Annotated in this window: 55 protein-coding genes (1 of these 55 only partly in view); 17 read left to right on the top strand and 38 right to left on the bottom strand. The window is 69.0% G+C overall.

The genetic code is table 11. The features are described 5' to 3' along the window. Window positions 1–65: the 5' portion of an oxygen-independent coproporphyrinogen III oxidase gene (gene hemN / locus AC07O8_RS12575; RefSeq protein WP_495048345.1), read on the bottom strand. It extends 1363 nt beyond the left edge of the window; only the first 65 of its 1428 coding nucleotides appear in the window; the start codon lies at window positions 63–65; its stop codon lies off the left edge, out of view. A 218-nt stretch (window positions 66–283) separates the two neighbouring features. Between hemN and AC07O8_RS12570 the strand changes: the two genes are divergently transcribed. Continuing rightward, window positions 284–1015: a helix-turn-helix domain-containing protein gene (locus AC07O8_RS12570; protein WP_495048344.1), complete on the top strand. Its 732-nt coding sequence runs from the start codon at window positions 284–286 to the stop codon at window positions 1013–1015. 13 nt (window positions 1016–1028) lie between these two features. Here AC07O8_RS12570 and AC07O8_RS12565 read toward each other — a convergent pair whose 3' ends face one another. The 8 genes from AC07O8_RS12565 to AC07O8_RS12530 all read right to left on the bottom strand — a co-directional run bounded on the left by AC07O8_RS12565 (window position 1029) and on the right by AC07O8_RS12530 (window position 8673). Further along, a complete protein-coding gene (locus AC07O8_RS12565) occupies window positions 1029–1349 on the bottom strand; it encodes a hypothetical protein (RefSeq protein WP_495048343.1) in 321 nt (106 codons plus the stop codon). Window positions 1350–1428: 79 nt separating this feature from the next. Then, window positions 1429–2901: a cytochrome c oxidase accessory protein CcoG gene (gene ccoG, locus AC07O8_RS12560; protein WP_495048342.1), complete on the bottom strand. Its 1473-nt coding sequence runs from the start codon at window positions 2899–2901 to the stop codon at window positions 1429–1431. 42 nt (window positions 2902–2943) lie between these two features. After that, window positions 2944–3846, bottom strand: coding sequence for a cytochrome-c oxidase, cbb3-type subunit III (gene ccoP / locus AC07O8_RS12555; RefSeq protein WP_495048341.1), 903 nt, complete (start codon window positions 3844–3846; stop codon window positions 2944–2946). Beyond that, entirely contained in the window at window positions 3839–4012 is a 174-nt protein-coding gene (locus AC07O8_RS12550) for a cbb3-type cytochrome oxidase subunit 3 (RefSeq protein ID WP_431102420.1), read from the bottom strand. Before AC07O8_RS12550 ends, ccoP begins: the two co-directional genes overlap by 8 nt. Window positions 4013–4024: 12 nt before the next feature. Beyond that, window positions 4025–4651 (bottom strand): cytochrome-c oxidase, cbb3-type subunit II, encoded by a 627-nt coding sequence (gene ccoO, locus AC07O8_RS12545; RefSeq protein ID WP_495048340.1) that lies wholly within the window; start codon window positions 4649–4651, stop codon window positions 4025–4027. A gap of 21 nt (window positions 4652–4672) precedes the next feature. Next, window positions 4673–6157 (bottom strand): cytochrome-c oxidase, cbb3-type subunit I, encoded by a 1485-nt coding sequence (gene ccoN, locus AC07O8_RS12540; RefSeq protein ID WP_495048339.1) that lies wholly within the window; start codon window positions 6155–6157, stop codon window positions 4673–4675. A gap of 76 nt (window positions 6158–6233) precedes the next feature. Next, window positions 6234–6380, bottom strand: coding sequence for a cbb3-type cytochrome oxidase assembly protein CcoS (ccoS, locus tag AC07O8_RS12535; RefSeq protein WP_495048338.1), 147 nt, complete (start codon window positions 6378–6380; stop codon window positions 6234–6236). A 22-nt stretch (window positions 6381–6402) separates the two neighbouring features. Beyond that, window positions 6403–8673 (bottom strand): heavy metal translocating P-type ATPase, encoded by a 2271-nt coding sequence (locus tag AC07O8_RS12530; protein ID WP_495048337.1) that lies wholly within the window; start codon window positions 8671–8673, stop codon window positions 6403–6405. Between the two features lie 35 nt (window positions 8674–8708). On the opposite strand from AC07O8_RS12530, the gene AC07O8_RS12525 reads away from it, so the two are divergent. Next, window positions 8709–9221 (top strand): DUF192 domain-containing protein, encoded by a 513-nt coding sequence (locus AC07O8_RS12525; RefSeq protein ID WP_495048336.1) that lies wholly within the window; start codon window positions 8709–8711, stop codon window positions 9219–9221. A gap of 131 nt (window positions 9222–9352) precedes the next feature. Here the strand turns inward: AC07O8_RS12525 and AC07O8_RS12520 are convergent, their stop codons facing one another. Further along, a complete protein-coding gene (locus AC07O8_RS12520; RefSeq protein ID WP_495048335.1) occupies window positions 9353–9937 on the bottom strand; it encodes a superoxide dismutase in 585 nt (194 codons plus the stop codon). Window positions 9938–10053: 116 nt separating this feature from the next. Continuing rightward, complete coding sequence (gene xseA / locus AC07O8_RS12515; protein ID WP_495048334.1) at window positions 10054–11418, bottom strand: exodeoxyribonuclease VII large subunit; 1365 nt, start codon at window positions 11416–11418, stop codon at window positions 10054–10056. A 328-nt stretch (window positions 11419–11746) separates the two neighbouring features. Here xseA and AC07O8_RS12510 point away from each other — a divergent pair, with 328 nt between their 5' ends. The 7 genes from AC07O8_RS12510 (at window position 11747) to AC07O8_RS12480 (ending at window position 16539) form a co-directional block, all read left to right on the top strand. Then, window positions 11747–12445: a MotA/TolQ/ExbB proton channel family protein gene (locus AC07O8_RS12510; RefSeq protein ID WP_495048333.1), complete on the top strand. Its 699-nt coding sequence runs from the start codon at window positions 11747–11749 to the stop codon at window positions 12443–12445. Beyond that, window positions 12442–12855 carry an ExbD/TolR family protein gene (locus AC07O8_RS12505; protein WP_495048332.1) on the top strand — a complete coding sequence of 138 codons (414 nt, stop codon included), beginning with the start codon at window positions 12442–12444 and terminating at the stop codon, window positions 12853–12855. Before AC07O8_RS12510 ends, AC07O8_RS12505 begins: the two co-directional genes overlap by 4 nt. Before the next feature lie 25 nt (window positions 12856–12880). Next, entirely contained in the window at window positions 12881–13936 is a 1056-nt protein-coding gene (lpxK, locus tag AC07O8_RS12500) for a tetraacyldisaccharide 4'-kinase (protein ID WP_495048331.1), read from the top strand. Then, complete coding sequence (locus AC07O8_RS12495; RefSeq protein ID WP_495048330.1) at window positions 13917–14120, top strand: Trm112 family protein; 204 nt, start codon at window positions 13917–13919, stop codon at window positions 14118–14120. The genes lpxK and AC07O8_RS12495 overlap by 20 nt, the downstream gene beginning before the upstream one ends. Then, a complete protein-coding gene (gene kdsB, locus AC07O8_RS12490) occupies window positions 14117–14875 on the top strand; it encodes a 3-deoxy-manno-octulosonate cytidylyltransferase (RefSeq protein ID WP_495048329.1) in 759 nt (252 codons plus the stop codon). The genes AC07O8_RS12495 and kdsB overlap by 4 nt, the downstream gene beginning before the upstream one ends. A 147-nt stretch (window positions 14876–15022) precedes the next feature. Continuing rightward, a complete protein-coding gene (gene adk, locus AC07O8_RS12485; protein WP_495048328.1) occupies window positions 15023–15676 on the top strand; it encodes an adenylate kinase in 654 nt (217 codons plus the stop codon). Between the two features lie 104 nt (window positions 15677–15780). Continuing rightward, entirely contained in the window at window positions 15781–16539 is a 759-nt protein-coding gene (locus tag AC07O8_RS12480) for a 3-hydroxyacyl-CoA dehydrogenase (RefSeq protein ID WP_495048327.1), read from the top strand. A gap of 105 nt (window positions 16540–16644) precedes the next feature. Here AC07O8_RS12480 and AC07O8_RS12475 read toward each other — a convergent pair whose 3' ends face one another. The 13 genes from AC07O8_RS12475 to tadA all read right to left on the bottom strand — a co-directional run bounded on the left by AC07O8_RS12475 (window position 16645) and on the right by tadA (window position 33773). Then, window positions 16645–17895, bottom strand: coding sequence for a hypothetical protein (locus tag AC07O8_RS12475; RefSeq protein WP_495048326.1), 1251 nt, complete (start codon window positions 17893–17895; stop codon window positions 16645–16647). Between the two features lie 84 nt (window positions 17896–17979). Further along, window positions 17980–18411: an ExbD/TolR family protein gene (locus AC07O8_RS12470; RefSeq protein WP_197507166.1), complete on the bottom strand. Its 432-nt coding sequence runs from the start codon at window positions 18409–18411 to the stop codon at window positions 17980–17982. 12 nt (window positions 18412–18423) lie between these two features. Then, the gene (locus AC07O8_RS12465) at window positions 18424–18852 is read right to left on the bottom strand and encodes an ExbD/TolR family protein (RefSeq protein ID WP_067269350.1); all 429 of its coding nucleotides are present in this window, start codon (window positions 18850–18852) and stop codon (window positions 18424–18426) included. Window positions 18853–18880: 28 nt separating this feature from the next. Further along, window positions 18881–19732, bottom strand: a complete 852-nt coding sequence (locus AC07O8_RS12460; RefSeq protein ID WP_067269348.1) for a MotA/TolQ/ExbB proton channel family protein — start codon at window positions 19730–19732, stop codon at window positions 18881–18883. 101 nt (window positions 19733–19833) lie between these two features. After that, a complete protein-coding gene (locus tag AC07O8_RS12455; protein ID WP_495048325.1) occupies window positions 19834–20472 on the bottom strand; it encodes an energy transducer TonB in 639 nt (212 codons plus the stop codon). Between the two features lie 577 nt (window positions 20473–21049). Beyond that, the gene (locus AC07O8_RS12450) at window positions 21050–21751 is read right to left on the bottom strand and encodes a 2OG-Fe(II) oxygenase (protein ID WP_495048324.1); all 702 of its coding nucleotides are present in this window, start codon (window positions 21749–21751) and stop codon (window positions 21050–21052) included. A gap of 119 nt (window positions 21752–21870) precedes the next feature. Further along, window positions 21871–24555: a TonB-dependent receptor gene (locus AC07O8_RS12445; protein WP_495048323.1), complete on the bottom strand. Its 2685-nt coding sequence runs from the start codon at window positions 24553–24555 to the stop codon at window positions 21871–21873. A gap of 528 nt (window positions 24556–25083) precedes the next feature. Continuing rightward, complete coding sequence (locus AC07O8_RS12440; RefSeq protein ID WP_495048322.1) at window positions 25084–27057, bottom strand: ABC transporter ATP-binding protein; 1974 nt, start codon at window positions 27055–27057, stop codon at window positions 25084–25086. 13 nt (window positions 27058–27070) lie between these two features. Then, entirely contained in the window at window positions 27071–28552 is a 1482-nt protein-coding gene (locus AC07O8_RS12435) for an ABC transporter permease (RefSeq protein ID WP_495048321.1), read from the bottom strand. A 45-nt stretch (window positions 28553–28597) separates the two neighbouring features. After that, a complete protein-coding gene (locus tag AC07O8_RS12430; RefSeq protein WP_495048320.1) occupies window positions 28598–29581 on the bottom strand; it encodes an ABC transporter permease in 984 nt (327 codons plus the stop codon). Further along, the gene (locus tag AC07O8_RS12425; protein ID WP_495048319.1) at window positions 29581–31833 is read right to left on the bottom strand and encodes an ABC transporter substrate-binding protein; all 2253 of its coding nucleotides are present in this window, start codon (window positions 31831–31833) and stop codon (window positions 29581–29583) included. Before AC07O8_RS12425 ends, AC07O8_RS12430 begins: the two co-directional genes overlap by 1 nt. 210 nt (window positions 31834–32043) lie before the next feature. Continuing rightward, on the bottom strand, window positions 32044–33045 hold the full coding sequence (locus AC07O8_RS12420) for an LD-carboxypeptidase (protein ID WP_495048318.1): 1002 nt from the start codon (window positions 33043–33045) through the stop codon (window positions 32044–32046). After that, on the bottom strand, window positions 33042–33773 hold the full coding sequence (gene tadA / locus AC07O8_RS12415) for a tRNA adenosine(34) deaminase TadA (protein ID WP_495048317.1): 732 nt from the start codon (window positions 33771–33773) through the stop codon (window positions 33042–33044). Before tadA ends, AC07O8_RS12420 begins: the two co-directional genes overlap by 4 nt. 48 nt (window positions 33774–33821) lie before the next feature. Here tadA and AC07O8_RS12410 point away from each other — a divergent pair, with 48 nt between their 5' ends. Continuing rightward, window positions 33822–35021, top strand: a complete 1200-nt coding sequence (locus AC07O8_RS12410) for a DUF72 domain-containing protein (protein ID WP_495048316.1) — start codon at window positions 33822–33824, stop codon at window positions 35019–35021. A 24-nt stretch (window positions 35022–35045) separates the two neighbouring features. Here AC07O8_RS12410 and AC07O8_RS12405 read toward each other — a convergent pair whose 3' ends face one another. From AC07O8_RS12405 to guaB, 6 genes are all read right to left on the bottom strand, one after another. After that, the gene (locus tag AC07O8_RS12405; RefSeq protein ID WP_495048315.1) at window positions 35046–35597 is read right to left on the bottom strand and encodes a 2'-5' RNA ligase family protein; all 552 of its coding nucleotides are present in this window, start codon (window positions 35595–35597) and stop codon (window positions 35046–35048) included. A gap of 46 nt (window positions 35598–35643) precedes the next feature. Continuing rightward, window positions 35644–35856, bottom strand: a complete 213-nt coding sequence (locus AC07O8_RS12400; protein ID WP_297530197.1) for a hypothetical protein — start codon at window positions 35854–35856, stop codon at window positions 35644–35646. A 75-nt stretch (window positions 35857–35931) separates the two neighbouring features. Continuing rightward, window positions 35932–36672, bottom strand: a complete 741-nt coding sequence (locus AC07O8_RS12395; RefSeq protein WP_495048314.1) for an NIPSNAP family protein — start codon at window positions 36670–36672, stop codon at window positions 35932–35934. 181 nt (window positions 36673–36853) lie between these two features. Further along, window positions 36854–38467, bottom strand: coding sequence for a glutamine-hydrolyzing GMP synthase (guaA, locus tag AC07O8_RS12390; RefSeq protein WP_495048313.1), 1614 nt, complete (start codon window positions 38465–38467; stop codon window positions 36854–36856). A gap of 55 nt (window positions 38468–38522) precedes the next feature. Further along, entirely contained in the window at window positions 38523–39827 is a 1305-nt protein-coding gene (locus tag AC07O8_RS12385) for an MFS transporter (protein ID WP_495048312.1), read from the bottom strand. Continuing rightward, window positions 39824–41296 carry an IMP dehydrogenase gene (gene guaB, locus AC07O8_RS12380; RefSeq protein WP_495048311.1) on the bottom strand — a complete coding sequence of 491 codons (1473 nt, stop codon included), beginning with the start codon at window positions 41294–41296 and terminating at the stop codon, window positions 39824–39826. Before guaB ends, AC07O8_RS12385 begins: the two co-directional genes overlap by 4 nt. Window positions 41297–41356: 60 nt before the next feature. Between guaB and AC07O8_RS12375 the strand changes: the two genes are divergently transcribed. Further along, window positions 41357–41875, top strand: a complete 519-nt coding sequence (locus tag AC07O8_RS12375) for a DUF4124 domain-containing protein (RefSeq protein ID WP_495048310.1) — start codon at window positions 41357–41359, stop codon at window positions 41873–41875. A gap of 127 nt (window positions 41876–42002) precedes the next feature. Here AC07O8_RS12375 and AC07O8_RS12370 read toward each other — a convergent pair whose 3' ends face one another. Together AC07O8_RS12370 and AC07O8_RS12365 are read right to left on the bottom strand one after the other, a co-directional pair. Continuing rightward, on the bottom strand, window positions 42003–42326 hold the full coding sequence (locus AC07O8_RS12370) for an RnfH family protein (protein ID WP_495048309.1): 324 nt from the start codon (window positions 42324–42326) through the stop codon (window positions 42003–42005). Next, the gene (locus AC07O8_RS12365; protein ID WP_495048308.1) at window positions 42313–42777 is read right to left on the bottom strand and encodes a type II toxin-antitoxin system RatA family toxin; all 465 of its coding nucleotides are present in this window, start codon (window positions 42775–42777) and stop codon (window positions 42313–42315) included. Before AC07O8_RS12365 ends, AC07O8_RS12370 begins: the two co-directional genes overlap by 14 nt. A gap of 86 nt (window positions 42778–42863) precedes the next feature. Here AC07O8_RS12365 and smpB point away from each other — a divergent pair, with 86 nt between their 5' ends. Further along, entirely contained in the window at window positions 42864–43328 is a 465-nt protein-coding gene (gene smpB / locus AC07O8_RS12360) for an SsrA-binding protein SmpB (RefSeq protein WP_495048307.1), read from the top strand. Window positions 43329–43369: 41 nt separating this feature from the next. On the opposite strand, the gene AC07O8_RS12355 is transcribed toward smpB, so the two are convergent. Then, on the bottom strand, window positions 43370–44581 hold the full coding sequence (locus AC07O8_RS12355) for a PLP-dependent transferase (RefSeq protein WP_495048306.1): 1212 nt from the start codon (window positions 44579–44581) through the stop codon (window positions 43370–43372). Window positions 44582–44759: 178 nt separating this feature from the next. Between AC07O8_RS12355 and AC07O8_RS12350 the strand changes: the two genes are divergently transcribed. Beyond that, window positions 44760–45764, top strand: a complete 1005-nt coding sequence (locus AC07O8_RS12350; RefSeq protein WP_495048305.1) for a hypothetical protein — start codon at window positions 44760–44762, stop codon at window positions 45762–45764. Between the two features lie 64 nt (window positions 45765–45828). Here the strand turns inward: AC07O8_RS12350 and rimO are convergent, their stop codons facing one another. Next, entirely contained in the window at window positions 45829–47256 is a 1428-nt protein-coding gene (gene rimO, locus AC07O8_RS12345) for a 30S ribosomal protein S12 methylthiotransferase RimO (protein WP_495048304.1), read from the bottom strand. 268 nt (window positions 47257–47524) lie between these two features. Here rimO and AC07O8_RS12340 point away from each other — a divergent pair, with 268 nt between their 5' ends. From AC07O8_RS12340 to AC07O8_RS12330, 3 genes are all read left to right on the top strand, one after another. After that, window positions 47525–49276, top strand: coding sequence for a sensor histidine kinase (locus tag AC07O8_RS12340; RefSeq protein ID WP_495048303.1), 1752 nt, complete (start codon window positions 47525–47527; stop codon window positions 49274–49276). 57 nt (window positions 49277–49333) lie between these two features. After that, complete coding sequence (locus tag AC07O8_RS12335) at window positions 49334–49801, top strand: GFA family protein (protein ID WP_495048302.1); 468 nt, start codon at window positions 49334–49336, stop codon at window positions 49799–49801. Between the two features lie 74 nt (window positions 49802–49875). Further along, window positions 49876–50145 carry a hypothetical protein gene (locus AC07O8_RS12330; protein ID WP_495048301.1) on the top strand — a complete coding sequence of 90 codons (270 nt, stop codon included), beginning with the start codon at window positions 49876–49878 and terminating at the stop codon, window positions 50143–50145. Window positions 50146–50199: 54 nt separating this feature from the next. Here AC07O8_RS12330 and phaR read toward each other — a convergent pair whose 3' ends face one another. From phaR to AC07O8_RS12315, 3 genes are all read right to left on the bottom strand, one after another. After that, entirely contained in the window at window positions 50200–50787 is a 588-nt protein-coding gene (gene phaR / locus AC07O8_RS12325; RefSeq protein ID WP_495048300.1) for a polyhydroxyalkanoate synthesis repressor PhaR, read from the bottom strand. 128 nt (window positions 50788–50915) lie between these two features. Next, complete coding sequence (locus AC07O8_RS12320) at window positions 50916–51917, bottom strand: Bug family tripartite tricarboxylate transporter substrate binding protein (RefSeq protein WP_495048299.1); 1002 nt, start codon at window positions 51915–51917, stop codon at window positions 50916–50918. 183 nt (window positions 51918–52100) lie between these two features. Beyond that, complete coding sequence (locus AC07O8_RS12315; protein ID WP_495048298.1) at window positions 52101–53132, bottom strand: LacI family DNA-binding transcriptional regulator; 1032 nt, start codon at window positions 53130–53132, stop codon at window positions 52101–52103. Window positions 53133–53343: 211 nt separating this feature from the next. Here AC07O8_RS12315 and AC07O8_RS12310 point away from each other — a divergent pair, with 211 nt between their 5' ends. Further along, the gene (locus AC07O8_RS12310; RefSeq protein ID WP_495048297.1) at window positions 53344–53871 is read left to right on the top strand and encodes a Csu type fimbrial protein; all 528 of its coding nucleotides are present in this window, start codon (window positions 53344–53346) and stop codon (window positions 53869–53871) included. 95 nt (window positions 53872–53966) lie between these two features. Here AC07O8_RS12310 and AC07O8_RS12305 read toward each other — a convergent pair whose 3' ends face one another. Further along, window positions 53967–55121 (bottom strand): diguanylate cyclase domain-containing protein, encoded by a 1155-nt coding sequence (locus tag AC07O8_RS12305; RefSeq protein ID WP_495048296.1) that lies wholly within the window; start codon window positions 55119–55121, stop codon window positions 53967–53969. Between the last annotated feature and the right edge of the window lie 114 nt (window positions 55122–55235).

Raw genomic sequence — 55235 nt, 5'->3', positions numbered from 1 at the left:
TCGAAGCGGCGCAGCAGGTCGGCATCGGGGAGGCTGCAATCCCACAGGGTCGGGTCAGGGCACATGGACCCGATCCTCACCCTTTGTTGGCAAAGCGTCATTGATTGATGTCATTGCCGGCGTCGATGCCCCGGCAAAGAATCCCCCGCTTCCTCGCATGTCCGATGAACCCATGCCGAGCGCCACGCTGACCTCCCCTTCCCCTCCGCCCGCTTCGACTGCTGGGACCACTGCGGCCGCTGCGGCCACCGCGCCCACTCCGACAGCCCAGGTCATTTCGCCGATGCTGACTGCGCTGTCCGTGCTGCCCGACGCGACCCGGATCACCTGCGCCACCTGCGCGGTGCGGCAGATCTGTCTGCCGACCGGCCTGCCTGCCGCCGAGGTCCACCAGCTGGAACGCATGATCTCGGACCGCCGCCTCGTCGCGCGCAACACGGTGCTGTTCAAGCCCGGAGATCCGTTCGAGGCCGTCTACATCGTGCGCACCGGCTTCTTCAAGACCTCGGCCTCGGCGGAGGACGGTCGCGACCAGATCACCGGTTTCCCCATGGCCGGCGAGATGCTCGGTCTCGACGGCATCTTCAGCGGCGCCTACGCCAGCCAGGCGGTGGCGCTGGAGGATTCGCAGATCTGCGTCGTGCCCTATGGCCGGATCGATGACATGACCCGGGAGGTCGACCGGCTGCGCCGCCAGTTCCATCGCCTGATGAGCCGCGAGATCGTCCGCGACCAGGGCGTGATGATGCTGCTCGGGTCGGTGCGCGCCGAGCAGCGCGTGGCGACCTTCCTGATCAACCTGATGCGTCGGCTGCGGGCGCGCGGTTTCTCCTCCTCGAGCGTCGTCCTGCGGATGACCCGCGACGAGATCGGCAGCTACCTCGGCCTGACCCTGGAAACGGTGAGCCGCACCTTCTCGCGGATGCAGGACGACGGCCTGCTCGAAGTCCGCGCGCGCGAGGTGCGCGTGCTCAAGCCGAGACAGCTGCTGCAGCTGGTGCGCCGCACGGCATGACCGCCCCGCGCGGTCAGCGCGCCTGGCCGCCGGTCGCCGCATGGTTGCGCGCCTCCAGCGCGGGCGCTCTGTCCGGCGCTCTGGCAGGTGTTCTAGCGAGCGTTCCTCCGGGCGTGTTCGTGGCGCCGTCGCTCTCATCGGCGGCGACGCCGCTGCGGTCGACGGCACTCGTCGACCGCACCACCGGATCAGGATGCGTGATCGCCAGCGTCAGCGTCACCATCGAGGCCACGACCACCACGGTCGGGCCTCCGACCACCAGCCACATCATCGGATGCCGCCACCAAGGGCCGCTGGTCGGCAGGCCCGCAACGCTGAATCGGGGAGGCGTCATTCGCGTTGTTGTCATTCGCGTGGTCGTCATGTCCGCTCCTTGTGCAGAGGGAAAGGCTGAAGGATCGATCCGGCCGCGCTCATCGCGGCACGACGAAGGTGGATTTCTCGAGCAGCGCGCGCTCGGAAGGCGCAGCGGACCCGGACGGCGCATCGCACGGCGCATCGGACGGCGCATCGCACGACGCATCGGACGACGCGACGCGTCGTATGGCGAAGCGCATCGGATGCGCGCCGGTGCCCAGGGCAAGCGCGGCGTCCGGCGGCAGCCGCAGCGCGACGGTGACCCACCGCGCCTCGGCAGGCCCGAGCGTCAGGGCCCCGGACGGCGTCGCCACGCGCAGGCCCTCGATGCCCTGCACATCGAGGACGAAGCGCTGCGTCGATTCCGCGGCGTTCATGAGTTGCAACCGGTAGAGGTTCTCGACGACGCCGTCCTCGACCTCGCGCGCCAGGGTCGCCCGGTCGCGCACGACGTCGACCTTGAACGGCATGCGGACGGCCAGACTCCAGACCAGACCGCCGGACACCAGCATCAGGATCGCGCCGTACACCAGCACGCGCGGCCTGAACACGCGGCGCCACTGCTGCGCCGCCGTCCATCCTCGGCTCATGCCGTTCTGCGTCGCGTAGCGGATCAGGCCACGTTCGTAGCCGAACTTGTCCATCACGTCGTTGCAGACATCGATGCACGCGGCGCAGCCGATGCATTCGTACTGCAGTCCCTGGCGGATGTCGATGCCGGTCGGGCAGACGTGGACGCACTGTTGGCAGTCGACGCAAGCGCCCAGGCCGATCGTCGACAGGTCCGCCTTCTTCGAGCGCGGCCCGCGCGGGTCCCCGCGCGCGGTGTCGTAGCTGATGATCAACGTGTCCCGATCGAGCATCGCGCTCTGGAACCGCGCGTACGGGCACATGTACTTGCAGACCTGCTCGCGCAGGTAGCCGGCGTTGCCGTAGGTCGCCAGGCCGTAGAACAGGATCCAGAACAGCGACCACCCGCCGAGCGCGAGCGCGGCCGCGTCGGCCCCCAGCGCGCGGATCGGCTCGAAGTAGCCGACGAAGGTGAAGCCCGTCCACAGCGACACCGCCAGCCACGCCCCATGCTTGCCGCTCTTGCGCAGCAGTTTCTCCGCCGTCCAGCCGGCGCGGTCGAGACGGATGCGCGCGGCACGGTCGCCTTCGGTGTGGCGCTCGATCCAGAGGAAGATCTCCGTGTAGACCGTCTGCGGGCAGGCGTAGCCACACCACAGGCGCCCTGCCACCGCGGTGAAGAAGAACAGCCCGAAGGCCGACACCACCAGCAGCGCCGTCAGGTAGATGAAGTCCTGCGGATACAGGATGAGGTCGAAGATCAGGAAGCGGCGCGCCGCCAGATCGAACAGCACCGCCTGTCGCCCGTTCCACTGCAACCACGGCAGGCCGTAGAACACCAGCTGCGTGGCCCAGACCAGCGCCCAGCGCCACACGGCGAACCAGCCGTGCACGGCGCGGGGGTAGATCTTGGCCTCGGCTTCGTAGAGCGAGACGGCCCGGACGTCAGGATGGCTCATGGCTTTGGCTCGAGCATGCTCATGGCGAATGCCTCAAAGGCTTCACGGCTTCTCGTGGGAGAGTCCCCAGACGTAGCCCGCCAGCACGCGGATCTGCTCGGGACTCAGGCGCGAGCCGTGCTCGGGCATGTGGCTGTGCTTGCCGTTGTTGACCATGGCGACGATGGCGGACTCGCCCCAGCCGTGCAGCCAGACCTTGTCGGTGAGGTTGGGCGCGCCCAGGGCCGGGTTGCCCTTGCCGTCCATGCCGTGGCACGCCGCGCAGGCGCTGAACTTCGATTTGCCGAGCGCCGCCGCCACCGAGTTGTGCGGACTGCCCGACAGGCTCAGCACGTAGTGCGCGAGGTTGCGCACGTCCTCGCCGCTGCCCACCGCCGCCGCCATCGGCGGCATCGTGCCCTCGCGCCCCTGCGTGATGGTCTGGACGATGGTGTCCCCGCTGCCGCCGTAGAGCCAGTCGTTGTCGGTCAGGTTGGGGAAGCCCTTCGAGCCCTTGGCGTCCGAGCCGTGGCAGGTCGCGCAGTTGTTGGCGAAGAGCCGCTCGCCGATGGCCTTCGCCTGCGGATCCTGCGACAAGGCTTCCACCGGAGTTTTGTCGAACTTCGCGTAGATCGTGTGCATCTCGGCCCGCGCCTGGGCCTGCTCGGCCTCGTACTGGCCGGAGCTGGACCAGCTCAGCGAGCCCGCGTAGGCGCCCAGTCCGGGATAGAGCGCCAGATACAGCCCCGAGAACACCACCGTCAGCACGAACAGCACCATCCACCAACGCGGCAGCGGGTTGTTGAGTTCGCGGAGGTCCTCGTCCCAGACGTGGCCGGTGGAGTTGTCCTCCGCCATCACCTTGCGGCGGCTGGCGATGATCAGCAGCGCCAGGCACAGCGCCAGGCCCAGCACCGTCGCCGCGGCCACGAACAGCGACCAGCCGTCCGAAATGAAATCACTCATGACGACCTCCTCGCGGCGCGTCCTCGTCCGTCAGGACGAGCGCGCCCAGGTCTTCGAAACGTTCGCGGTTGTGCCGGGCGTAGGCCCAGACGACGATGCCGACGAACACCAGCAGCGACACCACCGTCACCGCGGAGCGCAGCGCATTCAGATCCATGTCGGGCATGGGGTCCTCCGATCAGGGCTTGAGCGCGGTGCCCAGCACCTGCAGGTAGGCGACGACCGCGTCCATCTCGGTGCGGCCCCGGACCTCGTCGGCCGCGCGGGCGATCTGCTCGTCGGTGTAGGGCACGCCGACGGTCCGCAGCCCGCGCATCTTCGGCGCCAGCTCTTTCGGATCGAGCGCCGCGCCGGCCAGCCACGCGTAGGCGGGCATGTTGGACTCGGGCACCAGGTCCCGCGGGTTGGTCAGGTGCAGGCGGTGCCACTCGTCGCTGTACTTGCCGCCGACGCGCGCCAGGTCCGGCCCGGTGCGCTTGCTGCCCCACTGGAAGGGGTGGTCGTAGACGAACTCGCCGGCCACCGAGTAGTGGCCGTAGCGCAGCGTCTCCGCGCGCAGCGGACGGATCATCTGCGAGTGGCAGTTGTAGCAACCCTCGCGGATGTACACGTCGCGGCCGGCGAGCTGCAGCGGCGTGTAGGGCTTCAGGTGCTCGACCGGCTGCGTCGTGGAGCGCTGGAAGAACAGCGGGACGATCTCGACGATGCCGCCGACGATCACCGTCAGCAGCACCAGCACGATCATCAGGAAGTTGCTGGTCTCGATGCGCTCGTGACCGCGGGCGGGGGCATGGGGGTGGGCCATGACGGGCTCCTTGACGGGCGATCAGGCGGCGGCCGCGAGCGCGGCGCCGGGAATGGGATGACGGGCGGGCCGGCCGACGCGGACCGTCATCACGACGTTCCAGGCCATCAGGCCCATGCCGCCGAGGTACAGCAGGCCGCCGAGCAGACGCACCACGTAGAACGGATAGGTGGCCTTGACGCCTTCGGCGAAGGTCCAGGTCAGCGTGCCGTCCGGGTTCACCGCGCGCCACATCAGGCCCTGCATCACGCCGGCGATCCACATCGCGGCGATGTAGAGCACGATGCCCAGCGTGGCGATCCAGAAGTGCAGCTCGATGGCGCGCTTCGAGTACATCTCGACGCGGCCGTACATGCGCGGGATCAGGTGGTACAGCGCGCCCATCGAGATGAAGCCCACCCAGCCGAGCGCGCCGCTGTGCACGTGGCCGACGGTCCAGTCGGTGTAGTGCGAGAGCGCGTTGACGGTCTTGATGGACATCATCGGCCCCTCGAAGGTCGACATGCCGTAGAAGGACAGCGCGACGATGAGGAACTTCAGGATCGGGTCGTCGCGCAGCTTGTGCCAGGCGCCGCTCAGGGTCATGACGCCGTTGATCATCCCGCCCCAGCTCGGCGCCAGCAGCACCAGCGAGAACAGCATGCCCACGCTCTGCGCCCAGTCGGGCAGCGCCGTGTAGTGCAGGTGGTGGGGACCCGCCCACATGTAGGTGAAGATCAGCGCCCAGAAGTGGACGATGGAGAGCCGGTAGCTGTAGACGGGGCGGTTGGCCTGCTTGGGGATGTAGTAGTACATCAGCCCGAGGAAGCCCGCCGTGAGGAAGAAGCCGACCGCGTTGTGGCCGTACCACCACTGCACCATCGCGTCCTGCACGCCGGCATAGGCGGAGTAGCTCTTGGTCAGCGACACCGGGATCTCGGCGCTGTTGACGATGTGCAGCAGCGCGACGGCGATGATGAAGGCGCCGAAGAACCAGTTGGCCACGTAGATGTGGCGCACGCGCCGCACGCCGATCGTGCCGAAGAAGACGATCGCGTAGGACACCCAGACGACCGCGATGAGGAGGTCGATCGGCCATTCGAGCTCGGCGTATTCCTTGCCGGTCGTCAGGCCCAGCGGCAGCGTGATCGCGGCCAGCACGATCACCAGCTGCCACCCCCAGAAGGTGAACCAGGCCAGCGCCGGCGCGAAGAGCCGCACATGGCCCGTGCGCTGCACGACATGGAAGGCGGTGGCCATCAGCACGCAGCCGCCGAAGGCGAAGATCACCGCGTTGGTGTGCAGCGGCCGCAGGCGGCCGTAGCTCAGCCAGGGGATGCCGAAGTTCAACTCCGGCCAGGCGAGCTGCGCGGCGATGATCACGCCGACCCCCATCCCGACCACGCCCCACAGCACCGCGGCCAGCGAGAACGCGCGGACCACGCCGTCCTCGTAGCTGGGCGCATCACCGGGCGCATCACCGGGTGTGATGGCGCGTCCTCCCTCCGACTCTGATTTGCTTGCCATGCTGGCTCCTCGAGGCGCTTGTTGCGCCGATGCCAGCAATTGTTCGGCGCCGTCTCGAAGCGCGTGTTGACGCGCGTCAAGCTAACGCGTCGTCCTCGAGGATTCGTTGACCTTCCCGGTCCAGCGACTCGAGTTGACCGTGCTGCACGGCCCAACCGAACACGGCCAGCACCAGCAGCACGAGCACCACCGACAAGGGGATCAGCAGATAGAGGATGTCCATGGGGCGTCTTCGCTCAAGGGGTTCAGGCCGTTCGAACGCGGAGCGGCCGCACGGCCGCGTCGCGGCCGAGCCGCGCGGCATTGGCGACGACGAGCAGCGAGCTCGTGGCCATGCCCAGGCCCGCGGCCCATGGCGGCAACCAGCCGACCAACGCCATCGGCACGCACACCGCGTTGTAGAGCGCCGACCACGCGAAGTTCTGGCGCACGACGCGGCGCGTGCGTGCGGCGAGCCGCAACGCGGCCGTGATCGCGTCGAGCCGATCCGAGATCAGCACGGCGTCGGCGCGCGCCTTCGCCAGGTCGGCGCCCTGCCCCATCGCGATCGACACCTGGGCTCGCGCGAGCACCGGCGCGTCGTTGATGCCGTCGCCGATCATCAGGACGCGGTGGCCGCGCGCTTGCAACGCGGTGAGGTGCTGGAGCTTGTCCTCCGGTCTGGCGCCGCCGCGCCACGGCACGATCCCGGCCTCCTTCGCCGCGGCCTCGACCCGTGCGGGCGCATCGCCCGACAGCAGCTCGACCGCGAGGCTCATCGCGTGCCAGTCATCGATCGCCGCCGATGCGCCAGCGCGCAGGCGTTCGTCCACGCGCCACGCGGCGCGCACCCTGCCCTCGCAGCTCAGGACGATCTGGGCGTCGGACGACTCCGGCCCCGTGCCCGGCCAGCGGATTTCGCCGGCGGCCCATGGCGGCGAACCGAGACGCCATCGCAGCCCGCGGGCGTCCAGCCCTTCCAGGCCTCTGCCACTGAACTCCTCGATGGTCCATCCGTCGTTGGCGCCGGATGGCGCGGGAAGCGTCGCCGCCAGTGCGCGCGACAGCGGATGCAGCGATCCCCCGGCAAGCCGCGCGGCGGCCGCGATGGCCTCTGCATCCGGCACTTCGTGAGACAAGCGGCTCAGGCGCGGAACGGGATCCGTCAGTGTGCCGGTCTTGTCCATCACGATCCGGTCGATGTCGGCCAGCGACTCGATGGCGTCGAGCCGCGACAGCAGCAGGCCGCGTCGGGCGAGCGCACCCGCGGCGGCGACCCACGCCGCCGGCGCCGCCAGCGACAGCGCGCAGGGACAGGTGACGATGAGCACCGACACGGCGACCGCCACCGACCGCGACGGGTCGACGGCTTGCCACGCGAACGCGGCCGCACCGGCGAGCCCCAGCACGGCGGCGAGGAACCCGCCCGCCACGCGATCCGACATGCGCGGCGTCGTCGGCCGGTCCTGGCCGGCTTGCGCCATCAGCCGGCGGATGCCGGCGAGGCGCGTCTGCTCGCCGACATGGCGCACGCGCAGCGTGAGCACGCCGGCCAGGTTCAGGCTGCCCGCGAGCACGGCATCGCCGGGCGCCTTCGCGACCGGACGCGACTCGCCGGTCAGCAGCGATTCGTCGGCCGCACCGGCGCCGGCCTCGACGATCGCATCGGCCGGCATGCGCTGGCCGGCCGCCACACGGACCCGATCGCCAACCACCAGCGCCTCGATCGCCACGCGCTCCGTGGCGCCATCCGGCCGCAGCCGTTCGACGTCCTCCGGCAGCGCCTCCGTGGCCTGTTCGATCGCCGCCGCCGCGCGATGCCGCGTGCGCAATTCCAGATAGCGCGCGCCGAGCAGGAAGGTCACGAACATCGTGATCGAATCGAAGAAGACGTCGTGTCCGAACGGACCGCCGGGGTCCAGCGTTGCGCCGCTGCCGGCCACGAAGGCGACGGCCAGGCCGAGCGCCACCGGCACGTCCATGCCCAGCCGCCGTCCGCGAAGCTGGCTCAGCGCCGCGCGGAAGAAGGGCCCGGCGGCCAGCAGCATCACCGGCAGCGTCAGCACCCACTGGCCCCAGCGCAGCAGCGCGGCCTGGTCGGGCGCCAGTTCGCCGGGCGCGGCGACATAGGACGGCCACGCCAGCATCATCACCTGCATCATCAGGAAGGCGGCGACGAACAAGCGCCAGAGCGCCTGGCGATGCTCGCGACGGCGCAGGTCGCGGGCGGGCCCGGCGAGGTCGGGGACGAAGTCGTAGCCCGCCGGCGCGAGCACCTGTCGCAACTGCGCCAGCGTCACGAGTTCCGGCCGCCAGTCCAGCATCAGCGTCTGGGTGGCCGGCTGGACCTCCGCCGACCGCACGCCACGTTGCGTCTGAAGCAGGGACTCGACCAGCCCGGCGCAGGTGGCGCAATGCAAGCCGGACAAGCGGAACCGGCCGCGCGTCAGCGCTGCGTCGGGAGCGGGGCGATTGGCGGGTCCGGCATCGGCGCCCAGGGCACCGGCGGACACCGTGGCGGCTGGGGCGGGCGACATGGCCGCGATAATCCGCCAAACCTCGAGGTGACAACATGCGCAATATCAAACCTGCGGCATCGTCCGCCCTTCTGTCGACCGTCCGATCCTCCGCGCTGTCGGCGGTGCTGTCCGCTGCCATGGCGGTGGCTGCCCTGACGGCGGTCGGCCCGGCCGCGGCCCAGCAGATTCCCCAGACGGGCCTGCCCGTCGTCGAGCTCGGCGCCGGCATGCACCTGATCCACGCCGAGGTCGCCCGCACCGACGAGCAGCGCGCCATCGGCCTGATGGCCCGCAAGGAGATGGCGCAGAACGCCGGGATGATCTTCGTCTTCGAGCAGCCGTCGCAGCAGTGCTTCTGGATGCGCAACACGCTGATCCCGCTGTCGGCCGCCTTCGTCGGCGACGACGGCACCATCGTCAACATCGTCGAGATGCAGCCGCTCTCCGATGTCTCGCACTGCTCGACCCAGCCGGTGCGCTACGTGCTCGAAATGAACAAGGGCTGGTTCGACAAGCGCGGCCTCAAGGCCGGCGCCAAACTGCGCGGCGGCCCCTGGCCCAAGTGATCCGGCCGGCGGCTCCGCGGCGGCGTTTCGGACGCTGAAACGACAACGGCCCGGGAAGCGATTCCCGGGCCGTTGCTTCATGGGCGCCCGCGAGGCGGGCGTCCGCGGGTCAGCCGCCGTTCAGCCGCCGTTCAGCCGCCGAAGTTGGCCTGGGCGAAGTCCCAGTTCAGCAGACTCTTCAGGAAGGTCTCGACGAACTTCGGACGCGCGTTGCGGTAGTCGATGTAGTAGGCGTGTTCCCACACGTCGATGGTCAGCAGCGCGGTGTCGCCGGTCGTCAGCGGGGTGCCGGCGGCGCCCATGTTGACGATGTCGACGCTGCCGTCGGCCTTCTTGACCAGCCAGGTCCAGCCGGAACCGAAGTTGCCGACGGCGCTCTTCTGGAAGGCTTCCTTGAAGGCGTCGACGCTGCCCCACTTGGCGTTGATCGCGTCGGCCAGCTTGCCGGTCGGCGCGCCGCCGCCGTTGGGCTTCATGCAGGACCAGAAGAAGGTGTGGTTCCAGATCTGCGCGGCGTTGTTGTAGATGCCGCCGCTGGAGGTCTTGACGATCTCTTCCAGCGTCTTGTTCTCGAACTCGGTGCCCTTCTGCAGGTTGTTCAGGTTGTCCACGTAGGCCTTGTGGTGCTTGCCGTGGTGGTACTCCAGCGTCTCGGCGCTGATGTGCGGCTCCAGCGCCTTCTTGTCGTACGGCAGCTCGGGCAGGACGTGTTCCATGAGGGACTCCTAATCGGTGGTTGATGGTGGGACGGGTGTCGCGGGCGATTGTAGGCAGCGAAATCATGCCCCTGACGGGAGCGCGCATACCGCGCCGCAGAGGGCGCGGGCCGCCTTCAGACCTCTCGGCGAACGACGCGCCCGACGCTGAGATCGGCCTCGCCGTCGGCCAGGACGGCGCGCAAGTCCTGACCCTCGCGGAGCTGGTCGACCGAACTGAGCGCCCGCCCCTGGCCGTCGTCCAGCCAGGCGTAGCCGCGGGCCAGCACCTGGCGCGGATCGAGCGCCTGCAGGCGCGCCTGGAGCGAATCCAGCCGATGCGCGCCGCGTTGCGCCTGCTGCGGGAGCGCCCGGTCGAGCCGTTCCGCAAGATGTCTCAGCCGCTGTGTCTGCAACGCCGCGGCGCGCGGCGCGATCTGGTTCAGCCGCTGTTCCAGGTGGCCCAGGCGTTGCGATTCCAGGGACACCGTCCTCGGCGCCACCTGGCCGAGCCGCTGCGAGAGCAGGTCCAGCCGGCGTTTCTGTCTGGCCAGGGCATCGCCCGGTCGCGCGAGGCGCAAGGCCAGGCGGTCGAGGCGTTGCGCGGACGCGTCCAGGCGCTGCTCGATCCGGCGCACCAGCTGGCGTTCCAGGGCGTCCAGCGTCTCCAGGCACTGCTGGCGGGACACCGTGGCGAGTTCAGCCGCCGCCGTCGGCGTCGGTGCGCGCAGATCGGCGGCGAGGTCGGCCAGGGTGATGTCGGTCTCATGCCCGACGCCGCAGATCACCGGCAGCGGCGATTCGGCCACCGCCTGGACGACGCGTTCGTCGTTGAAGGCCCAGAGGTCCTCCAGGGAGCCGCCGCCGCGCACGAGCAGCAGCACCTCGGCATCGGCGCGCTCGTTGGCGGTGGCCAAGGCACGCACGATCGCCGGCGGCGCCTCGTTCCCCTGGACGAGCGTGGGATAGAGGAAGACCTGCGCGTGCGGCGCTCTCCGGCGCAAGGCGGTCAGCACGTCCTGCAGCGCCGCCGCACCGGTGGAGGTGATCACACCGATCCGGCGCGCATAGGGCGGCGGCTGGCGCTTGCGATCCGCGTCGAAGTAGCCCAGCGACTCCAGCCTGGCCTTGAGGCGCAAGAACTGTTCGTAAAGCGCCCCTTCGCCAGAGCGCCGCATCGCCTCGACGATGAACTGCAGCTCCCCGCGCGGTCCGTACAGGTCGAGCCGGCCGCGCAGCTCCACCGTCATGCCGTCGCGCGGCGCGAACTCCACCAGGGACGCCGCGCGCCGGAACATCGCGCAGCGCAGCATCGCCGGCTGGCCTTCCGCATCCTTCAGGCTGAAGTAGCAATGGCCGCTGGCCGCGCGCGTGAAGCCGGAAAGCTCGCCCTGCACCGTGATGACGGGGAATCTGGCCTGCAATGCGTCGGAAAGGGCCGTCAACAGGGCCGCCACCCCCCAGACCATCCGTGGCGATGCGGGTTTGGAGGCGTCAATCATGCGCAAACCCAATGCTGGCGCGGGTCCGGAACTCCACAGCCGCGTCAATGCTGGCTCCGCGGGCCATATTGGCCGTCATGCCCGCGTCACAGATCGATAAGCGCTTGTTTTTCAAAAGCTTTTTCCTGCCTTTTTTTGGAGCAGCCTAATCCTTGCCGTTTGGCGACGGGCCCTGGCGCGGTTCCAGGACCAGTTGCCCACAAAGTTATCCACAGGAACGGTGGATGTTTGTAAGGGCTTGTGATGAGGGTCCGGAGTGGTCGGCGCCGACCGTGGGGAGCGCCATAATGCGCCGCCGGGCCGGAGATGCCCGTACGGAGGGATAGCCTTGTTTTCGATCATACAAGCCGCCGGCTGGCCGATCTGGCCCTTGCTGCTGTGTTCCGTCGTGGCCCTGGCGCTGATCATCGAGCGCGTCGTCAGCCTGCGGGCGGCGCGTGTCGCGCCGCCCAGCCTGATCGAGGAAGTGCTGGGCGTGACCCAGCTGCAGATCCCGAGCGGCGAAGTCGTCGGCAAGCTGGCCGAGAACTCGCTGCTGGGCCAGGTCCTGGCTGCGGGGCTGCGCACCTCGCAGGCCGATCCGCGCGCGGGAGAGGCCCGCCTGCGCCAGTCCTTCGAGCTGGCCGGCCGCCATGCGATCCACCAGATGGAGCGCTACCTCAACACGCTGGGCACGATCGCCGCGGCCGCGCCGCTGCTGGGCCTGCTGGGCACCGTGGTCGGCATGATCGAGATCTTCGGCAGCCAGAGCCCCGGCCCCGGCGGCAACAACCCGGCGCTGCTGGCGCACGGCATCTCGATCGCGCTCTACAACACCGCGTTCGGCCTGGTGGTCGCGATCCCGTCGCTGATGTCCTACCGCTACTTCCGCGGTCGCATCGAGTCCTACGTGGTCGACATGGAGCAGGCCAGCGAGCGCCTGCTGACGCACCTGGTGAACCGCGCGATGCCCGCGGGCGGCCAGGCCGGGCCGGTCACCGTGCCGCCGCCGGTCGCCGCGCCGGTGCCGGGGAAGGCCAAGGCATGAAGTTCCGCCGTCGCCAGGGCGAGGAACCGGAGATCAACCTGATCCCGTTCATCGACGTGCTGCTCGTCGTGCTGATCTTCCTGATGCTGTCGACGACGTACTCGAAGTTCACCGAACTCCAGCTCACGCTGCCGACCGCCGACGCCCAGCAGCTCAAGGAGCGTCCGGCCGAGATCATCGTGGCGATCTCGGCGGACGGCCGGTACTCGATCGACCGCAGCGCCGTCGAGGGCCGCAGCGTGGACCTGCTGACCGCCGCGCTGCTGCAGTCGGCGCAGGGCAAGCAGGAGCCGGTCGTGATCATCTCCGCCGACGCGGCCACGCCGCACCAGGCGGTGGTCAACGCGATGGATGCGGCGCGCCGCGCCAACCTCACGCGACTGACCTTCGCGGCCAACAAGCCCCAATGACCGCCGCCATGGACCGGGACCGGACATGACCCGGCCGGCCCTGGAGGACCGGCTGCAACGCGCCTGGCGCGACGACGACCGGCTCGCCCACCTGCTGCGGCCGCTGGCCGCGCTGCACGGCGCGGTGCTGCGGCTGCGCGTGGCGCTTTACCGCTTCGGCCTGAAGCGGGCGGAGCAGCTGCCGGTGCCGGTGATCGTCGTCGGCAACTGGGTGGTCGGCGGCGCCGGCAAGACGCCCACGACCCTCGCGCTGCTGGACACGCTCCAGCGCCTGGGCATCCGCGCGGGCGTGATCTCCCGCGGCTACGGCCGCGCGGATGACGCGCAGGTCCGCGTCATCGCCGACGGCGACCGTGCCGAGGACGTCGGCGACGAACCCCTCCTGATCAAGCTGCGCGCCGGCGTGCCGGTCGCGGTCGGCCGCGACCGCATCGCGGCGGCGCGCGCGCTGCTCGACGCCAGTCCCTGGATCCAGGTGCTGGTGTCCGACGACGGCCTCCAGCACTGGCGGCTGCCGCGCCAGCTCAGCGTGCTGGTGTTCGACGAACGGGGCCTCGGCAACGGTCGCCTGCTGCCCGCCGGGCCGCTGCGCCAGTCGCGGGCCCTGCCGCCGCCGCCGGGCTCTTCGGCGGACACGCTGGTGCTCTACAGCACCGGCCGGCCGAGCACCGCCCTGCCCGGTTATGTCGGCACCCGCCAGCTGGCCGGCGCAGTCGCGCTGGCCGACTGGTGGCGCGGCGAACCCGGCCGCATGGAACGCCTGCACGCCCTGCGCGGCAAGCCGCTGCTGGCCGCCGCCGGCCTGGCGCGGCCGCAACGCTTTTTCGACATGCTCGGCGAGCAGGGCCTGAACTTCCGCGCGCTGGCGCTGCCCGACCACGCCTCGCTGGATCCGCTGCCGTGGGCCCGCACGGACGAGGTCGTCATCACCGAGAAGGACGCCGTCAAGTTGCGTCCGGAGGCGCTGCAAGGCTGCCGCATCTGGGTGGTGGCGCTAGACTTCCGCCCCGAACCCGCTTTTGAAGAGGCGTTGCAGCGCGAGCTGCGGCGGCTGCTCCCCCATGGACCATCGACTGATTGAGATGCTGGTGTGCCCCGTCTGCAAGGGCCCGCTGGACGACCGCCGCAACGCCCCGGCCAGCGGCCTGCCCGACCGCGAACTGCTGTGCCCGGCGGACCGCCTGGCCTTCCCGATCCGCGACGGCATTCCGATCATGCTGGCCAACGAGGCCCGCTCCACGGACGCCGAAGGCGACGCCGCGTGAGCACCGGTTTCCACATCGTCATCCCGGCCCGGCTGGCGTCGACACGCCTGCCCAACAAGCCGCTCGCCGACATCGCCGGCGCGCCGATGATCGTGCAGGTCGCGCGCCGCGCGGCCCTGGCCGGCGCTGCGCAGGTCGTGGTCGCGACGGATGCCGTCGAGGTGAAGACCGCCTGCGAGGCCCACGGCATCCGTGCGCTGATGACACGTGCCGACCACGCCAGCGGCAGCGACCGCCTGGCGGAGGCTGTCGAGCAACTCGGACTGCCGGATGACGCATTGGTCGTGAACGTCCAGGGCGACGAGCCGCTGATCGCGCCGGAGATGATCCGCGCCTGCGCCGATCTGCTGGCCGCGAAGCCGCAATGCGCGATGGCGACGGTGGCGCACGCGATCGACGACGACGCCGAGTTCGCGAACCCGAACGTCGTCAAGCTCGTCACCGACGCCCAGGGCCTGGCGCTGTACTTCTCCCGCGCCCCCATCCCCTGGTGGCGCGACGCGCCGGGCGGCGGCGCCCGCGTGAAGCCCGGGGCCGTGCTGCGGCACGTCGGGCTGTATGCCTATCGCGCCGGTTTCCTGCGCCGCTTCCCGACGCTGGCGGTCTCGCCGCTGGAGCAGATCGAGGCGCTCGAACAGCTGCGCGTGCTGTGGCACGGCGAGCGCATCGCGGTGCATGTCAGCGCCGAGCGGCCGGGCCCCGGCGTGGACACGCCCGAGGACCTCGAACGCGTCAGAAGGCTGATGACAAGCTGAATCGCGGCCCGACCCGACAGGGTTACACCGCAGTTCATTCGCCTGCCGCGTCAGCGGACCGTAGGCCAGCGCGTGCTATTCTCGCCCGCAGTTTTCGAGGGCGCGTCGGCCCGTGCGACGCGCCCTCTCCCTATATCGAGGAGACCCATGCGACTGATTCTTCTGGGCGCCCCCGGCGCCGGCAAAGGCACTCAGGCCTCATTCATCTGCAACAAGTTCGGCATCCCGCAGATCTCCACCGGCGACATGCTGCGTGCCGCGGTCAAGGCCGGGACCGAACTCGGCATCGCCGCCAAGAAGGTGATGGACGCGGGCGGCCTGGTCAGCGATGAACTCATCATCAACCTGGTCAAGGAACGCATCGCACAGCCGGATTGCGCCAAGGGCTTCCTGTTCGACGGTTTCCCGCGCACCATCCCGCAGGCCGACGCGATGAAGGCCGCCGGCGTGAAGCTGGACTTCGTGCTCGAGATCGACGTGCCTGACAGCGCCATCGTCGAGCGCATGAGCGGTCGTCGCGTGCACACGGGCTCGGGCCGCACGTACCACGTCAAGTTCAATCCGCCCAAGGTCGAGGGCAAGGACGACGTCACCGGCGAGGACCTGATCCTGCGCGACGACGACAAGGAAGAGACCGTCAAGAAGCGCCTGGAGGTCTATCAGGCGCAGACGCGTCCGCTGGTCGACTACTACTCGAGCTGGGCCGCCAGCGGCGACGCGCAGGCACCGAAGTACCGCCGCATCGAAGGCATCGGCACGGTGGACGAGATCACCGGCCGCGCCCTGGCCGCGCTGAGCTGAACCCACCCCCACCCGTGACAACGGCGGCCCACGTGGCCGCCATTTTTTCGTCGACAATTGACGTTTACGTCAACGGCAACCAACAACTCGGAAGGAGACATCCCATGGACATCGCGAACAAGGTCTTCATCGTCACCGGCGGGGCCTCGGGCCTCGGCGAAGGCACGGTCCGCATGCTGGCGCGCGAAGGCGCGACCGTCGTCATCGCCGACCTCCAGGTCGAGCGCGGCGAGGCGCTCGCCAAGGAGCTGAAGGGCGCCTTCGTGAAGTGCGACGTCAGCCAGGAAGCCGATGCCCAGGCCGCCGTCGCCAAGGCGGTCTCGCTGGGCAAGCTGATGGGCCTGGTGAACTGCGCCGGCATCGCGCCGGCCGCCAAGACCGTCGGCAAGGACGGCGCGCATGCGCTGGCGACCTTCTCGAAGGTGATCACGGTCAACCTGGTCGGCAGCTTCAACATGATCCGCCTGGCCGCGGAGGCGATGAGCAGGAACGAGCCGGAAGCCACCGGCGAGCGCGGCGTGCTGATCTCGACGGCCTCGGTGGCGGCCTATGACGGCCAGATGGGCCAGGCGGCCTATGCGGCCTCCAAGGGCGGCGTCGTCGGCATGACGCTGCCGATCGCGCGCGACCTGGCGCGCAACGGCATCCGCAACATGACGATCGCCCCCGGCATCTTCGGCACACCGATGTTGTTCGGCATGCCGCAGGAGGTACAGGACGCGCTGGCCGCCAGCGTGCCCTTCCCCTCGCGCCTGGGCCGTCCGGAGGACTATGCCAAGCTGGTCCACCAGATCGTCACCAACGACATGCTCAACGGCGAGGTGATCCGCCTGGACGGCGCGATCCGCATGGCACCGAAGTAAGCGGCGCACGGCCGCGACATCGTGGCCCACTCGACAAATGAAAAGGCCTCCCGGCGCGAGCCGGGAGGCCTTGTCGTTGATCGCAGCGATCGCGACGCGATGGGGTCAGTGCTTGGCGCTGCGCGAGTAGACGGTCCACAGGCCGGCCAGGTCGGCCGAACCGTCGGTGCCCTTGACGGTGCGCCACGTGGCCTGCGCCTTGGCCTTGTCGCCGCCCAGGAACTGCGCCAGGCCCAGGTAGAGCTTGGCGTCGTCCGGCCGCTTCAGGTTGCCCTTGGCAATGCCTTCTTCCATCAGCTTGATGCCGGCGGCGGCCTCGCCGCGCTGCACCTGCGCGAAGCCGACCTTCACCAGCTCGTCGCCTTCACGGGCGCCGCGGGCGGCCTTCTCGGCCTCGGCCGCGCCGGCCTTGGCTTCGGCGATGCGCTTGTCCAGCAGATCAGCCAGACGCTTCGGACGGGCGTTGTCGTCAGTCGGCTTCAGGACGCCGGCCGCGAAGCCCTTGTCCAGGACTTTCTTGCCTTCTTCCGGATAACCGGCGGCACCGGCGAGCTGGGCCAGCTCCATGTAGTCGTTGGCGCCCGTCATGTTCTCGGTCACCAGGCGCAGACGCAGCACGTCGACCTGGTAACGGCCGGCGGCGAAGCCCTTCTTGGCCTGCAGCGTGCCCAGCGACTGCGCCCACAACTGCTTGGTCGGGTAGTAGTTCAGCAGCTTCTGGATCAGCACCGACTCGGTACCGCCGTCGCCCTTCTTGTTGGCCGCCCACAGCGCCGTGTTCAGCTTGTCCTGCGAGGGCGTGCGACCGGCCTTCTCGTCGGCGGCAATCTCGGCCAGCGTGTCCTTGAGGATCGTGGTCACGTCGCCCGAGCGCAGTTGCGCGGCGGCCTGCACCTGCTTCATCGCCGGGCTGTTGCCGCCGGCGGCGTTGTACTTGTTGACCCACTCCAGCGCCTTGGCGCCGTTGCCCGCGCGCAGGTAGGTGCCGGCGATGGCTTCCATCGTCGGCAGCTTGTTGGCGGCCGGCAGCTTGCCGGCGGCGCTCAGCGCGTCATAGGCCTTGACCATGGCGTCTGCATCACCCAGGCGCGAAGCGGCGGACAGGCGCAGGCCTTCCAGGGTCGCGTTCTCGTCGGCGTTGCGGCCGGGCACGGCCTCGGCTTCGCGGATCTTGGCCATGGCTTCCTGCGCCTTGCCCTGCTTCAGCAGGTCGGACGCGGCCTTGAGTGCGCCGCCGACTTGCGGACGCACCTGTGCGGCGGCTTGGGACAGGACGCTCAGGCTGCCTTCGGGCGTGGAGCCCAGCACCAGCGCAGCGGCGCCGACAGCGGCGGTTGCCAGCAGTTTGAGTTTCATTCGCTTGCTCTCCAAAGAAGAAAAACGCGCCGCCCTTTCGGGCAGGCGCGTTCTGGTCAGACACCGATCAGGCGGTCATCCGGCTCAGTTCAGGAACTGCTCGTTCCCGACCATCGCCATTTTCTTGACGCCCAGGCGCTGCGCCGATGCCATCACATTGGCAACGTAACCGTACTCGGCCAGCTTGTTCGGCTTGATGTGCACTTCCGGCTGGTCCGGCATCGCGGCGACCTCGGTCATCTTGGCCTCCAGCGCCGCGTGGTTCGGCACCGCGGCGCCGTCCCAGAACACCGTGCCGTCGAAGTCGATCGCCACTTCGTGGACGACCGGCTCGTTGGGCGGCGGGTTGTTGTTCGGCGGCGGCATGTCCAGGTTGACCGAGTGCAGCTGGATCGGGATGGTGATGATGAGCATCACCAGCAGCACCAGCATCACGTCGATCAGCGGCGTCGTGTTGACGTCCAGCATGGTTTCCGGCTCGTCACTGCCGCTGGAGCTTCCAACGTTCATACCCATGTTTCAGCTCCTTCAGCCACCCCGAGCCGGCGGCTCGGTGACGAACTTGATGGACATGATGCCAGCGCGCTGGCACGCCACCATGACCTTGCCCACGTTCTCATAGCGGGACTTGTCGTCGCCGCGGATGTGAACTTCCGGCTGAGGATTCAGAACCGCCACCTTCTTGAGGCGGGCCACCAGCGTTTCCACGTCGGGAACCGGCTGCACGCCCCAATAGATGTCGCCATCCTTGGTCACCGCGATTTCGATGTTCTCCGGCTTGGTGACGCGGACGACGTTCGTCTCCTTCGGCAGGGTCACCCCCACCGACTGCGTCACCACCGGCACGGTGATCAGGAAGATGATCAGGAGCACCAGCATCACGTCCACGAGGGGCGTGGTGTTGATGGTCGAGACCACTTCGTCGTCGCCACCGGACGAACCTACGTTCATCCCCATATTGCGTCTCCGGAAACTGCGGTGCGGATTAGCGGCCTGCGACCTTGCGGCTGCCCATCAGGACGCCGTGCAGGTCAGCAGCGAAGGCACGGACCTGGCCCATCACCGTCTTGTTGCGGTTGACCAGCCAGTTGTAGCCCAGCACGGCCGGAACGGCGACGGCCAGACCGATGGCGGTCATGATCAGCGCGGCGCCCACGGGGCCGGCGACCTTGTCGATCGAGGCTTGGCCGGCGACGCCGATCTGGGTCAGCGCCTGCAGGATGCCCCACACGGTACCGAACAGGCCGATGAAGGGGCTGGTCGAGCCGACGGTCGCCAGGAAGCCCAGGCCGCCTTGCAGACGGGTGTTGACTTCGCTCACGGCGCGGTCGATGTTCATCGTGACCCACGTGTTGTGGTCGATGTTCTCGGTCAGGGCGCCTTCATGGTGCTCCGAGGCTTCCACGCCGGTCTGGGCGATGAAGCGGAAGGCACCGGATTCGCTCAGGCTCTTCAGGCCTTCCTGCAGCGAAGCCTTCTTGAAGAACGACGCGCGGACGTCCTTGGCTTCACGCGAGATCTTCGAGGTGTCCCACAGCTTCGTGAACAGGATGTACCACGAGCCCATGGACATGATCGCCAGGATGGCCAGCACGGCCTGGTCGACGACGTTGCCGTGGGCGACGATGTTGCCCAGGCTGTACGGATTGTCGACCGGCTTGGCGGCGGCCGGTTCGGAGACAGCAGCGGGAGCGATGTCGGCAGGAGCGGGGGCGGTGTCAGCGGCGGAAGCGGCGGCCGAGGCAGCCTGGTCCTGCGCTTGGGCGGCCAGCGGGGAGACGGCCAGGGTCGCGGCGCACGCGACGGCCGCAAACAAGGCAGACAGACGAGAGATCATGGAGGGTGCTCCTACGAGAAAAGTCTTGAACTCAGGTTGAGAGGTCGGGGCGCGTCAGGCGCCCCGTGTTCGATCGATCGCGGGTGGGACAGTCCCGCGGATCATTCCATGTTGAACACGAATTCCTGTTCGAGGATCGCGTCCGTGCACTGGTATTCCGTCAGCGCCGCCTGGATGGCGTTCTTGAGCGCGCGTTCGGCCTTGCGGTCGTTGGCGCCGCGCAAGGCGGTGAAGGTCACGTCAGCCACCTTGCCGCCCTTGACGGTGAAGGTCGCCTTGTAGCTCGCGGTGCCGCTCCAGTTCAGGGCCGGCATTTCGGGCTTGGCCATCTTGGTGCAGTTGCCGATCGCCGACCGGGGCTTGTCCGACGGCGGGGCCGGCGGCGCGGGGGCCGGTTGCGGCGGTGCCGGACGGAAGTCCGACGGCGGCGGCGTCGCCGCCGACTGCAGCACCGGCGCCTGCGTCACCGGCGGCGGAGCCGTCACGACGACTTCCGGCGGCGGAACGAACGGCGGCGGCGGGGCCTTGATGTCCGGCGGGGGCGGCACGACCTTGTCGGGCGGCGGAGGCGGCTTGACCTTCTCCTCGACCACCTTCACGTCGATCGGGCCCTTGACGGCCTCCTTGATCTTGGTCGCCAGACCGCTCGCCAGCGCCCAGATGATCAGGACGTGGATGACGATGACGATGCCGATGCCAGTCACGCGCGATGACCCAGCTTTATCCTGCGCAAAGTTCATGCGCGCTCCTTCATCAAACTGCGAATTTCTTTCATCGAAGCTACAAGGGGAGTTCGACTCAACACAGCGTCTGGTCGGATCAGGCGTTCGCGCCGCAACCTGGGGTCAGCAGCGCCTGTCTTGCCGGCTGTGCGAGCGACGGAGACGAACGGTGCCACATCGCCGGAGCGCCACGGACCGCCGCCCCGCCGAAGGCAGGAGGGACACACGAAGACTCGAAAACCCAGGGCACGATACGAACCCGACTCAACAAAAATGCCCGTCAGCTTGTGGCCGCGGGCGTCTCGAGGATCGATCAAAATCATGTAGCAAAACTACAGATTTCGACCACCTTTCACGACCTTGATCATAAACGACATGCACAAGCCGCAAGCCATGGGGTTTGCCCGAGCATGCGCGCATCGCCCATCGCACGGGGCACCAGCGGTTACAGCCGGTGCGCCGTCCGACGATCGAGTGCGTCGACCCTGGTATTCTACTGGTATGCACCTCAGCCTCCTCCCCTGGAAGCCTAGGGCTAACCCGCGAAGCCGTTACCAGACGAACTGCGCTTCAAATGAGGCAATCCTCATGCCAGCTAGGCGGCAATCAGCCATCCGGTGATCGCCTGGCGCTCCGCCATGGCGAATGGCGGCACGTAGGAGACGAAATGTCGTTGCGGTACCGTGAAGAGCGACAGTGAGTTGAAGTGGGGGAAGTAGGTATCGAGCACCGATCCGTCCTCCGCGGTGAAGTGGAGCATCCCGCCCCAGTCCGGACGCCAGCGCCGCGTGAGGTTGATCACATAGGCGATCCGGCGGTCCTCGCGGTCCACATGATCGTCGTGCGTGGTCAGGAAGTTACCGCGCGAGTACATCGTCGCCTGCGCGTAGACGCCATTGATTTGAGGGTCACCGCTCAGCTCGCGCATCGGTGAGAGGAACTCGTCGCCCGCCATCCAGCGCATGAAACGCGCCAGCAGGTCCTCGCGCCCCGCGTGCACGGCATGGACCAGCGAGTCGGAGAAGAAGGAGAACTGGAAGTTCTCGCGAGCGACCGAGTGGATGCCCTCGGTCAATTGCATGCGCTGCTGCGGCGTCAAGCCGCGCAGCTGCTCGCCGGTGAGGCGCCGGTCGCCGTTCAGGTCGCGGTAGACGAGCTCCCAGTCGATCGCGCGCAGGGACTGGTCGAGGGCCTCGGCGACGGCGGGGGCGAAGAAGTCGCGTATCAGCACCCTCCCCTCGGTCCGCAGGGTGCGGCCGTGGGCGGCGAGGTCCAGGTCGGGATTCAAGTAGTCCATGTCGGCAGCGATGAGGGGCGCGCAAGGCGCGTCAGGCCTGAATGAAAACAGGCCCCGAAGGGCCTGCCGAGTCTATGCCCGGAGCGCCGGTCCACGGGAGACCGGCGATCCGTCCGCCATCAGTAGCGGTAGTTGCCGCGGATGTAGAACGAACGTTGCTGGACGGCCGCGTAGGTCGGGTCGAAACCGACCTGGAAGTAGTCTTCCTGGTTGGTCGTCGGCGGCTTCTTGTCGAACAGGTTGCGGATGCCGGCCGTGATGGTCACGCCCTTGATGCCACGGAACTGCCCTTGCACGTCGAACAGGTCGTAGGCCTTGACCTTGCGGACCTCGTCGTAGTCCTCGTAGCCGTTCTGGCGGAAGTAGCGCAGCGAAGCGCCCCACTTGTCCTTGTCCCAGTCCAGCGTGAAGGTCTGCTTGAGCTTGACCACCGGACCGCCCAGGTTGTACTTGCCCAGGTTGTCGCGGGTCGTGCCGGTGCCGACGATGCTTTCCTCGCTCTTGGTCAGCAGCGTGGCTTCCCAACCCGGGGTCAGCGTGCCGAACTCGGTGCGGATGCGACCGCGGGCGCTGAAGTCGAAGCCCGAGGTGCGCAGCTTGCCGACGTTCTCCCACGAAGCGCGGATGTAGTTCAGGTAGCCGGTGGCCGGGTCGATGACCAGGCGGTCGTTGAAGATCGACGTGCTGGTGAAGGTGCCCGGAACGCGGTGCTTCTCCCAGTCGCGCATGATGTCGTCACCCGACAGGAAGCGCAGACCGTTGGTGATCTTCATGTCGAAGTAGTCCACGCTCAGCGTGGTGTCCTTGATCATCTCGAACACCATGCCGACGTTGAAGGTCTTCGACTTCTCCGGCTCCAGCGCGCGGTTGCTGTTGTTCTGCACCGTCAGCTGCGTGTTGCAGTAGTTGGTGTTGGGGAAGGCCGCGCAACCGCGGATGCGGTCGTAGTTGGGGTCGGTGAAGTTGCCGCCCGAGTTCGTGAACGCCGACGGGGCGAACATGTTGTCCAGCGCCGGGGCGCGGAAGCCCTTGCCGGCGGAGGCGCGGAACAGCAGGCCGGTGATCGGGGTGAACTTGACCGACAGCTTCGGGCTGGTGGCCGACAGGTTCGGCGTGTCGAACGTGCCGTCGCGCGAGCCGCCGCTGGTCTTGGCGTACTTGTCGTAGCGCACGGCACCGTTGATTTCCAGGCTCTTGAGCACCGGGAAGTTGGCTTCGCCGAACACGCCGCCGACGTCACGTTCCGCCTGCACGCGGCCGGCCGTGCCGGAGCCGCCCACCACGTCGCCGGAACCGGCCAGTTCGGAGTAGCCGTCGAGGTACTTTTCCTTGCGGACTTCGCCGCCGAAGGCCACGCCCAGGTTGCCGTAGCCGACATTGAACAGCTCACGCGACAGCGTCAGGTCGACCCCGGTGTTGCTGGTCTTGGAGCTGCGGTTGTTGCCGGAGAGCTCGGCGCTCTTGAGCGCGGCCAGGCCGGCGGCGTCGTTCGGGCCCCAGGGGTTGATCAGGCCGGTCTTGAGGGCCGCGACCAAGCGGGTGTCGGAGTAGTTGCCGCTGATGAAGTCTTCGCGGGCCTTGCCCTCGGCGTAGACGAACGCGCCCTTGTAGTCGAAGCCCGCGATCGTGCCTTCGGCACCCAGCACGGTGCGGGTGACCTGGTTGGTCACCTGCGTGCGGCGCTGCCCGCCGTCCACCATCCGCCAGGCCAAGATCAGGTCGCCGCGGTAGCCCGGGGACACCGCGTCGACGGCGGCGGTCGGGTAGTACTTGCCGCCGGCCGGATACAGGTAGTCGTCCTTCCCGGTCGTGGTCGAGGGCGTCTGCGACGAGCCCAGGATGATCTCGTTGCGGCTGTAGGAGACCTCGGCGAACAGGGTGTTGTTCTCGTTGGCCGCGAAGGTGCCCTTCAACAGCGCGCCGTAGCGGTCGGACTCGGGCACCAGGTCGATGTAGTGCGTGTAGTCGTAGCGGCAGTTGGCCGCGCCGGCGTACGAATCAGGCGGACGGCAGTTCGGGTAGCCGGCCGCGCCCGGCACGTACTGGCCGGTAGTCGCCAGGAAGGTGTTCGCCGGGAAGGTGTTGCCCGAGTCCTTCACCACGCCCAGGTCCGGCCGGTTGCCGGTGGACGCGTACGAACGGTCCGCGGCGCGGATGGGGTCGTACTTCTGGTAGTTGAAGGTGCCGAGCAGGTTCCACTTGTCCTTGGACAGGTCGCCGACACCGCCGCCGGCCGACACGGAGAACACGTCGCCCACGGTCTTGGGCATTTCCAGGCCGACCGACAGGTCGAAGCCTTGGAAGTCCTTGCGGGTGATGAAGTTCATCACGCCGCCGATGGCGTCCGAGCCGTAGGTCGCGGAGGCGCCGTCACGCAGCACTTCGATGCGCTCGATCGCGGCCAGCGGGATCGAGTTCAAGTCCACGCCCTGGCCGGAGAACGGATACACCGGCATGCGGCGACCGTTCAACAGGACCAGCGTGCGGCCGCGGCCCAGGCCTCGCAGCGAGGCGCCGACCTGGCCGTTGGCGGCGCCGTCGCCGATGGACTGACCCAGCGCCAGACCGCCGCCGTTGTTGTAGCTCAGGCGGTCGACGAGTTCCTGGACGTTGGAGGCGCCGGACTTGTTGATGGACTCACGGCTGATGACGCTGACGGGGAGCGAGGTTTCGGCGTCGATGCGCTTGATCGACGAACCGGTGATCTCGACGCGGTCGAGCTGGGTGTTTTGCGCGGCGACGGGCAATGCCGCAGCGCCCAGCGCGAGCAGCGCGGCGAGATTGATGCTCTTGCGTTTGAACATGAAGACTCCTTAACCAGAAACACAGGTTGTTGTGTCGCCGGGAACACGGGTGGCCGCGATGTCGGCCTGAACCCTCCGAGCGGTGTTCCCGACGTTGGGCCGGGCCAGTTTCTTTTCCGCTTTGAAAAGGAATCCCCCGTGTTCACCCTATGGCGCACCAGACAAGGCGGTTTACAGAGGGAAATCGCGGGTAAACACCCAAGGGCGGATGGCGACCAACGTTGCTGCCGCGCTACGCGCGAATGTCGCCCTTGGCAAGAGTTTTACAGGTGTAAAAGGTCGTAATACGCACCATAAGTGCGCACCTCAGCCGCATCCGTCGACGCGTATCGCCCGAATGCCTTGCTGCGAGGCAATGCCTTCCGGCCCACCCATGCCGTTCGTATGGGCGATTCCCACGCCGTCCCGTCGGAACGGTCGTGGACGCACCACGATGGCGCATCGAAGGTGGCCACTTTGTATCTGGCAAGAAAAAGGACCGCATGGCGGTCCTCGGGGTGTCTCCGGCGGGCGACGGAAGGTCGCCGGTCAGACGGGTGCCTGCCGCTCCACCCGGGGAACTGCCGCGAGCAGCGTGCGGGTGTAGTCCTGCCGCGGGGCACCGAGGACGGCGTCGCAGGTCCCGGACTCCACGATGCGGCCGGCCTGCATCACGGCCACCTCGTCGGCGATGTATTCGACGACGCCGATGTTGTGGGTGATGAACAGGAAGGACAGTCCGCGGCTGCGCTGGAGTTCGCGCAGCAGGTTCAGGATCTGCGCCTGGACCGACACGTCGAGGGCCGAGGTGGGTTCGTCGCAGACGATCAGGCGCGGCTCCACGGCCAGCGCGCGCGCGATGGCAATCCGCTGGCGCTGGCCGCCGGAGAACTCGTGGGGGAAGCGCGCCAGCGCGTCGCGGCGCAGCCCGACCTGGTCGAGCAGGTCGTGCAGCAGCGCCAGCCGGCCCGACGCGTCGAGCTCGGGCCGCAGCGCGAGCAGGCCTTCTTCCAGCACTTCCTGCACCCGCAGGCGCGGATTCAGGGACGCGAACGGGTCCTGGAAGATGATCTGCACCTGACGCCGCGCCTCCCGCAGGGCCACCCCGTCGAGGTGGAAGAGATCCGTCGCCCCCCCGCTCTGGCCGCTCTGGCCGCTCTGCCCGCCCGCCCCGACGAGGGCCCCTGCCGGGCCCCCCGGCGGGTGGAGCAAGGCCTGACCCTCGATGACGGCGACGCGACGCAGCAGCTGGACGATGGCCTTGCCGGAGGTTGTCTTGCCGCAGCCTGACTCGCCGACGAGGGCCAGCGTGCGTCCCGACTCGATCGAGAACGAGACGCCGCCCACCGCGTCGAACCATCGCTTCGTGCCCCCGAAGAATCCGCGCCCCATCGGATACCGCACGTGCAGATCCTTCACCTCCAGCAGCATCGCCGGCGACTGCTCGGCGCTGGAGGCGCCGGTGCCCCTCGAAGCGAATGCCGAGCGTGAGGAGGCGATTGAGCGGAGAGGGGCACCGGCGCCTCCAGCGCTCTCCGTCCCCGCCACCGGCTCCCTGGGATCCGTATAAAGCAGACACCGCACCTCATGCGCCCCGCCCCCGCCCGCCACGGCCGCCAACGCCGGCTGCGTCGATCCGCAATGGACCATGGCCCGATCGCAGCGTGGCGCGAAGCGGCAGCCATCGAAGGTCTGCCACAGCGGCGGCACCGTGCCGGGGATGGCGGCCAGCGGCTCCCCGCGACGCTGCGCATCGGGCAGCGCCTGCAGCAGCAGCCGCGCGTAAGGATGTTTCGGCGCGGAGAAGAACTCGGCGGCCGACGCCACCTCCACGATCTGCCCCGCGTACATCAGCGCCACCTGGCGGGCCATGCCGGACACGACGCCCAGGTCGTGGGTGATCAGGAGCAGGCCCAGGCCGCGCTCGCGCTGCAGGTCCTTGAGCAGGTCCAGGATCTGCGCCTGGATGGTCACGTCGAGCGCGGTCGTCGGCTCGTCGGCGATCAGGAAATCGGGTTCCGCCGCCAGCGTCATCGCGATCATGATCCGCTGCTTCTGGCCGCCGGAGAGCCGGAACGGATACTCGTCGACGCGGCGCTCGGGCTCGGGAATGCCCACGCGGCGCAGCCAGTCGATGGCCTTCCTGCGGGCCGCCTCGCCGCGCAGCGGCGTGTGCGCCTCGATCGCCTCGACGATCTGCGCGCCGACCTTCATCACCGGATTCAGGCTGGTCCCCGGCTCCTGGAAGATCATCCCGATGCGCCCGCCGCGCACGTCGCGCATGCGGGCTTCGCTCAGGTCGAACAGGTCCACGCCATCGAGCTCCAGCCGGCCGCCGGCGATGCGGCCGTTGTCGGGCAGCAGGCGCATCAGCGCCAGCGCCGTCATGCTCTTGCCGCAGCCGGATTCGCCGACCAGCGCGAAGGTCTGGCCCTGGGCCAGCGTCAGCCGCATGCCGTCGATGGCGCGCACCAGGCCGGCGTCGGCGTCCAGGTGGACGTGGAGGTCGTCGATCTTCAACATGTCGCGGCGTCCCTCACGAGGCCTTGGCGGCCTTGCCGGCCGGGCTGGCCGGCCCGGCGGTCTTGTTCTTCTTCAGCGACAGCACCATCGGCCGCAGCTTGCGCGCGCGCGGATCGAAGGCGTCGCGCACACCGTCGGCGAACAGGTTGGCCGCCAGCACCAGGCTTACCATGAAGCCGAAGGCGGCCACGAAGCTCCACCACACGACCGGGTCGCGGCTCATCTCCGAGCGCGCGAGGTTGATCATGCCGCCGAAGCTGTTCATGCCCGGATCGACGCCGACGCCGACGTAGGTCAGCACCGCCTCGTAGAGGATCAGGTCGGAGAAGTTGAGCACCAGCGAGATCAGCACCAGGTGCATCACGTTGGGCACGATGTGGCGGACCATGATCGTCGTGTCGCGCACGCCGAAGGCGGTGGCGGCCTGGACGAAGTCGGCCTCGCGCAGCTTGAGCGTCTCGCCGCGCACCAGCCGGCACAGCGTCGCCCAGCCGGTCACGCCGAGGATCACGCACAGCAGGAAGATCTTCAGATCGGCGCGCTCGGCGCCGGTCTCGAAGACCTCGGGGTGCTTGTCCAGGAAGACCTGCACCATCAGCACGCAGGCGGCGATCAGCAGGACGTTGGGCACCGAGGTCAGCACCGTGTAGAAGTACTGGATGACCTCGTCGACCCAGCCCTTGAGGTAGCCGGCCAGGATGCCCAGCACCAGCGCGAACGGCAGCGTCGCCAGCGTCGACAGCGCGCCGATGACGAACGCGGTACGGATGCTCTTGAGCGCCTGGTAGAGCACGTCGTTGCCGGTCTGGTCGGTGCCGAACACGTGATAGTGGCCCATCAGCGCGATCACCGGACCGGCGAGCAGCGCGATCACCGACAGGGTCGCGAGCGCCGCGCGCCATGGATAGTGCGTGCGGTCCCCCAGCAGGTCCTTCAAGCCCTGACGGAAGCCGCCGTGATGCGGCCCGAGGACCGCCGCCATCAGCAGGGCCATCAGCACCGACGCGACGGCGCCCAGCGCCAGCCCCGTCAGCGCGCGCCGCGCCAGGTCGCTGTGCCAGTCGCGCGCCGGGTCCTGCAGATGCGCGCCGCCGAAAGCCAGGCGCGGGAATTCCCGCACCATCTCGTCGCCGTGCGCGACGCTGTCCAGCGTGAAGCCCTGGTAGGCCAGCGGCGCGGAATAGCTGGTCTCGCGCATCTCGATCTGGCGTGCCAGCAGCAGGTCCAGCACGGACTCGGTGCGGGTCTCGTAGAACTGCTGGCCGGCGGGGCTGTCGGTCAGCGCGCGGCGGAAGTGCAGGCTGTCCAACGCGGTCACGCCGAGGAACAGCACCAGCACCATGCCCGCGCTCAGCGCGGCCGGGTCACGCAGCACGCGCTGCCAGTTGGCGCGCAGGTGCGGGCGGCGGACCAGCCGCACGATGTAGAAGACCAGCGCCGCGAACATCGCCCACAGCGCCACGTCGGTCCAGAGGAAAACGACCTTGAATCCCATGTCGGCTCTCGTGTCCTGTCTCGAATGCTGAACGCGCCCGGCGCGTCAGCTCAGCCTCACGCGCGGATCGACCCAGGTGTAGACCACGTCGATCAACGCGTTGCTGGCGATGTAGAGCAGCGCGCCCAGGAACACCATGGTGCGCACGATGGCGAAGTCCTGCCCGGTGATCGCCTCGATGACGAAGGCGCCCAGGCCGGGGATGCCGAAGAAGCTCTCGAACACCAGGCTGCCCAGGAACACGTACGGCAGGTAGGCGCCGGCGCTGGTGATGATGGGGATCAGCGCGTTGCGCAGCACATGGCGCATCAGCACGGCCGGCTCGGACAGCCCCTTGGCGCGGGCGGTGCGCACGTAGTCCTTCCCGACTTCCTCGAGCAGCATCGCGCGGTACAGCCGCGCCTCGCCGCCCAGGCGCGACAGCAGCGACAGCGCGATCGGCAGCGCCAGGAACTTGATCGCGTCCAGGCCCGGCTCGTAGCCGTTGATCGGCACCAGCCGCAGGATGCGCGAGAAGAAGAACTGCCCGACGATGATGTAGAACAGGCTGGAGATCGACAGCATCAGCACGCAGATCACGACGCCCCAGAAGTCGATGCGCGAGTTGCGGAAGAAGGTGAGCAGCACGGCGAAGGCCACGCTCACGATCAGCTGCAGCACGAAGAGCGGCACCGCGAGCTGCAGGCTGATGCCCATGCGGGTCTTGATCTCGTGCCCGATGTCGACGGCCTGCCGCGCGTCGGAGCGGCCGAAGTCCAGCAGCATCAGCGAGACCGAGCGCTCCCAGAACACCGTGTGCGTCACGCGCTCCGCGCCGGTGCGGGATGCGTCCCAGTACAGCGGCTTGTCGTAGCCGCGCTCGACCTTCCACTTGTCGATCTGCTCCTGCGACACGCGCTTGCCGCCGATGTTCAGCCGGGCCATGTCGTCCGGCGTGTTGACGGTGAAGAACAGGAAGAAGGTCAGCAGGTTGACGCCGACCAGGATGGCCAGGCCGTAGGCCAGCCGGCGGGTGAGGTACTTGAACATCAGTCGGCGCCCCGGGGAGCATTCGTGGCGACGGGCGTCGCGGTCGGCGCGGACGTGCCGCGCGCGGTGGCGGTCTCGCGCTTCTGGAAGCTGCGGCGCGTCATCCACACGATCGCGACGCCGCCGACGACCAGCACCAGCAGCGGCCACCAGACGGGCCGGTTCCATTCGCCCTGCAGCTGCGCGCGTTCCTTCGGATCGATGCGGTAGTGGCGCACGCCGTCGCGGATGACGATGCTGGGCTTGATGTTGTGGACCCAGCGCTGGTAGGCCTGCCCGGTCCAGGCCCAGTAGCCGAAGGCCCAGGGCGCGTCCTGCTGCGTGATCTGCACCATGCGGTCGATGACCTGCTGCTTCTCGGGGCCGTCGTCCAGCACCTGCGCCTGCTTGAAGAGCCGGTCGAATTCGAGGTTCTCGTAGTTCGCCGAGTTCTCGCCCTCGTGCAGCGACTTGCTGTTGGGGCCGTAGAGCAGGAACAGGAAGTTCTCGGCGTCCGGGTAGTCCGCGAGCCAGCCCCACCAGAACACCTGGTGCTTGCCCTGGCGCAGCTTTTCCTGGAACTGGTTGTAGTCGGTGGCGCGCACGTCCAGCTGCACGCCGAGCTTGGCGAACTGCTTCACCAGCCAGTCGTTCTCGGCCTTCACCTCGGGCGTGACGGTCCGCATGAAGTCGTAGTTCAGCACCAGCGGCTGGCCGCTCTTGGCGTCACGGCCGTCGGGATAACCGGCCTCGGCGAGGAGCTGCTTGGCGTCCTCGATGGAACGGCGCTGGATCTTGCCGTCGACGAGTTGGTGCGTCACCGGATTGAAGAAGCCCGGCTGCGCCTCGCGCGAGCCGAACACGCCCGGCGGCACCGGCCCGTAGGCCGCCACGCCACCGCGATTCTTGAAGATGCGGCCGTAACCCTCTTCCCAGTCGATCGCGATCGACAGCGCCTGGCGCAGCTTGCGGTGGCGGGTCTCATCTTCCGGCGTCTTGCCCTTGCCGATCACCGGATCCAGCATGTTGAAGCCGAGGTACCAGTTGTTGGGATCGGTCGAGCGCGGGAACGAGAAGCCGCGCTGCTTGAAGAAGGCGTCGGTCTCGGCGGAGTCGCTCGCGTCGGCGAAGAACTCCACGCCCCAGTCTGCGCGCTCGAGATCGGGGAGGTCGAGGTAGCCCTGCTTGAACATCTCCTTGCGCGGCACCCGCTCCTTGATCAGCGTGGCGACGATCTTGTCGATGAAGGGCATCGGCTTGCCGCAGTCGGCCAGGCGGCCGGCCGGGCCGTCGTCGGGCATGCCCTCGCAGGGGTAGAGGTCCTGGCGGTAGTTCGGATTGCGCGACATCACGTGACGGCGATCCTGCTGGTACTCCGTCATCATGTAAGGCCCGGTGCCCACCGGCCACTGGTTCCAGGACATGCCGTGCTCGGCCATGCCGGGCTGCGAATAGAAGAGATCGGCTTCCCACGGGATCGGCGACAGGAAGGTCGTCGACATCCAGTACGACCACTGCGGGTACTTGCCCATGATGCGCACGCGCAGCAGGTGGTCGTTCACCGCCTCGGCGCCGGCCAGCGGCCACTTGCGGAAGTCCAGGAAGGGCTTGTCCGGCGAGTTCTCGGGCAGGCCCTTCAGCAGCTTGGCGTTCTCCTCGCGGATCAGCGCGCCGTAGGCCTTCAGGCCGAGGACGTGCTCCGAGAACAGGCCGTAGATCGGCGCCTCGATGCGCGTGGTCGCATGGCGCTTGAGCGCGAAGACGAAGTCTTCGGCCACGAGCTCGCGGGTGCCCTGGTGCTCGAACTGCCACGGCGAGCGCTTGTCGCCCAGGTCCTTGGCCGTCAGGTGGTGGTAGCGGTAGCGGCCCTGCCCGTCCTTCGCGAACGCGGGGCTGGGCGCGTACTGCACGCCGGCGCGGATGGGCACCTCGTAGACGCTCTGCGCGATGCGGTCCGCGGGGGCGTCGTCGGGCAGACGCTGGCCTTGCGCGTCGAGGTAATACGGTTTGACCACGGCGGACGCGGCGCGCGGGATGAGCTCGTAGGGCCGCTTCAGGTAGTGGTACCCGTAGAGCGGCTCGGTGATCTGGTAGGTGTAGACGGACTCCGGCGCCGTGTACGAGGCGGTCGGGTCCAGATAACGCGGCGATCGCTCGTCGAAGGACAGGTACAGCGTGTTGTCCTTGGCCGCGCCGGCCGGATACGGGCTGTTGTTGCAGGCGACCAGCAGCACGGCGGCCAGCAGGCCCGCCATCCGGGAGAGCGAGGCCATCGGTGCCCGCCACGTCCCGCGCCAGCTTTCAGCCGCGTGCAGCGACGCGTTCCACAGCCCCGACGACATCGTCATCCTTCCAAAAAGCAAACGCCGCATCCTGCGGATGCGGCATTGCCAGATTGTTGCCAAGGCCGCGCCTCTCGTGGAGGCCGGCCGATGCCGGGGCGGATCATAGCGGCCCGGTTCGCGGGGCGCGTGTGACGTCCGTCAGTGGCCGTGGTCGTGGTCGTGGTCGTGGCGGTGGTCGCCCTCCGCGTGGCCATGATCGTGCCCGTGATGGCCGTGGTGATCATGGCCCTGGCCGACGTGCCCCCAGGCAACGATGACATCGCGCCCCTCCACCATCATCTCGGCCTTCGCCCCGACCGGCAGGCAGACCTTGGTCGGCACGTGGCCGAATGGCAGGCCCGTGAGGATCGGCACCTTGACGCGTTCGCGCAGCGCCTCGACGCAGGCCTTCATCGAATAACCGCGATCCAGCGGCGACTTCTTCCAGCCGCTGAAGCTGCCCAGCAGCACCGCCTTCTGCGCGTCCAGCACCCCGGCCTGCCAGAGCTGGAGCAGCATGCGCTCGACGCGGTACGGGTGTTCGTTGACATCCTCGAGGAACAGGATGCCCCCCTTGACGCGCGGGAAGTGCGGCGTGCCCAGCAGCGAGCACAGCACCGTCAGGTTGCCGCCCCACAGCGTGCCGCGCGCCTCGACGCCGTCCAGGCCGGCCTCGGTGCGGAAGCCGATGGCTTCGAGCGAGCCGTCCATCGCCTCGAGGAAGCAGTCGCGGGTGATCTCGTCGACGCCGCCGTCGGTCTCGGCGCGGCCGAAGTCGTCGCAGGCCAGCGGTCCCGCCCAGCTCGTCTGCTTCGTGTGGGCGAGCAGCCCCAGCTGCAGCGCGGTCAGGTCGCTCAGGCCGACCCAGCGCGTGCCGCGCTCGACGCTGCGGGCGATGGTCGGCCAGTCGATGCGGTCCAGCAGGCGCGTCAGGCCGTAGCCGCCGCGCGTGGCCAGCGCCACCGACGGCGCGGCCTCGGCCACGCGATGCAGCGCCGCCAGCCGCGTCTCGTCGTCGCCGGCGAAGCGCTGGTGCTTCGCGAGCGCCGCGTCGTCGACCGCCACCTCGAAGCCGAGCGCCGTCAGCCGTCTGGCCGCGCGCTTGAGGGCTGGCGATTGCGCCAGGACGCCGGAGGGGGTGTAGAGGGTCAGGGAGCTCATCGCTGCTTGTCGTCCTGCATGTGGTCCTGCATGTTGTCCTGCACGTTGTCCTGCGAGAGATCGGAATTCAGGGAAAGGTATTGCGCGTCGCCGACGGGGATCTCGGGGAATTCCTGGACTTCAGGCAGCACGCTCAGCGTGTCGACGGCATCGACATCGAGGCCCTCGCCCGCGGCCCCGGACGCGCCCGCCTCCACGGCGGCGCGTCGACGGCTGTCGCGCAACTGGCGCGCCGCCTCGCGCCGTTCGGCGAAGAACTCGCGCAGCAAACGGGACGACGCCTCCGCCAGCACGCCGCCGTGCAGCGCCGTGTGATGGTTCAGCTGCTTCTGCCCGAACAGGTCGAGCACCGAGCCCGCGACGCCGGTCTTCGGATCGGGCGCGGCGAAGACGACGCGCTTCAAGCGCGCGTGCATCATCGCCATCGCGCACATCGCGCAGGGCTCGAGCGTCACGTAGAGCTCGCACTCCGGCAGCCGGTAGTTGCCGAGCAGCTGCGCGGCGTGGCGCAGCGCGACGATCTCGGCATGGGCGGTCGGGTCGTGCGTCGTGATCGGCCGGTTGTAGCCGGTGGCGATCACCTGGCCGCCGCGCATGATGACGGCGCCCACCGGCACCTCGCCGACGAGCCAGGCGTTCTGGGCCTGGTCGAGGGCGAGCCGCATCGCGTAGTCATCCGCGGGGTCGGCACGGTCGGCGGGAGGGATCGGGAGGGACTCGGTGGTCATGGCGGCGCTCGCGCGGCAGTGTAGCCGTGCCCGCTATGCTCCCGGCCCATGCAACAGGAGTTCCCCGGTCAACAGGACGATCTCTTCGGCGAGCTGCTGCCGCCGGCGCCCGCCGCGCCGCCGGCGCGTGCGACCGGTCGCCGCGGCATCGATGGCGACGACGACGACGATGAAACCGGCGTCGGCGATGGCAGCGGCGATGGCAGCGGCGACGGAGGAGAGAACGGCGGAGAGAACGGCGGCGAAAGTGGCGACAACACCGCCGCCGCCCCGAAACGCCGCCGCGCCGGCATCCAGACGCAGCCGCCGGACGACGACCAGATCGCGCTCGCGGCCGCGCTGTCGCCGAAGATCCGGCTGGGCACCTCCTCGTGGAGTTATCCCGGCTGGCAGGGCATCGTCTGGGCGGGCCGGCACGGCGAGTCCAACCTCTCCCGCAACGGCCTGACCGCCTACGCGCAGCAGCCGCTGCATCGCGCGGTGAGCATCGACCGCGGCTTCTACCAGTCGCTGACGGCCAGCCAGTACGAGCGCTATGCGCAGCTGGTCCCGGAGGACTTCCGCTTCACGGTCAAGGCGCCGAGCCTGATCACCGACGCGCAGGTGCGCGCCGAGGACGGTCGCGGCCGGCAGGCCAACACGGCCTTCCTCGATCCGCGGCTGGCGGTCCAGGAGTTCCTGTCGCCAGCGATGGAGGGCCTGGGCGCGCGCATCGGCGCGCTGGTGTTCCAACTGAGCCCGCTGCCGCTGGCCCTGCTGGACCGCATGCCGGCGCAGCTCGACCGCCTGCACGCGATGCTGGCCGCCCTGCCTTCGCTGCGCGACGTGGCGCCCGAGGCGGTCGTGGCCGTGGAGGTCCGCGATCCGGAATGGCTGACGCCCGACTTCGTCGCCGTGCTCAAGGACTGCGGCGCGCGCTACTGCCTGGGCCTGCATCCGAAGCTGCCGCCGATCCAGGATCAGTTGCCGCTGCTGCGCGCAATGTGGCCGGGACCACTCGTGTGCCGCTGGAACCTGCACCGGATCCACGGCCCTTTCGGCTACGAGGACGCGGAGAAGAAGTACGGGGAGTACGCCGAGCTGATGGATCCCGATCCCGAGACCCGGGCCGTGCTCGCGAAGGTGATCCGCGCGACGGCCGAGGCCGGGCATCCGGCCTACGTCACGATCTCCAACCATGCGGAAGGCTCGGCGCCGCTGACGCTGCGCGCGCTGGCGCGGGAGATCGTCGCGCCGGGCGAGGCCTGATCACGACGCGTCGCCGCCGTCCGCTCAGGCGAGCGGCCAGCGCGCGAGTTCGACGTGCGTGGACAAGCCCTGCAGACTGTCGATCAGCAGGATCTCGCTCGCCGTCCAGCCGGGGACGATGAACGGCTGCGGCTCGACCGCGAGGTCGTCATAGAACAGCGTCAGGTGGGGCGTGAAGTGCGGGTCGGTCCGCAGGCCGCTCGCGCGCAGGCAATCGCCGAGCGTCGACTGGATCGCCCGCACGGGATCGAGACACGCGCCGCCGCTGAGCACCAGCGGCAGGTTCCGCCGCTTGCGGGTGAAGCTCAGGAGCTGGTCGAAGTCGACAGGCACGGGCGAGTGCCGCAGCGATGCAGCGGCGGCCTCGGCGAGCTGCCTGACTTCCGACATCACATCGGCTTGTTCAGTCTGATCGTCGTACCAGCCGAGGTGGTGCAGCGTCACATGGAGGCGTTCCGTGCGCGACGCTTTCGCGCGCAGGCCGAAGCGACGCACGAGCGCGTCCGAGACCGCGCCCAGCCTCGCCGCGGTGAGCGCATCGGGCCGCAGGCAGAAGAAGAGCGCGTGGACGGTCATGCGGTGACGCCATCAAGGGGCGCTTGTGGCGCGGCGAGTGGCGCAATCACTGCGCCTCGGAAGCGCGTTGCTCGCCTTGCTTCATCAGGTCCTGCACCTGCCGGCCGACCGCTTCCGGCTGAGGCAGCGCCGACGACGACGCGGACGCCGCCGGATCCGCCGAGGCCGGCGGCTTCATCGCCTGCATCTGCTTCTTCGCGGTCAGCATCACGATGGTGAGCACGATGACGAGGGCGAGGATGGACAGGGCGCTGCGCATGCAAGGACTCCGGGGTAGAAGCGGGAATGGCGCGAAGCATAGCCACACCCGATCGCTCCGCCCTGCCCCGCCGGATCAGCGCGGCGTCGGGACGACGCCCGGTCGCAGGCGCAGGATCTGCGGCGACCGTTCCTGCGCGTCGCGCCAGCGCGGTTCGAGCGAGCGCCACGCGGTCGAATGCCGGCAGGCGCTCCAGCGGATGGCCCAGTCGTCGGCATCCGCGGCGCGGGTCATCCAGACGAAGACCTTCTCGCCCTCGCGCACGGGCAGGCGCGGGAAGTTGTTGGGCGAGCGCTCCGGCACGAAGCTGCCGATCACCGGCAGGCCCGCCGCCGCGATGACCGGCGCGACCTCGTGTTCGAAGAAGCGGGCGAAGCCGTCCTCGGGATCGGCCGGGTCTTTCCACAGGGTGCAGAGGTGCAGCACGACCAGCCCGGGCGCGGCGCCTCGCCCGAACGTGCCCGCGGCCCGCGCCGCGTCGATGCGCGTCGGATGCGGCCCACAGCCCGGGCTCCGCATCAGCAGCACGTTGTCGTTGTCGACGAGCAGCGGATTGGCCTCGCCGCGATGAGCCTGCCACACGGGGCCGGAATAGAACTCGCCGAGCATGCGCTCACGCGCCGCCATGTCGTCGAAGCCCCGGATCCACACGAACCGGTCCGGATCGTCGAGGTCGGCGAACTGCCCGTACAAGCGCATGCCGACGGCTTCCTGCGAGTCGACGAAGGCCGCGTCGAACAGGCGCATGAAGCGCTCGCGTTCGCCCTTGACGATCTTGTACTGGCGCAGCTCGTAGACGGGGTGGTCGTCGGCCATGGGGGTCTCCGAAAGGTGTCGAAGCAATCCCGGCGATTCTGGACGGAGGCCCTGACATCGCGTGTCAGCACGATCGACGCGCTGCGCGTTTGCGTCATCGAGGTCCCGACCACAGGTTCTACCCAAAAGGCACGAAGGACTCAAGACGCCAGCGTGGGCTCCGACGGCCGTTGGGAAGCGCTCATTCCCATTCGATCGTCGCCGGCGGCTTGCTCGAGACGTCGTAGGTCACGCGGTTGATGCCGCGCACCTCGTTGATGATGCGGCCCGAGCAGCGCTTGAGCAGGCTGTAGGGCAGCTCCGCCCAGTCGGCCGTCATGAAGTCGCTGGTCTGCACCGCGCGCAGCGCGACCACGTAGTCGTAGGTCCGGCCGTCGCCCATCACGCCCACGCTCTTCACCGGCAGGAACACGGTGAAGGCCTGGCTGGTCAGCTCGTACCAGGTCTTGCCCGTCGCCTCGTCGCGCGTGTTGCGCAGCTCCTCGATGAAGATCGCATCGGCGCGACGCAGCAGGTCCGCGTATTCCTTCTTCACTTCGCCGAGGATCCGCACGCCCAGGCCCGGGCCCGGGAACGGGTGGCGATAGACCATCTCCGGCGGCAGGCCCAGCGCCACGCCCAGTTCACGGACCTCGTCCTTGAACAGCTCGCGCAGCGGCTCCAGCAGTTTCAGGCCCAGTTGCTCGGGCAACCCACCCACGTTGTGGTGGCTCTTGATCGTCGTGGCCTTCTTCGTCTTCGTGCCGCCGCTCTCGACCACGTCCGGATAGATCGTGCCCTGCGCCAGGAAGGTTGCGCCCCGATGGACGCCCTTGCCTCCATCGCCGGATTTGAGCCGCTCGGCCTCGGCCTTGAACACGTCGACGAACAGCCCGCCGATGATCTTGCGCTTGCGCTCCGGATCGGTCACGCCGGCCAGTTGACCGAGGAACAGCTCGCTCGCGTCGACGCGGATCACCTTCGCGTGCAGCTTGCCCTCGAACATGTCCATCACCGCGTCGCCTTCGTTCAGGCGCAGCAGGCCGTGATCGACGAACACGCAAGTCAGCTGGTCGCCGATCGCGCGGTGGATCAGCGCCGCCGCCACCGACGAATCGACGCCGCCGGACAAGCCCAGGATGACCTCCTCGTCACCGACCTGCTCGCGGATCTTCGCGACGGCCTCGGCGATGTAGTCGCCCATGATCCAGTCGCCCTTGCAGCCGGCGATCTCGCGCACGAAGCGGTGGAACACCGCCGCGCCCTGCACCGTGTGCGTCACTTCCGGGTGGAACTGGAACGCGTAGTAGCCCTTGTCCTCGTTGGCCATGCCGGCGATCGGGCAGCTCGGCGTCGACGCCATCAGCTGGAAGCCCGGCGGCAGCGCGGTGACCTTGTCGCCGTGGCTCATCCAGACCTTCAGCATCCCGTGACCTTCGGGCGTGGCGAAGTCCTGGATGCCGTCCAGCAGCTTCGTATGACCGTGCGCGCGGACCTCGGCATAGCCGAACTCGCGGTGATCGCTCCACTCGACCTTGCCGCCCAGTTGCACCGCCATCGTCTGCATGCCGTAGCAGATGCCCAGCACCGGCACGCCCAGGTCCCACACCGCCTGGGGCGCGCGCAGTTCATGGTCCTCGTAGGTCGACGCGTGGCTGCCCGACAGGATGATCGCCTTCGGCCCGAACGCGCGGATGAAGTCGTCGCTGACGTCGTTGGGGTGGATCTCGCAGTAGACCTGGGCCTCGCGCACGCGACGCGCGATCAGCTGCGTCACCTGGGAGCCGAAGTCGAGGATGAGGACTTTGTCGTGCATGGTCAGCTTCTGAAGATGCTTGGGGATTCTGGGAGGCTCAAGCTCACGTGCGCGCTCAGGCCTTGGCCGCGGCGGCCTGTGCCGGCGGGTCCGTGTTGAAGTGGCGCCACGCAAAGCCCAGCGAGGCCAGCTGCAGCAGCGCACAGAGGTAGAACGGCGCGCCGAGGCGCCAGTCGGTCTTGGGGAGCTCGGCGACCAGCGCCATCAACCCCAGGCCGGCGATCGGCGAGATCACCGCCATCAGGCTGTTGATCGCCGCCACCGCGCCCATCGTCTCGCCTTGCGTGCGGGCGTCGGCGGCGTTGGAGATCAGGCTCTGCATCGCCGGGGCCGCGGCCACGCCGGCGATGTTCAGGAAGATCGCGCCGACCATCATCCAGGCTTCGGTCGACAGGCCCCAGATCACGTTGGTCAGGATCGAGGTCGCGAGGCCGATCAGCACCAGGCGGCGCGCGCCCAGCCAGCGCATCAGCGGCTGCAGCAGCACGCCCTGCACGACCACCGCGACCAGGCCCACGACGAACAGTGACAGGCCGTTCTCGCGCGGCCCCCAGCCGAACTTGTGCTGGTTGTAGAGCACCCAGCTGGTCTGGATCACCAGCTGCGCCAGGCCCGAACACGCGATCACGTAGATCAGCGGTCCGACGCCGCTCAGCTTGCGCAGCCGGCCCAGCGCCGCGACCGGATTGGCCTTGCGCCACTCGAAGGGTCTGCGGTGTTCCGGCGCCAGCGATTCGGGCAGCACGAAGAAGCCGTAGAGCCAGTTCAGCAGGGCCAGCGTGCCGGCGACGTAGAACGGCAGGTGCAGGTCGATGCTGCCGAGCAGCCCGCCCATCACCGGGCCGAGGATGAAGCCCATCCCGAAGGCCGCCCCCAGCATGCCGAAGCGCTTGGCGCGGTCCGCCGGCAGCGTGATGTCGGCCACGTAGGCGTTGGCGACCGCCGCGTTGCCTTGCATCGCGCCGGAGAACAGCCGCACCACGACGAGCATCCACAACGCGTCGGCCATCGCCGTCACGAAGAAGCTCAGCGCCAGGCCGCTGAAACCGATCAGCATCACCTTGCGGCGGCCGAAACGGTCGGACAGCCCGCCCAGGATGGGCGAGCCGAAGAAATTCGCGAGACCGAAGGCGAACGCCACCGCCAGTTGCGCCAGCGTGTGCTGGGTCTCGCTCTGCGTGAAGGTCCCGACCAGCGGCGGCAGCACCGGGATGATCAGGCCGATGGACACCATGTCGATCAGCACCGCGATCAGGATGAACGACATGGCGGCCTTGCGGCCGCCATGCGTCGTCGGAGCTGCGACGGCGTCGGGGCCTGCGCCCCGCGCCGCGTCCACAGGGTCGGACAAGGGCGTCACTCCAGCCGGTAGTTGGGCGCTTCCTTCGTGATCTGCACGTCGTGGACGTGGCTCTCACGGATGCCCGCCGAGGTGATCTCGACGAACTCGGCCTTGTCGTGCATGTCGGCGATGCTGGCGCAGCCGCAGTAGCCCATGGAGGCGCGCACGCCGCCGGCCATCTGATGCACGATCGCGACCATCGAGCCCTTGTACGGGACTCGCCCTTCGATGCCTTCCGGCACCAGCTTGTCCGCGTTGGGGTTGGTCGTCTCGTCGTTTTCCTGGAAGTAGCGGTCCGCCGAACCGGCTTTCATCGCGCCGATCGAGCCCATGCCGCGGTAGCTCTTGTAGCTGCGGCCCTGGTACAGGATCACTTCGCCCGGGGCTTCCTCGGTGCCGGCGAACATGCCGCCCATCATCACGGTGCTCGCGCCGGCGGCGATGGCCTTGGCGATGTCGCCGGAGTAGCGGATGCCGCCGTCGGCGATCGCCGGGACGCCGGTGCCCTTCAGCGCGGTGGCGACGAAGTCGATCGCCGCGATCTGCGGCACGCCGACGCCGGCGACGATGCGGGTCGTGCAGATCGAGCCGGGACCGATGCCGACCTTGACCGCGTCCGCGCCGGCTTCCACCAGCGCCAGCGCCGCGGCGCCGGTGGCGATGTTGCCGCCGATGACCTCGACGCCGGGATAGTTCTTCTTGACCCAGCGCACGCGTTCGATGACGCCGCTGCTGTGACCGTGCGCGGTGTCGACGACGATCGCGTCGACGCCGGCCTTGACCAGCAGCTCGACGCGTTCCTCGGTGCCTTCGCCCACGCCGACCGCCGCGCCGACGCGCAGCTTGCCGTGCGCGTCACGCGCGGCGTTCGGGAAGTTGGTCTGCTTGGTGATGTCCTTGACGGTCATCAGGCCGCGCAGTTCGAACGCGTCGTTGAGGACCAGCACGCGCTCCAGCTTGTGCTTGTGCATCAGCGCCTTGCCGTCGCTGAGCGACGCGCCTTCCGGCACGGTGATCAGGCGTTCGGCCGGGGTCATGATCTCGCTGACCGGAATGTCCATGCGCGTCTCGAAGCGCAGGTCCCGGTTGGTCACGATGCCGACGACCTTCTGTCCCACCAGCACCGGGAATCCGGAGACGCCGTGGTGCTCGCTCAGCTGCTTGACCTGGCGGACGGTGGTCTCGGGGGTGATGGTGATCGGGTCGCGGAGCACGCCGGACTCGTAGCGCTTGACCCGCGCAACTTCCGCGGCCTGCTGCTGCGGCGTCAGGTTCTTGTGCACGATGCCGATGCCGCCCTCCTGGGCGATGGCGATCGCCAGGCGCGCCTCGGTCACGGTGTCCATCGCGGCGGACACGAGTGGCAGGTTCAGGCGGATGCCACGCGTGAACTGCGTGGACAGGCTGGTGTCGCGCGGCAACACCTGGGAGAACGCCGGCACCAGCAACACATCGTCGAAGGTGAGGGCCTTTCCGAGTAGGCGCATGAGGGAAGCTCCAGTCGCAAAGGCGCATTATAGAGAAGCCCGGCAGTACACTCCACGACCATGATGAATCCCCCCCTCCTGCGACGCCCGCGACGCCCGCTGGGCGTGATCTGCGCGCTGGCGCTGATGGCGCTGACCTCGATCGCGCACGCCCAATGGAAGTGGCGAGACGCCGACGGCCGCACGCAATACAGCGACCGTCCGCCGCCGCCGAGCGTCGCCGACAAGGACATCCTGCAGCGTCCGTCGAATGCGACGCGCGTGCCCCCGTCGCCGGGCCAGGCCGCGCTGCAGGGCGCGTCGGCGCCGGCCTCCGCGGCTTCCGCGCCGGCTCGTCCGGCGAGCGAAGCCTCCTCGCGCGACAAGCTGGAGCGCGAGCGCAAGGCCCAGGAGGACAAGGCCCGCGCGGACGCCATGGCCGAGAATTGCCGCCAGGCCCAGAACCGCCAGCGCGTCCTGGAATCCGGCCTGCGCCTGCGCAGCGGCACGCAGACCGGCGAATCGCAGCCGATGACCGAGCAGATGCGCCAGGAAGAGATCCGCAACATGCAGGCCGTGATCACCGCGAACTGCAAATAGGGCCGGAACGAGTTCCGGAAACAACACCGGACGGCAAGACGGACGTAAGTCCGGTGACCACCGGTAAGACGAAAGGCCGCTCACGCGGCCTTTTTGCTTGGTTCGGCGGTGTCGGGCCTCTGAGGGGTCAGGCCTTGCGGCCCAGCGGCCGATGTCGCGTGACGATGCGGCTGCCGGCGGCCTGGAAGCGCTGGCGACGCGCCTCCTTCGGATCGACCGTCAACGGGCGGTAGACCTCCACACGGTCCTGCTCGCGCAGCGGCGTGTCGAGCGCCGCCGTGCGGCCCCAGATGCCGGCCGTCAGCGCAGCTATCCGTGCTGGCTCGAACCAGGCGCTGGCGACCAGGGCATCGCGCAGCGTGCTGCCGGCGGGCAGGGTCAGTCGTTGTTCGCGCAACTCACCGCGGACCGGGCTCCAGAAGAGCTCGATCGACAGCTCAGCGGGCGCCATGGACCTGCTCGGCGCGCTTCACGAAGCTGTCGACGAAGGTGTTGGCGATGCGGTCGAAGACCGGGCTGACGACCGCCTCCAGCGCGAAGCTCGAGAAGGCGTAACGCAGTTCGAATTCGATCTTGCACGCGCGCGGCTCGCCGTCCGTCGGCGCGCCCGGACGGTGCAGCGGCAGGAACTGCCAGTCGCCGTCCAGCATCGAGAACGGTCCGTCGACCAGCGTCATGCGCACGCGCTGGTTGGGCTCGTTCGTGTTGCGGGTGGTGAACGCGTGCCGCAGGCCGGCGTACTGCAAGGACAGCCTGGCGGTCACGCCATCGTCGTGGCGCTCCAGGACCTCGGCGGACGAGCACCAGGGCAGGAACTCCGGATAGCGCTCGACCTGGGTGACCAGCTCGTACATCTCGCGCGGCGAGTACCAAAGGAGGACAGTCTTCCGGACGTGCTTCATGGTGGTTCTTAGAATGGCGGGATTGTAGGCGGCCCGATCGACCCCATCTGGGCGTCACCTGGCCGCCACGCACAAGAAGAATCCCCATGTCCATTGCAGAAAACCGTCGCGCCCGATTCGAATACCACCTCGAGGAGCAGTACGAGGCCGGCATCGTCCTCGAAGGCTGGGAGGTCAAGGCCATCCGCTCCGGCCAGGTCCAGCTGCCGGACGGTTATGTCGTCATCCGCGAGGGCGAGCTGTTCCTGATCGGCTGCCGGATCGATCCGCTGCGCACGGCGTCCACGCACGTCAGCCCGCTGGCCGACCGCACCAGGAAGCTGCTGATGAGCCGCGCCGACATCCGCCGGCTGATCGGCAAGGTGGAGCAGCGCGGCTTCACGCTCATCCCGCTGGACCTGCACTACAAGAACGGCCGGGTGAAGGTGCAGATCGCGCTCGCCAAGGGCAAGGCCCAGCACGACAAGCGCGAGACCGAGAAGAAGCGCGACTGGGAACGCGAGAAGGGCCGCCTGATGCGGCACAAGGTCTCGGGGCCGTCCAAGGACTGAGCGGCGCGGCGGGCCGCTCGCGCGCTCAGCGCTTCAACGCTTCAAGGCTTCAAGGCCGCGAAGGCTTGCGCGAGGTCCGCACGCAGGTCCGCGACCTCCTCCAGTCCGATCGCGAAACGCACCAGCGTGCCGCCCTCCTCCGCCGTCCACGGCAGCCCCAGCGAGCGGCTGCGACTGAGGTCGTAGGGCACGACCAGGCTCATCGGACCGGCCCACGAATAGCCGATCCCGAAACACGTCAGCGCATCGACGAAAGCGTCGACGCGGCGGGCATCGAACTCGGAGCGGAACACCGCCGAGAACAGACACCCCGCCGCCTCGGGACTGACGTCCCGCCAGAACGCATGGCCGGGCGATTCCGGCAGCGCCGGGTACAGCACCCGCGCCACTTCGGGCCGGTGGGCCATCCACTGTGCGAGTTCGCGCGCCGCCGCGTCCTGCGCGCGGTAACGCAGCGCGATGCTCGGCAGCCCGCGCAGCACGGCTTCGACGTCGTTCTGGCCGACGCCGTAGCCGAGGTACTCGTGCGTCGCCACCAATTGGCGGTTGAGCGCCACGTCGCGCGTGCAGACGGCGCCCATCAGCAGGTCCGCGCCGCCTGACGGGAACTTGGTCAGCGCCTGCATGCTGATGTCGGCGCCGAGTCCGGGCGCGACGTGCGGCGCCACCTCGAAGGCATTGAAGGCCAGCCCCGCGCCCCAGGTGTTGTCCAGCGCCGTGAGCACGCCGCGCGCGCGGCAGGCCCGCAGCAGCCCGATCAGGTCGGGGAACTCCAGCGTGATCGATCCCGCGGCTTCGAGCCACACCAGCTTCGTGCGTTCCGACAGCATCGCCTCGAACGCCGGCACGTCGAGTGGATCGTAGAAGCGGTGCGTGATGCCGAGCCGCGTCAATAGACCATTGGCGAGGTGGCGGTTCTGACCGTAGACGTTGTCGGGCAGCAGGACCTCGTCGCCCGGCTTCAGGAAGCTCAGGCTGGTCAAGGTGATGGCGGAAACACCGCTGGGCGTGAGCACGCAGTGTTCGGCGTGTTCGAGCGTCGCGATGCGCGCGGCCAGCGTGTAGGTCGTCGGCGTCCCCGGCAGGCCGTAGCGGTAGCTGACGCCATCCATCGCGCGCGGGCGGTGCAGTTCGGCGGTGTTCTTGAACAGCACGGTCGAGGCCTTGGCCACCGGGACGTGCACGGCGTCCCAGCCCTCGGGCGCCCGGTACGGGTGGTGGATCTGTTCGGTGGACGGGCCGCGCTGGGTCACAGGGTCTCCTGGGTTCGGGAATCAGCCAGCGGCCATTCTCCAGCACGCCCTGCCTCGATGGGCGGCGGCACCGATCAGGTCAAAGACAGCGCCGCAGCAGGGCCGTCGATCGAACTCCCGGGCCCTGTTTCCGCACAAGGGAACTCATCTGATCCCCCTCCACGACATTCGACCCACCATGCGCCCGGACACCTCCTTCAGCACAGTCATCGCGCCGGCAGAGGCGTTCGCCACATCGGCCGACGAGGCCTCCGACGATTTCGAGCTGGTCGACGTCGACCATCCAGCGCATCTGTCGCCGGCCAAGTGGCATCGCCATCATCCTGACTGGGCGCATCGCCGGCCGGGAGAGCCGGTGGACGGCAATGCGCTGTGCCGTCTGCTCGCGGAGCTGGCGGACCAGGTGCGTCGGCGGGGCCGGTCGCTTCCTCACGGACTGCTGACGCATGTGACGGCCTGCGTCGACGCGGCGCCGGCCATCCCCCTGGTGATCGATCGCCGTGGCTGGCCGGACATCCTGCTGGCCAGGGAAGCGTTGAGGGCCAAGCTGCTGACCGCAGCCCTCGATCCCGAGAAGATCCAGTCCGCGGTGCCACGTCGCTTCGACAGCATGTTGCGCCAACTGCAGACCCTCCAGGCTCCGGCACTCCGCAGCCACCAGACGATCCAACTGGTCGAGGCTGCCGAGGCGACGCGGATCGTCGATGCGAACGACGCGTTTGCAGCCGCGCTGCACGACAGCGCCACGGAGATTCGCCGTTCGCGCGCATGGTCTGGCCTCGGCGGCGAGTTCTCGGTGCGCGCCATCACAAGCCTGCCCGGCTGGCCCAAGGGACGCGTGCTGAGCATCGAGGACCGCTCCGGCCGCGAAAGCGACCGCTATGGCACCAAGGCGCCGGGCAGCACGCCCATCCGGGTGCGTCTGCACGCGTCCCATTACGACGCCATCGTGGACGGCAAGATCGTGCCCGTCCCGGGTGACGGCGATTGCTTCTACTCGTCGGTGCTTGCGGGGATGGATGCGGGCGAGCGGCAGACCTTGCTCAAGACCTCGACCGGCGACGAGGACCAGCAGCGGCTCATCCTGCGCGGGCTGGTGGCGGACCACATTGAAGCGATGGCTCGCCGGCCGTCGACGGCACCGGAGATGATGCGCCACGTCTGGATCGCCAACGCGCCCTGAATCGCTCGCGCCAGGAAAAGCGCCGGCGCGAGGCCGGCGTTCATCGGGGCGCCGACGCGCCGGATCAGATCGGCAGCGCGATCAGGTCGTGGCCCTCGACGCCGACGATGCGGGCGCGGGTGAATTCGCCGACGCGCAGTTGCTTGCTGGCCTTCTCGGGCGGCAGCAGACGCACGGTGCCGTCGATCTCCGGCGCGTCCGCGTACGAGCGGCCCACGCCGCCCTTGCGACCCAGCGCCGGCGCGGAATCGACCAGCACCTGCATCGTCGCGCCGACGCGGCGTTGCAGCTTGGCGATCGACACTTCCTCGGCCACGGCCATGAAGCGGGCGCGGCGCTCTTCGCGGACCTCGTCCGGCAGCGCGCCGTCGAGCGCGTTCGCCGGCGCACCTTCGATCGGCGAGTAGGCGAAGCAGCCGGCACGGTCGATCTGCGCCTCGCGCATGAAGTCGAGCAGGTACTGGAACTCCGCCTCGGTCTCGCCGGGGAAGCCGGCGATGAAGGTCGAACGGATCACGAGCTCCGGGCACATCTCGCGCCAGCGCAGGATGCGCTCGAGGTTCTTCTCGCCGTTGGCCGGGCGCTTCATGCGCTTCTGCACGTCGGGATGGGCGTGCTGGAACGGCACGTCCAGATACGGCAGGATGAGGCCCTCGGCCATCATCGGCACGATCTCGTCGACGTGCGGATACGGGTAGACGTAGTGCAGGCGGACCCACGCGCCGTAGGGCTTGGCGATCTCGCCGAGCTGCGCGACCAGGTCGAACATGCGCGTCTTGACCGGCTTGCCGTCCCAGAAGCCGGTGCGGTACTTGATGTCGACGCCGTAGGCGCTGGTGTCCTGGCTGATGACCAGCAGTTCCTTGACGCCGGACTCGAACAGCGCCTTGGCTTCGGACAGCACGTCGCCGATCGGTCGCGAGACCAGGTCGCCGCGCATGCTCGGGATGATGCAGAAGCTGCAGCGGTGGTTGCAGCCCTCGGAGATCTTCAGGTAGGCGTAGTGCTTGGGCGTCAGCTTGATGCCGGCGATGCCGCGGGCCTCGGGCACCAGGTCGATGAACGGGTCGTGCGGCTTGGGCACGTGGGTGTGGACGGCGTCCATCACCTCCTGCGTCGCATGCGGGCCGGTCACGGCGAGCACGCTGGGGTGGATCTCGCGGACCATGTTGTCGGAGCTCGCGCCCGCCTTGGCGCCGAGGCAGCCGGTGACGATGACCTTGCCGTTCTCGGCCAGGGCCTCACCGATGGTGTCCAGCGACTCCTTGACGGCGTCGTCGATGAAGCCGCAGGTGTTGACGATCACCAGGTCCGCGCCGGCGAAGGTCTTGGAGGTCTCGTAGCCCTCGGCGCGCAGCTGCGTGAGGATGAGTTCGGAATCGGTCAGCGCCTTCGGGCAGCCGAGCGAGACGAAGCCGATCTTGGGCGCGGGGCTGCCACCTGCGCTGCTCGTCGTGGCGGCGGCGGTGGGGTCGTAAGTCGTTGATTCCATTTGGGTTCCGCCGGGCGATCTGGCTGAGGGCTGGGGCGGCATTGTAAGCGACGCGGCATTTTCCAGATGGGGCCGGGTGCATTGCGCCACGCCCGTGACCGTGGACGACTGCCGCGGCGCACGACCGGTAACGGGCCGGGACCGCGGCGTGCCGACCCCGCGGGCCGCTACGTGGATACTCGCGCCTCCGGTCTTGCCGTCGCGCCACGCCCGTCCTCCCTCTCTCGTCTTCCCTCGTCCTCCCTCAGGTCCCCCTCCTCCTGCCTCGATGTCCGATCCCTCCCCGCGCTCCGAGCTCCTGCCCCTGGTCGGCGACCGTGCCTCGGTGGAAATGGCCGCGCTGGTGCTGCCGCCGGTCGTGGTCGCGAGCACGCCGGCGGGCAGCGCCGCCCCCTGGGCGTGGGCCTGGGCCATCGCCTATGCGCTGAGCTCGATCGGTGTCGCCATCGCGCGTCGCCGCTTCCGGCGCGAGGCCGCGGTGATGGACCCCGACGACTTCGTGGCGCGCTGGTCGCGACCGCTGGAGCGCATCGCCCTCGCCTTCGGCCTGCTGTGGGGCCTGCTGCCCGGGGTCGCCGCCGCCAGCGGCGTCTTCGAGCACGCGGTCTTCCTGTACCTGGTGCTCGCCGGCACGACGGTGTCGACGGCCGCCTTCGCCGCGGCGGACCTGCCGTTCTTCGCCCGTTTCCTCGTGCCGGCATGGGCGATGGCCACGGTGGCGGTGCCCTTCGCCTTCCCGACGCAATGGACGATCGTCCTGCCGCTGTGCCTGCTCTTCCCGTGGCTCGTGTGGCGTCACGCACGCACGTCCAACGGCTTCCTCGTCCAGCAATCGCGCCTGAAGCGCCAGAGCGAAGCCCTCGCCCTCGCCCACAAGGAGGCCCGCGATGTCGCCAAGGCCGCGTCGCGCGAGAAGAGCCTCTTCCTGGCCACCGCCTCGCACGACCTGCGCCAGCCGCTCTACGCGCTGACCCTGACCGCGCAGGCCGCGCTCCAGCGCAACCAGGATCCGTCGCTGCGGCCGCTGCTGGTCGACATCTCGCAGGCCGCCGGCCACGTCAACGACCTGCTGAACTCGCTGCTCGACGTCTCCGCGCTGGACAGCCGCAGCGCCGAACTCGCGCTCCAGCCGCTGGCGCTGGCGCCGCTGCTCTCGGAGTTGCATGAGCGTTTCCAGCCGGAGGCGCAGGCGCGCGGCCTCGACTGGCGCATCCGCGGGCCGGAAGCGCCGGCCTGGGTCGTCGCCGAGCCGATGCTGCTGCGCCGCGCGCTCGCCAACCTGCTGCACAACGCGCTGCGCTACACGCCCGAAGGCGGCGTGCTGCTCGCGATACGACGCCGCGCCGACGACTGGGCCATCGAGGTCTGGGACACCGGTGTCGGCATGGCCGCGACCAAGCGCGAGGCGCTCTTCTCCGAATTCCATCGCGGCGACGACGCCGCGCAGCTCACCGGCGACGGCCAGGGCCTCGGCCTGTCGGTCGTGCGCGACTGCGTGCGACGGATGCAGGCCTCGATCGATTGGCACTCCACGCCGGGGCACGGCTCCTGCTTCCGCATCACGCTGCGCGGCGCGGCCATGCCGGCGATGCCGACGAAGCGCGCGCCCGTGGCCCTGCATGCGTTCGAGCCGCTCGGCGGCCGCGTGCTGGTGGTCGATGACGACCGCGGCGTGACCCGCGGCCTGTCGCATCTGCTGGGCGAATGGGGCGTCGACTGTCGCATCGCGGGCGATGCCTCGCAGGCCCATGCGGTGCTGGACGCCGAGTTCGAGCCCGACATCGTGGTGAGCGACCTGCGGCTGGGGCACGACGACGGCGGCTATACGCTGCTGCAGGATCTGCTGGACCGACTGCCGCTCGCGCGCGGCCTGGTGGTCACCGGCGAGTTCGACCTGCCCGACCTGCGCCGCGCCGAGGCCGACGGCTACCTCGTGCTGCGCAAGCCGGTGCAGCCGGGCCCGTTGCACGCGGTGCTGCGATCGATGCTCCCGGCGCGGGTGCTGTCGTCGCCGGGCTGATCGACCGCGCCACGGCACGCGCGTTGCCGGAAACGGCCCTCAAGGAGAACATCCGCCATGCACCTCGAAGGCTCCTGCCACTGCGGCCGCATCCGCTTCTCGGTCGATTCGACCGAGCCCTGTCCGTTCATGCGCTGCTACTGCACGATCTGCCGCAAGACGGCCGGCACCGGCGGCTACGCAATCAACATCGGCGCCGACAACAGCAGCTTCAGGCTGATCAAGGGCAAGCGCGATCTGAAGGTCTACCGTGCCGTCATCGACGGCAAGGAAAGCAGCGGCCAACGCCACTTCTGCGGACATTGCGGTACCGCGCTCTGGATGTACGACGACAACTGGCCCGACCTGATCCATCCGCATGCGAGCGCGATCGACACGCCGCTGCCGCAGCCGCCGGAGAACGTGCACGGATTGCTGGACTCCAAGGCGCCCTGGGTCAACGTCGAAGGCAAACCGGGTGATCCGCGCTTCGACCACTTTCCGGACGAGTCACTGGCCGAGTGGCACCGGCGGCACGGGCTCTAGAACCGCGCATTCGGTCACGGCGCCGCGGGCACGCCGCGCCCCCGAGGGGCAAGCGGCTGTCTAGCATCGTGCCCATGTCGACGACCCGCCCCGCCCCGCTCCTGGACGACGCGCCGCGCACGCGCTCAGCCCCCTTCGCCTGGACGAAGCGACGTCCTGTCTGGGCAGCGCTTGCGCTGATCGCGGTGATCGTGCTGCTGGCGGTGTGGACGGGCCAGGACCCCTACGCCGAGCGCGAGGACTGCCTGGCGCGCCAAGGCACGCCGGTGGTCGTGAATGCGGCCCTGCATCAGAGCGAGTGCCGCATCGTCGACGAGGGCGCCGACGGCGCGCTCAAGCGCTGAGCGCGCTGGACCCGCTCGACACGATGAACGCGCAGCACCCGCTGCACGCGCCGCTCACTTCTTCGGCGGCGTCGGGAAGCCCGGCATCCCGGGCACGCCGGGGAAGATGTTCCCCGCGCTCTGGAACTGCTCCTGCATCTGCAGGAACAGGTTCTTGGACTGCTCGAGGTAGTTGCCCATCAGGCCCTGCATCATCGGCGCCTGGCCGCTCATGAACTGCGACCACAGCTGCGGATCGAAGCCGCCGCCCTTGCTCGGATCGGCGAAGCGGCTCTGCAGTTCGGTGACGGCCTCGAGGTTCTTCTCGAGGTAGGCGCCCATCAGGCCCTGCATCGCATGGCCGTAGAAGCGGATGATCTGCGCCAGCAGCGGCGTCGAGAACATCGGCATCCCGCCCATCTCCTCCTCCAGGATGATCTGCAGGAGGATGGAACGGGTCAGTTCATCGCCGGACTTCGCGTCGCGGACCTCGAAGTCCTCGCCGCCGAGCACCATCTTCTTGACGTCCGCCAAGGTGATGTAGCTGCTGGTCTGCGTGTCGTACAGCCGCCGGTTGGGGTACTTCTTGAGCACCCGCGGCCCCTTGGGGTGCGCGGGATCCTCGCTGCCGGTTGCGGTCTTGCCGCGTCGGGCCGTCGCCATGCTGTCTCCTCTGAGGGTCTTCGACCCATTCTAGGAGGCGCCCGGCAAGCGGCCCGCCGGGTGATTTCCCTTGCTGTGCGGGAGGCGGACCGGACTGCCGAAGCAGCGCCGCAAGTCCGCGTCCGCGCTCAGTCCGGCTTGACGTTGCCGTCCTTGATGACCTTCGCCCACCTGGCCTGCTCGGCCTTCTGGAACTCGGCGAACTGCGCCGGCGAGTTGGGCGTGTACTCCAGGCCCAGCCCTTCCATCTTCGCCTTCACCTCGGGCAGCGCGACGATCTTCTGCACTTCGGCATTGAGCCTGGCGACGATGGGCGCCGGCGTGTTCGCCGGGAAGTACAGCGCCTGCCAGCTCGACACGTCGAAGCCGGGCACGCCGGACTCGGCCAGCGTCGGCACGTCGGGCAACTGCGCGCTGCGCTTGGCCGAGGTCACCGCCAGCGCCTTCACCTTGCCGCCCTTGATCTGCGGCAGGGCCACGGTCACCGTCTCGAAGCTCATCGGGACCTGGCCGCCCATCACGTCCTGGATGGCCGGCGCGCTGCCCTTGTAGGGCACGTGCGTCAGGTCCGCGCCCGTCAGCAGGCGGAACACCTCGCCCGACAGGTGCTGCGACGTGCCCTGCCCCGCCGACGCGAAGGTGATGTCGCCGGGCTTGGCCTTCGCGGCGGCGATGATGTCCTTCACCGTCCTGGCCTGCGAGCCCGGCCCGATCAGCAGCACGTTGGAGATCTTGCCCAGCAGGATCGCCGGCGCGAAGTCGCGGTCGGCCTTGTAGGGCATCTTGGGCAGCAGCGCCGGATTGATGGCGTGCGTCGCGATCGTGCCCAGCAGCATCGTGTAGCCGTCCGGCGCGGCCTTGGCCACGCTGTCCGCGCCCAGCACGCCGCCGGCGCCGGCCTTGTTGTCGACCACGATGGTCTGCTTGAGCGAGACCTGCAGCCGCGCCGCGATCTCGCGCGCCAGCACGTCGGACGTGCCGCCCGGCGCGAACGGGACGATCAGCTTCACCGGCTGGGTCGGCCAGTTGCTGGCGTCGGCGGCCTGCGCCGCCATCGTCGTCATGCCCAGCACCCCGATCGCCGCCGCAGCGGCCAGGACGCGCACGCGGTCCCGCATCACCGTATTCATGTCGCTTGTCTCCATCCATGACGGCATGCGGCCCTCGTCGACATCGACCCGGTCCCGATCCCGTCTTCTTGATGCAGCCGATGGTATCGGTACCATCCGGCGCGTCAAGATTGCGTTCGTGAGGGATTCCACCGGGGCCGCTCGGTGAGCGGACTCCCCGGACTCCCCGGACTCCCCGGACACTCAGGCGCTGGCGCGCTGGACCAGCTCGAAACCGATGTCGACCGCGCGGCGATCGACGCTGCCGCCGGCCCGGTCGAGGATGAAGCGGGCCGCCTGCCGCCCGATCGCGAAACCGTCGATGCGGACCGTGGTCAGCGCCGGCTCCAGGTCCCGGGCCAGGGCCAGGTCGCCGAAGCCGACGATGGCGAGGTCCTCGGGGATGCGCAGCCCGCGCGCCTGCGCCTCGATCACGACGCCCAGCGCCAGCGAGTCGGAGCTGCAGAACACCGCGTCGACACCGTCCGGATGCGCCAGCAGCTCGGCCAGCCCGCGGCGGCCGCTGCCCAGGGTCGTCGGCGTGGCGACGGTGGCCACCGGCACGTCGGCGATGCCCAGCGTCCCGGCCTGCTCCTGGAAGGCGCGGAACCGGCGCATCGCGCGCTCGTCGCTGCCGCCCACGCCCGCCAGCCGGCGGTAGCCGCGCTCATGCAGGAAGGACGCGACCTGGCGGCCGACCTCGACGTGGGAGAAGCCGACCAGCATGTCGATCGGGTCGTCGCTCTGGTCCCAGGTCTCGACGACCGGCACGCCCGAGGCGCGCAAGCGCGTGCGCGCCTGCTCGGAATGGCTGGTGCCGGTGAGCACCAGGCCGTCGGGACGGCGACCGATCATCGCGTCCAGCCACGCGTCCTCCCGCGCGTTGTCGTAGCCGGTCTGACCGAGCAACACCTGGTACCCGGCCTCGAACAGTGCCTCGGTCAGGCTCTGCACGGTATCGAGGAAGACCGGCCCCGCGATCGTCGGCACCGCGACGCCCACCATGCGGCTCTTCATCGAAGACAGCGCGCCGGCCAGCAGGTTGGGGACGTAGCCGGTCTTGCGGACCGCCTCCGCCACGCGCTCGCGGACCTCCTGCGACACCTGCGCGGGGTTGTTGATCGCGCGCGAGGCGGTGATCGGCGCCACGCCCGCGATCTGCGCCACGTCGCGCAGCGTGACGGCGCCGCTGCCCTTGCGGCGGCGGGGACGGGGGAAGGTCTCGATGTCGGACATATGGCCGTCGATTATGGCGGTCGATCACAGGGAAAACCGGGGGGAAGCGGCGCTGCGGAAGGGGGCCGTCGCCGACGCCGACGCCCGACGGCCGTGGGCAGATCCCCTACACCGCCGTGCGTGCCCCACCCGACCCCGGGTGCCGCCATCGGCTGCTGTTGGTAACGAGTCGTGAGAACGAAGATTCATCCATCGACAACAGGGGGCCGACATGAACACGATCTCGAAGCAAGCCAGCAAGTTCAAGCACATCGCCATCGGCCTGGGCCTGGCGGTATCCGCCACGATGGCGGCCAACGCCACGACCGCCCAGAACACCTTCCAGGTGACCGCGACGATCACGAGTTCCTGCACCGTGTCCGGTTCGGCCCTGAACTTCGGCAGCGCGATCGACCCCCTGGCGGTCGGCGTGCCGCTGGACGCCTCGTCGACGCTGACGGTCACCTGCTCCAACACGACGCCCTATGCGGTGTCGCTGAACGCCGGCACCAACGCGGGCGGCGCGTCCAACTTCACGTCCCGCACGATGAAGAGCGGCGCCAACACCCTGGGCTATCAGCTCTACCTGGATTCGGGCCGCACGACCGTCTTCGGCGACGGCACCGCCAGCTCCAGCACCAAGAGCGGCACCGGCAGCGGCAGCGCGCAGTCGATCAGCGTCTACGGCCGTGTGCCGACGCTGGCCGGCGTGGTGCCCGGCGCGTACACCGACACCGTGACCGTCACCATCACCTACTGATCTCCGATCCGCGGCCCGGTTCAGCGCCGCCCCCTGCGACGAACCTCGGGCCTCGCGCCGATCAGGCGATCAGGCGATCCGCCAGGAAGCTCCGCTCACGCCCGCAAGGGCGTCCGGAGCTTTCGTCTTTTCTTCTCTTCGTAGGACATGTCGTCCGCGGCCTCGAGCAGCCGCTCGTAGCTCGTCTGGCCGTCGCCGACCGCGTAGCCGATGGACGCGCCCACGGTGACCATGCCGCCATCGATCGCGATGGGCTCGGTCAGGGCCTGCAGCAGGCGCTGCCGGATCTGCGCCATGCGGAACTCGTCGGGCGCACCCGAAAACAGCAGCACGAATTCGTCGCCGCCGACCCGCGCCGGGAGGTCGCCGTCCCGGCACTGCGCCCGCAGGCGCTGCCCGACGGCGCGCAGCACGGCGTCGCCGGCCGCATGGCCGTGGTGGTCGTTGACCGGCTTGAAGTCGTCGAGGTCGAAGACGATGACGCTGATCGGCCGACCGGCGAGTTCCTGCGCCCGCCGCGCCAGCGATCGCCGATTGGCCAGACCGGTCAGCAGGTCCGTGTCCGCCGTCGTGGCCAGCTGGGTCATGTCGCGATCGCTGGCGCGGACGAGGCGACTCGCATAAGCGATGGTCCAGAGGGTGAAGGCGATGAACAGCGCCGCGAGCGCCAGGGCCGAGCGCTTGACCGCCAGGAGCCCGCGCTGCTGCTCGGCCTGCCGGGCCGTCAGCAGGGCGCGCTCGGCGCGCTCCATCGTGTCGAGCAGTTGTCGCAGCCGCTTCGAGGCATCGTTCGTGATCCGCGCGTCCAGTCCGTGACGCAGGGCCTCGGCGCCGTCGCGATCCGCGATCACGGCGGAAGACAGGTACCAGCCGGTGATCTCCAGGGTCTCGGAGCGCACCTCCGCGGCCAGTCCCAGCTGCGATGGGTTGTCCTGGACCAGCGAGCCGAGTGTCTCCGCCGTCTGCCGCGCGTCGTCCGCGGCGGCGCGCAGCCGCTGGAGCGCTTCCGCCTGCGGCACCAGCGCGAAATTGCGCAGCGCGATGCCGCCGCGCAGCAGCCCGGAGCGCAACTGGTTCAGTTGATCGAGGACCTCATGGGTGTGGGCGACCAGGTCGTTCGCGTCGCCGTAGCGGCGGGCGCTGTCGACCAGCACCCCGGCAGCGCCGATCACCAGCATCAGCGCCACCGCCTGGGACAGCTGCAGGACGCGCGCGATGCGCCGGAGCAAGGGGTTGGAGACGGTCGCCAAGAGCGGGTGCGGGGGCCAGGATCGGCGCATCCTAGCGCCAGCGCACCCACAAAGCAGAACGCCCGCTGAGAAGCGGGCGTTTGCCGATACGTCCCGAAGGACGTCCTACCGTCT

This window comes from Roseateles sp. GW821-FHT09G09 (assembly GCF_059415965.1).
The sequence above is the reverse complement of the archived record's forward strand: the minus strand, read 5'-3'. Positions and strand labels throughout refer to the sequence as shown.

Excerpts from the sequence above, each read along its gene's own strand:
- ccoO (WP_495048340.1), bottom strand. The coding sequence starts at position 4,651 with ATGGCCCACCCCCATGCCCCCGCCCGCGGTCACGAGCGCATCGAGACC.
- tadA (WP_495048317.1), bottom strand. The coding sequence starts at position 33,773 with ATGACCACCGAGTCCCTCCCGATCCCTCCCGCCGACCGTGCCGACCCC.
- guaB (WP_495048311.1), bottom strand. The coding sequence starts at position 41,296 with ATGCGCCTACTCGGAAAGGCCCTCACCTTCGACGATGTGTTGCTGGTG.
- AC07O8_RS12310 (WP_495048297.1), top strand. The coding sequence starts at position 53,344 with ATGAACACGATCTCGAAGCAAGCCAGCAAGTTCAAGCACATCGCCATC.
- AC07O8_RS12550 (WP_431102420.1), bottom strand. The coding sequence starts at position 4,012 with ATGCCCGACATGGATCTGAATGCGCTGCGCTCCGCGGTGACGGTGGTG.
- AC07O8_RS12525 (WP_495048336.1), top strand. The coding sequence starts at position 8,709 with ATGCGCAATATCAAACCTGCGGCATCGTCCGCCCTTCTGTCGACCGTC.
- AC07O8_RS12520 (WP_495048335.1), bottom strand. The coding sequence starts at position 9,937 with ATGGAACACGTCCTGCCCGAGCTGCCGTACGACAAGAAGGCGCTGGAG.
- phaR (WP_495048300.1), bottom strand. The coding sequence starts at position 50,787 with ATGGCGACGGCCCGACGCGGCAAGACCGCAACCGGCAGCGAGGATCCC.
- AC07O8_RS12315 (WP_495048298.1), bottom strand. The coding sequence starts at position 53,132 with ATGTCCGACATCGAGACCTTCCCCCGTCCCCGCCGCCGCAAGGGCAGC.
- AC07O8_RS12480 (WP_495048327.1), top strand. The coding sequence starts at position 15,781 with ATGGACATCGCGAACAAGGTCTTCATCGTCACCGGCGGGGCCTCGGGC.
- AC07O8_RS12455 (WP_495048325.1), bottom strand. The coding sequence starts at position 20,472 with ATGAACTTTGCGCAGGATAAAGCTGGGTCATCGCGCGTGACTGGCATC.
- AC07O8_RS12495 (WP_495048330.1), top strand. The coding sequence starts at position 13,917 with ATGGACCATCGACTGATTGAGATGCTGGTGTGCCCCGTCTGCAAGGGC.
- AC07O8_RS12565 (WP_495048343.1), bottom strand. The coding sequence starts at position 1,349 with ATGACGCCTCCCCGATTCAGCGTTGCGGGCCTGCCGACCAGCGGCCCT.
- AC07O8_RS12450 (WP_495048324.1), bottom strand. The coding sequence starts at position 21,751 with ATGGACTACTTGAATCCCGACCTGGACCTCGCCGCCCACGGCCGCACC.
- AC07O8_RS12330 (WP_495048301.1), top strand. The coding sequence starts at position 49,876 with ATGTCGACGACCCGCCCCGCCCCGCTCCTGGACGACGCGCCGCGCACG.
- AC07O8_RS12470 (WP_197507166.1), bottom strand. The coding sequence starts at position 18,411 with ATGGGTATGAACGTTGGAAGCTCCAGCGGCAGTGACGAGCCGGAAACC.
- ccoS (WP_495048338.1), bottom strand. The coding sequence starts at position 6,380 with ATGGACATCCTCTATCTGCTGATCCCCTTGTCGGTGGTGCTCGTGCTG.
- guaA (WP_495048313.1), bottom strand. The coding sequence starts at position 38,467 with ATGCACGACAAAGTCCTCATCCTCGACTTCGGCTCCCAGGTGACGCAG.
- ccoP (WP_495048341.1), bottom strand. The coding sequence starts at position 3,846 with ATGAGTGATTTCATTTCGGACGGCTGGTCGCTGTTCGTGGCCGCGGCG.
- AC07O8_RS12320 (WP_495048299.1), bottom strand. The coding sequence starts at position 51,917 with ATGAATACGGTGATGCGGGACCGCGTGCGCGTCCTGGCCGCTGCGGCG.
- ccoG (WP_495048342.1), bottom strand. The coding sequence starts at position 2,901 with ATGAGCCATCCTGACGTCCGGGCCGTCTCGCTCTACGAAGCCGAGGCC.
- xseA (WP_495048334.1), bottom strand. The coding sequence starts at position 11,418 with ATGATTGACGCCTCCAAACCCGCATCGCCACGGATGGTCTGGGGGGTG.
- lpxK (WP_495048331.1), top strand. The coding sequence starts at position 12,881 with ATGACCCGGCCGGCCCTGGAGGACCGGCTGCAACGCGCCTGGCGCGAC.
- AC07O8_RS12365 (WP_495048308.1), bottom strand. The coding sequence starts at position 42,777 with ATGAAGCACGTCCGGAAGACTGTCCTCCTTTGGTACTCGCCGCGCGAG.
- AC07O8_RS12430 (WP_495048320.1), bottom strand. The coding sequence starts at position 29,581 with ATGTTCAAGTACCTCACCCGCCGGCTGGCCTACGGCCTGGCCATCCTG.
- AC07O8_RS12465 (WP_067269350.1), bottom strand. The coding sequence starts at position 18,852 with ATGGGGATGAACGTAGGTTCGTCCGGTGGCGACGACGAAGTGGTCTCG.
- AC07O8_RS12375 (WP_495048310.1), top strand. The coding sequence starts at position 41,357 with ATGATGAATCCCCCCCTCCTGCGACGCCCGCGACGCCCGCTGGGCGTG.
- AC07O8_RS12440 (WP_495048322.1), bottom strand. The coding sequence starts at position 27,057 with ATGTTGAAGATCGACGACCTCCACGTCCACCTGGACGCCGACGCCGGC.
- AC07O8_RS12405 (WP_495048315.1), bottom strand. The coding sequence starts at position 35,597 with ATGACCGTCCACGCGCTCTTCTTCTGCCTGCGGCCCGATGCGCTCACC.
- AC07O8_RS12445 (WP_495048323.1), bottom strand. The coding sequence starts at position 24,555 with ATGTTCAAACGCAAGAGCATCAATCTCGCCGCGCTGCTCGCGCTGGGC.
- rimO (WP_495048304.1), bottom strand. The coding sequence starts at position 47,256 with ATGGAATCAACGACTTACGACCCCACCGCCGCCGCCACGACGAGCAGC.
- AC07O8_RS12475 (WP_495048326.1), bottom strand. The coding sequence starts at position 17,895 with ATGAAACTCAAACTGCTGGCAACCGCCGCTGTCGGCGCCGCTGCGCTG.
- AC07O8_RS12530 (WP_495048337.1), bottom strand. The coding sequence starts at position 8,673 with ATGTCGCCCGCCCCAGCCGCCACGGTGTCCGCCGGTGCCCTGGGCGCC.
- AC07O8_RS12425 (WP_495048319.1), bottom strand. The coding sequence starts at position 31,833 with ATGGCCTCGCTCTCCCGGATGGCGGGCCTGCTGGCCGCCGTGCTGCTG.
- AC07O8_RS12400 (WP_297530197.1), bottom strand. The coding sequence starts at position 35,856 with ATGCGCAGCGCCCTGTCCATCCTCGCCCTCGTCATCGTGCTCACCATC.
- AC07O8_RS12395 (WP_495048314.1), bottom strand. The coding sequence starts at position 36,672 with ATGGCCGACGACCACCCCGTCTACGAGCTGCGCCAGTACAAGATCGTC.
- smpB (WP_495048307.1), top strand. The coding sequence starts at position 42,864 with ATGTCCATTGCAGAAAACCGTCGCGCCCGATTCGAATACCACCTCGAG.
- AC07O8_RS12420 (WP_495048318.1), bottom strand. The coding sequence starts at position 33,045 with ATGAGCTCCCTGACCCTCTACACCCCCTCCGGCGTCCTGGCGCAATCG.
- ccoN (WP_495048339.1), bottom strand. The coding sequence starts at position 6,157 with ATGGCAAGCAAATCAGAGTCGGAGGGAGGACGCGCCATCACACCCGGT.
- AC07O8_RS12335 (WP_495048302.1), top strand. The coding sequence starts at position 49,334 with ATGCACCTCGAAGGCTCCTGCCACTGCGGCCGCATCCGCTTCTCGGTC.
- adk (WP_495048328.1), top strand. The coding sequence starts at position 15,023 with ATGCGACTGATTCTTCTGGGCGCCCCCGGCGCCGGCAAAGGCACTCAG.
- AC07O8_RS12340 (WP_495048303.1), top strand. The coding sequence starts at position 47,525 with ATGTCCGATCCCTCCCCGCGCTCCGAGCTCCTGCCCCTGGTCGGCGAC.
- AC07O8_RS12435 (WP_495048321.1), bottom strand. The coding sequence starts at position 28,552 with ATGGGATTCAAGGTCGTTTTCCTCTGGACCGACGTGGCGCTGTGGGCG.
- AC07O8_RS12570 (WP_495048344.1), top strand. The coding sequence starts at position 284 with ATGCTGACTGCGCTGTCCGTGCTGCCCGACGCGACCCGGATCACCTGC.
- AC07O8_RS12350 (WP_495048305.1), top strand. The coding sequence starts at position 44,760 with ATGCGCCCGGACACCTCCTTCAGCACAGTCATCGCGCCGGCAGAGGCG.
- AC07O8_RS12370 (WP_495048309.1), bottom strand. The coding sequence starts at position 42,326 with ATGGCGCCCGCTGAGCTGTCGATCGAGCTCTTCTGGAGCCCGGTCCGC.
- AC07O8_RS12460 (WP_067269348.1), bottom strand. The coding sequence starts at position 19,732 with ATGATCTCTCGTCTGTCTGCCTTGTTTGCGGCCGTCGCGTGCGCCGCG.
- AC07O8_RS12505 (WP_495048332.1), top strand. The coding sequence starts at position 12,442 with ATGAAGTTCCGCCGTCGCCAGGGCGAGGAACCGGAGATCAACCTGATC.
- AC07O8_RS12410 (WP_495048316.1), top strand. The coding sequence starts at position 33,822 with ATGCAACAGGAGTTCCCCGGTCAACAGGACGATCTCTTCGGCGAGCTG.